The organism is Kluyvera sichuanensis (assembly GCF_014218705.1).
Taxonomy (GTDB): domain Bacteria; phylum Pseudomonadota; class Gammaproteobacteria; order Enterobacterales; family Enterobacteriaceae; genus Kluyvera; species Kluyvera sichuanensis.
The window spans coordinates 57,672-101,913 of record NZ_JABBJF010000016.1 but is presented as its reverse complement, the minus strand read 5'-3'; the positions used below and the strand labels follow the sequence as shown (position 1 = coordinate 101,913).

The window sequence follows — 44,242 nt, the reverse complement described above, 5'->3', positions numbered from 1 at the left end:
TGACCCCATGCCGAACTCAGAAGTGAAACGCCGTAGCGCCGATGGTAGTGTGGGGTCTCCCCATGCGAGAGTAGGGAACTGCCAGGCATCAATTAGTGAAGAAGCCCATCCTGACGGATGGGCTTTTTTGCGTCTGCGGGAAAGTGAAAGAACGGTGAACATCCCGGGGTCACTGCGTTCGCCCGGGCTACCAATTACTCTTCTGTTTCTAACCATGCCACAATAAACGCCACTATCTCCGGCAAATTATTCAAATCCAGCACCGGCACATCGACATTCAGCGTAATATCGCTGGCCACTGCAATCGTATGTTCATCGATCGTCAACTCGTTCACCGGGTGCCCGGCATCTTGACGAAATAGCAGGATCTTAGCGACGACTTCATGCTTAAACCCTTCAACCAGCACCAGATCCAACTTTGAAGCATCCATCCTACTGACCAGAAACGCTAGATCTAACTCCTCTTCTTCCGGTGTTTCCGTCATCAGCGCCCAGCGTTGCCGGCTGGCAACCAGCGTCTGTGCCGTCCCCGCCTTGCGAAGTTCGTAGCTATCCTTTCCTGGCTTATCTACATCCATATTGTGATGCGTATGTTTGATAAGCCCTGGACGAATACCCTTTGCACAAAGTTCGGGGATCAGTTTTTTCAGCAGCGTTGTTTTTCCCGTACCGCTCCAGGCGGCAATCGCTAACAATGGGATCATATTCTTTCCTGATTGAGCGTGAGATCTTCCGGGGTGTTCATGTTGCGAAATGCTTCTTTCGTGTCGCAAAAATCGACGGAATGGCCGCCAACCTGACGCATAAACACCATTACGCGACGTTCACCACTGGCAAGGTAATCGATAATCTTTGGGGCCAGACTGCGGTGAGCAAGGGTGACCGCAGGGTGGTCGCGATCGCCATCATGGACCCACACCACTGGAGCATTTTGGCGCTGTTCTACCAGGCGTTCGACAAGATTGTCGGGGATAAACGGCGTATCGCAGGGGCAAAACAGAAACCACTCGCCGGATGTCTGCTGCATAACTGATAACAGTCCGGCAAGCGGCCCAGGGAATCCCGAGAGCGTATCGGCAATTACCGGAAAGCCGCTCTGTCGGTAGATATCCAGATTACGATTCGCGCTAATGACGACCTCGTTTACCTGCGGAAGAAGGCAGTCCGCTACGTGCTGCCACAGCGGTTTACCGTTAAGCAGCATTAATCCTTTGTCCTGCCCACCCATTCTTGAGGCTTTGCCGCCTGCTAACACTACACCGGTTATCTGGCACTCTGCTTTCACCGCTATCGCCTCTTTTATTGTGGGGTTTACCCTGCTAACGTGTCTCTATCAAGCGTAAGGAGCACGACCATGAAATGTAAACGTCTGAATGAAGTTATTGAACTCCTCCAGCCAGCCTGGCAGAAAGAGCCGGAGCTGAATTTACTGCAATTTTTGCAGAAACTGGCGAAGGAGTCAGGCTATGACGGCGAATTGGCCGATTTAACGGATGATATTCTGATCTACCATCTGAAAATGCGCGACTCCGCCAAAGACGCGGTTATTCCAGGCATTCAGAAAGATTATGAAGAAGACTTCAAAACCGCGCTGCTGCGCGCTCGCGGCGTAATAAAAGAGTAAAAGGTTGTAAGCAGAGCCACTCAAGGCAGCGCGAAATGATATCCTGAATCATTCGTATCGTTATCGGATGTCAGGATGAACGACAAGGCTTTCACTTTCCAGACTCTCCACCCGGATACCATCATCGATGCCCTATTCGATCAAGGTATCCGGGTTGATTCTGGACTCACCCCTCTTAACAGCTACGAGAATCGGGTCTATCAGTTTCAGGATGAAGATCGTCGCCGCATGGTGGTGAAATTCTATCGTCCGGAACGCTGGTCGGCGGCGCAGATTCTTGAAGAGCACCAGTTTGCACTGGAGCTAGTCGAGGATGAGGTTCCGGTTGCCGCACCTATCCTATTTAATGACCAGACTCTGCTCACGCATGAGGGGTTCTATTTTGCCGTCTTCCCGAGCATGGGTGGCCGCCAATTTGAATCAGATAACCTGGATCAGATGGAGTGGGTTGGGCGCTATCTGGGGCGCATGCACCAGACTGGCCGCAAATCGCGCTTTGCTGCGCGTCCTTCTATCGGCGTAAAAGAGTATCTGATTGAGCCGCGTGCCCTTTTTGAGCATTCGGCGCTGATTCCCGCCGGTTTAAAAGACCGTTTCCTGAAAGTGACCGATGACCTGATTGATGCGGTCATGGGGCTATGGCATGGGCGTTTCGATGCTTTACGCTTACACGGCGACTGCCATGCGGGAAATATCCTCTGGCGTGATGGCCCGCTATTTGTCGATCTTGACGATGCGCGCAACGGCCCCGCAGTTCAGGATCTCTGGATGTTGCTTAACGGCTCTCCTGCTGAGAGACGTATGCAGCTTGAAACTATCGTTGAGGCTTACGAAGAATTCAGCAGCTTTAATTCAGACGAATTGGCGCTGATTGAGCCTTTACGTGCAATGCGGTTGGTTTATTATCTTGCCTGGATTATCAGGCGTTGGGATGACCCTGCATTTCCGAAAAATTTTCCCTGGTTAACCGGGGAAGATTTCTGGCATCAGCAGATCGCGACTTTTATTGAGCAGGTGAAGGTTCTGCAAGAACCCCCTCTTCAGTTAACGCCAATGTATTAATTCGACACAGTCAGGAGAGAGTGAGTTATGAAAAAGGTTTGGCTTGCGCTGGCAGGTATGATTCTGGCATTCAGCGCATCCGCTGCTCAGATTACCGACGGCAAACAATACGTTACGATCGATAAGCCGGTTGCAGGTGAGCCGCAGGTGCTGGAGTTCTTCTCCTTCTACTGCCCGCATTGCTATCAGTTTGAGGAAGTTCTGCACGTTTCCGACAACGTGAAGAAAAAGCTGCCGGAAGGCACCAAAATGACCAAGTACCACGTTGAGTTCCTGGGCCCGTTGGGCAAAGACCTGACTCAGGCGTGGGCGGTAGCGATGGCGCTGGGCGTAGAAGATCAGATCACTGCACCGATGTTTGAAGCGGTACAGAAAACCCAGACCGTGCAGACCGTTGCAGATATCCGCAAAGTCTTCACCGATGCTGGCGTGAAGGGCGAAGATTATGATGCCGCCTGGAACAGCTTCGTGGTGAAATCTCTGGTCGCGCAGCAGGAAAAAGCGGCAGCCGATCTGCAGCTGCAGGGCGTTCCTGCGATGTTTGTTAACGGTAAATACCAGCTGAACCCGCAGGGTATGGACACCAGCAACATGGACGTCTTTGTCGCTCAGTATGCTGATACCGTAAAACAGCTTGTTGAGAAGAAATAAAAAAGAAAACGCCGGTCAATGACCGGCGTTTTTGTATTCTGTTTTGATGTCTGTAATCTGATGGTCTTTCTCTTCCCACAGCGCATTCAGCCATAGCTGGAAGCGTCGCTTAAAGTTCTTATCCCCCACGTAATCACCGTGCATCTCCGGGTCAATGGGACGCAGATTCACGCGGACCACAATGCGCGTCAGCTTACCGCTGAGCATATCGTAGAACGGCGTTTTATCGTTTTCCGGGTAGCAGAGCGTCACGTCGAGCAGCTTATCAAACTGGGCACCTAACACGTTCAGCGCCATGGCAATACCGGCGGCTTTTGGCGGCAGCAAGTTTTGATAAGGCGAACGGGTTTGCAGGCGCTTTTCAGGGGTAAAGCGCGAGCCTTCGACAAAGTTGACGATGGTGGTGGGATGCGCGCGGAATTTCTCGCACGAGCGGCGCGTCGTTTCCACATCTTTACCGCGACGTTCCGGGTGACGAATCAAATAGCTGCGGGAATAGCGACGCATAAATGGCATATCCAGCGCCCAGCATGCCAGCCCCATGAACGGAACCCAGGCCAGCTGCTGCTTCAGGAAATACTTATTCATCGGGATATGCTTGCGGAAAATCACGCACAGCACCACGATGTCTGCCCAGCTGTGGTGGTTACAAATGAGCAGATACCAGTTCTTCTTATTGAGTGTTTCTAGCCCTTCGATATCCCACTTGAGCCAGGGATTGAGATGCAGCAGCGCCGCCAGCCCTTCACACCAGCAGAACATCATAAAGTTGCAGAATACCGAGACGGAGCGCCAGATTGCCGGCACCGGCAAAATCAGTTTAATCATGCCGGCGAGAATAATCGGTATGGAGCACAATATGGTCAATAATATGGTGAGTGCGATACTGATGGGCAGCGTTATCGCAGCGAGTAATCTCGACATAGTTTGTTTATTCAGATAGTTAGTTATTTAACGTGCCCATACAAAAAGGCACAAGGCGCTGATTTTACCAGAAAACGTGTTAAATGACGGTTCTTACCTGAAGAGAAAAATTGTCGCTATGTCTATCCACACTGTGTGAATTACCACCAGATCACGGTTATTAACCACGATCTACATATAATTAATTGAAAATATTGAATTATTTTGTTGTTAACCATCGATTACATATCATTTGTTATTAGTAAAATAAAACTATTCACAAACTTATCCACAATTTGTTTTGCGTGCGATCGCGAGGATCTGCAAATCTTTTCTCGTTATTTTGGCGAAAAACTCATGTTTTCATGCCGTCTGTGGCATCCTTTACCCATAATCTGATAAACAGGCACGGAAATTATGGTTCAGATCCCTGAAAACCCTCTCATCCTCGTTGATGGATCTTCTTATCTCTATCGGGCATATCACGCATTCCCACCGCTGACGAACCGTGCGGGAGAGCCGACGGGCGCGATGTACGGCGTGCTGAACATGCTGCGCAGCCTGATCCTCCAGTATCAGCCAACCCATGCTGCCGTGGTGTTTGATGCGAAGGGAAAAACCTTCCGTGACGAATTGTTTGAAGACTACAAGTCACATCGCCCGCCCATGCCGGATGATCTGCGTGCGCAGATAGAACCGCTGCATATCATGGTGAAAGCGATGGGCCTGCCGCTGTTAGCCGTCTCCGGCGTGGAAGCGGATGACGTGATCGGTACGCTGGCGCGTGAAGCGGAAAAAGCGGGCCGCCCGGTGCTTATCAGCACCGGGGATAAAGATATGGCGCAGCTTGTCACCCCGGGCATTACGCTTATCAATACCATGACCAATACCATTCTCGGCCCGGACGAAGTGGTGACCAAATACGGCGTGCCGCCGGAGCTGATTATTGACTTCCTCGCGCTGATGGGCGACTCCTCGGATAACATTCCGGGCGTGCCGGGCGTGGGTGAAAAGACCGCGCAGGCGCTGCTGCAAGGGCTAGGTGGCCTCGATACGCTCTACGGTGAACCGGAAAAAATCGCCGGGCTGACCTTCCGTGGCGCCAAGACCATGGCGGCGAAGCTTGAGCAGAACAAAGATCTGGCCTACCTCTCCTATAAGCTGGCGACCATTAAAACGGACGTAGAGCTGGAGCTGGGCTGCGAGCAGCTCATTGTTGCAGAGCCTGCGGCCGATGAGCTGCTAACGCTGTTCAAGAAATACGAATTTAAGCGCTGGATAACTGACGTTGAGTCCGGCACCTGGATGCAGGCTAAAGGGACGAAACCTGCCGCTAAACCGGCCAGCAAAGCCGCTGACGTAGACGTTGAGGCTGAAGTCGAAGAGACCGCAGCCACGCTGTCGTCCGAAAACTATGTCACCATCCTCGATGAAGCTACGCTGGTCAGCTGGATTGAGAAGCTGAAGAAAGTGCCTCTGTCTGCTTTCGATACTGAAACCGACAGCCTTGATAACATCTCTGCCAATATGGTGGGCCTGTCGTTTGCGACTGAACCCGGCATTGCTGCCTATGTTCCCGTCGCTCATGACTATCTCGATGCCCCTGACCAGATCTCCCGCGAGCGCGCTTTAGAACTCCTCAAGCCGCTGCTGGAAGATGAAACGCTGCTGAAGGTGGGTCAGAACCTGAAATATGACCGCGGTATTCTTGCCAACTACGGTATTGAACTGCGCGGTATCGCCTATGACACCATGCTGGAGTCCTACACGCTGGATAGCGTTGCCGGTCGCCATGATATGGACAGCCTCTCCGACCGCTGGTTAAAACACAAAACCATCACGTTCGAAGAGATTGCCGGTAAAGGTAAAAATCAGCTGACCTTCAACCAGATTGCGCTGGAAGAAGCCGGTCGCTATGCGGCGGAAGATGCCGACGTGACGCTCCAGCTGCACCTGAAGATGTGGCCGAAGCTACAGAAGCACGAAGGGCCGCTGCGCATCTTTAACGAGATTGAAATGCCGCTGGTGCCGGTGCTGTCACGCGTTGAACGTAACGGCGTGAAGATTGATCCTGCCGTGCTGCACGCGCATTCGCAGGAGATTGCCAAGCGCCTGATCGAGCTGGAGCAGAAAGCCTACGAGATTGCCGGGGAAGAATTTAACCTCTCCTCGCCGAAGCAGCTGCAGACCATCCTGTTTGAAAAACAGGGCATCAAGCCGCTGAAGAAAACGCCGGGCGGTGCGCCGTCTACGTCGGAAGAGGTGCTGGAAGAGCTGGCGCTCGACTACCCGCTGCCGAAGGTGATTCTGGAGTACCGTGGTCTGGCGAAGCTGAAATCGACCTACACCGATAAACTGCCGTTGATGATCAACCCGAAAACCGGCCGCGTTCATACCTCCTATCACCAGGCGGTAACCGCAACCGGGCGACTCTCTTCGACCGATCCGAACTTGCAGAACATTCCAGTGCGTAACGAGGAAGGGCGTCGTATTCGTCAGGCGTTTATTGCGCCGGAAGATTACCTCATCGTCTCTGCCGACTACTCGCAAATTGAGCTGCGCATTATGGCGCACCTGTCCCGCGACGAAGGCCTGCTGAACGCGTTTGCCGAAGGTAAGGATATCCACCGTGCCACCGCAGCTGAGGTATTCGGTCTGCCGCTGGAGAGCGTGAGTAGTGAACAGCGTCGCAGCGCTAAGGCGATTAACTTCGGCCTGATTTACGGTATGAGCGCCTTTGGCCTGGCTCGCCAGCTTAATATTCCGCGCAAAGAAGCCCAGAAATATATGGATCTCTACTTCGAGCGTTACCCTGGTGTGCTGGACTATATGGAACGCACCCGTCAGCAGGCTAAAGAGCAGGGCTATGTTGCCACGCTCGACGGTCGTCGCCTCTATCTGCCGGACATCAAATCCAGCAACGGCGCTCGCCGTGCGGGTGCTGAGCGTGCGGCGATTAACGCCCCGATGCAGGGAACCGCTGCCGACATCATCAAACGCGCGATGATTGCGGTAGATGAGTGGTTAGAAAGCGAGAAGCCACGCGTTCGTATGATCATGCAGGTACACGATGAACTGGTTTTTGAGGTGCATAAAGATGATCTCGAGGCGGTATCGAAGAAAGTGCATGAGTTAATGGAAAACAGCACGACGCTGGATGTGCCGTTGCTGGTGGAAGTGGGCAGTGGTGAAAACTGGGATCAAGCTCATTAAGTATCCGATGAATAACGCTCTTTTTTGTAAGTAAGCAACATAACTTATCTAGTTTTGTGATGAACATTAGAATTCGTTATGTAACAAATGAAAAAAAACTACAAAAAATGCTTTCTGAACGGGGTAAAAAAGAGTAGAGTTAATCTCGTAGGGTACAGAGGTAAGATGTTCTATCTTTCAGACCTTTTACTTCACGTAATCGGATTTGGCTGAATATTTTAGCCGCCCCAGTCAGTAATGACTGGGGCGTTTTTTATTGGGCGAAAGAAAAGTTTTCGGCGCGATAAAATTGAAAGGTATTGCGTTAAATCAGTGGGATAGAGCGAGCCCGGAACAGGGCGCAGTGCGCCACTATCCGGGATAAAAGCAGGGGGATTACTCTTCTGCCGCCTCAACTTCTTCCTGCGGCGGAATATCGTTAAACCAGCTATCCAGCTTCTGACGCAGCTTATCGACACCCTGCTTTTTCAGTGAAGAAAAAGCTTCAACCTGCACGTCGCCATTAAAAGCCAACGCTGCTTCACGAACCTGGTTCAGCTGCGCCTTACGCGCGCCGCTCGCCAGCTTGTCCGCTTTCGTCAGCAGTACCAGTACCGGGATTTCGCTGGCGACGGCCCACTCGATCATCTGCTGGTCGAGGTCCTTCAGCGGATGGCGAATATCCATCAGCACCACTAATCCTTTCAAACACAGACGTTTCTCCAGGTATTCACCCAGCGCACGCTGCCATTTGATCTTCATCTCTTCCGGAACCTGCGCATAGCCATAACCTGGCAGGTCGACCAGGCGTTTGCCATCGGCGACTTCAAACAGGTTAATCAGCTGAGTACGGCCCGGCGTTTTTGAAGTACGCGCCAGACTTTTCTGGTTGGTGAGCGTATTCAGGGCGCTGGATTTCCCCGCGTTGGAGCGGCCAGCAAAGGCCACTTCGATTCCGGTATCGGAAGGTAAGTGGCGGATATCAGGCGCACTGGTCACAAAGTGCGTCTGTTGATAGTTCCAGTTAGTCAAAACGGTCTTCTCCGTTAAATCAGGCAATGCGGGCGATTATACCCGATCGGCAAAAAAAGACTGGTTTTCCTCTTCGCGCATTGACTGTAAGACGATGCCCTTTCGTTTGTAAGACATTTGCCATTGTCTCTATGCGAAATTTAGGAAAAAACGGGGGCGACATAATATTCAAATCATTTGAAATCATATAGTTAATATTGGGCAATATTCTGATTTGTCCATTTTTCACCGTTTCGTTGCTTGTTAGTTTAGTCCAACACTGTAAAGTAGCACCCATCGGCAAGGGCGCCGGAAGGAATGTAGACTCAGGATGAGCGGTCAGGAGCGCCAGGAGGCGAAGACCGAAGGAATCAGCCAGGAAGGCGAACGTCTGGAGACGTTAAACACGGATAGGGACCATAACAGGGACTGTTATAGAGCTAACGGATAGACAGGGCGCGTTGAAAGCCAACATGGAATGTAGAACCCGTAAAGGGTTGTGAGTCAGGAAAAAAGGCGACAGATTACTCTGTCGCCTTTTTTCTTTGTTTGCTTTCTGCTAGATTCCGGCTCAATTCTATACTGAATAAAACGGCTTAAAGACAGACATCATGAAAAAACCAACCTCTGCACCGCGCGGTAAAACTCCAGGTAAACAGCGTCGTAAAACGCGTGAAGAACTGAACCTGGAAGCTCGCGAGCGTAAAAACGATAAAAAACACCGTGGTAACGCGGCGGGAAGCCGTGCGACTGGCTCTGACGGTGCATCCGGCTCCAATAAACAAAAGCAGCAAAAAGATCCTCGTATTGGCAGTAAAAAACCCATCGCGCTGGGCGTTACTGACGCACCGGTCGTGAAACAGCCCAAACCGAAGAGCGAGAAACCTATGCTTTCACCGCAGGCCGAGCTGGATATGCTGGAGAGAGATGAGCGCCTGGACGCGCTGCTGGAACGTCTGGAAAATGACGAAACCCTGACCGCTGAAGAGCAGAAATGGGTAGACGCTAAACTGGATCGCATCGATGAACTGATGCAGCAACTCGGCCTCTCTTACGATGATGACGAAGAAGAAGAGGAAGAAGAGGGCAAGGAAGACATGATGCGTCTGCTGAGAGGCGGAAACTAACGTTTGCACCCGATTGGCTTGCCAGTCCTGCTTATAACCCTTTTGGTTGTATGTTATCTGGTGTGGTTATTCGTTAAACTACGACGGTTGTCGCGGCGTCAAAAGTGGCTGCGCAACCGGCTGTTGCTTCGTAACGGAGCAGCACCGGCACGCCGTCGTCGTTCGCGATACCATCGGAAGGAGTGAGCATGTCTGAGCAGTTAATCGACTGGGATCTGGCCCTGATCCAGAAATATAACTATTCCGGGCCGCGCTATACCTCGTATCCCACCGCACTGGAATTCTCTGACGCCTTTGGCGAACCTGAGTTTCATAACGCCGTTGCGCGTTACCCCGAACGTCCGCTGTCGCTGTACGTGCATATTCCGTTCTGCCACAAGCTCTGCTATTTCTGCGGCTGCAATAAAATTGTTACCCGCCAGCAGCATAAAGCTGACCAGTATCTCGATGTGCTGGAGCAGGAAATTCGCCAGCGCGCGCCGCTGTTTACCGGCCGTCACGTCAGCCAGCTTCACTGGGGCGGCGGTACGCCAACCTATCTGAATAAGGCGCAAATCAGCCGCCTGATGACGCTGCTGCGCGAGCATTTTCACTTTGATGCCGACGCGGAAATTTCTATTGAAGTCGACCCGCGCGAAATTGAGCTGGACGTTATCGACCACCTGCGCGCCGAGGGCTTTAACCGCCTGAGCATGGGTGTACAGGACTTCAACAAAGAAGTGCAGCGGCTGGTGAACCGCGAGCAGGACGAAGACTTTATCTTCGCGCTGCTCAACCACGCGCGCGAAATTGGTTTCACCTCGACCAATATCGACCTTATCTACGGCCTGCCGAAGCAAACGCCAGAGAGCTTTGCCTTTACCCTGCAGCGCGTTGCCGAGTTGAACCCTGACCGTCTGAGCGTGTTTAACTACGCGCACTTGCCGACGTTGTTTGCCGCTCAGCGCAAGATTAAAGACGCGGACCTGCCGTCGGCGCAGCAGAAGCTGGATATCTTGCAGGAAACCATCGGCTCGCTGACTCAGGCAGGCTACCAGTTTATCGGTATGGATCACTTTGCCCGCCCGGATAACGAACTGGCCGTAGCCCAGCGCGAAGGCGTGCTGCATCGCAACTTCCAGGGCTACACCACCCAGGGCGATACCGACCTGCTGGGTATGGGCGTATCCGCGATCAGCATGATTGGCGACTGCTACGCGCAGAACCAAAAAGAGCTGAAGCTCTATTACCAGCAGGTTGCCGAGCAGGGTAATGCGCTGTGGCGCGGCATTGCGTTGACTCGTGATGACTGTATCCGTCGCGATGTTATCAAAGCGCTTATCTGTAACTTCAGCCTCGATTTCGCGGTAATAGAGCAGCAGTGGGCGCTGAAGTTTAGCGACTATTTTGCCGAAGACCTGAAGCTGCTGGCACCGTTGGCGCAGGATGGGCTGGTGGATGTGAGTGAGAAGGGGATTAAGGTGACGGCGAAAGGTCGTCTGTTAATTCGTAATATCTGCATGTGCTTTGATGCCTATCTGCGACAGAAGGCGCGGATGCAGCAGTTTTCGCGGGTGATTTAGCGATGATATTGCCCGGTGGCGCTACGCTTACCGGGCCAACAGGCCGGTTAAGCGTAAGCGCCATCCGGCTTAGCTAAACAGCCCGACCAGCGCGGCACACAGCACGGCAGCAACGGCCGTCTGTGGTGAATGACCGGCGGCGCCGCTTGAAGCCAAATTAATCAATGATTCAAACATTATCGTCCCCTCGAATTTGCGGGCTGAATAATACTGAACTCATCGAAACAGTAAAGTATAAAATTGCAGCAACTTGCGCAAATCGAGCAATATTTACACTTCACTCTGGCCTTACTCCATTCCCAGTTCTTTCAGCTTACGCGTCAGGGTATTGCGACCCCAGCCAAGCAGGCGAGCCGCTTCCTGTTTGTGCCCCTGTGTGTAGCGCAGCGCGGTGGTCAGCAGCGTACGCTCCATCTCCGGCTGGGCCTCAGAAAGCAGGTTTTGATGACCGGAACGCAGCGCTCTGTCAGCCCACTGCGCCAGCAGCGTTGCCCAGCTATCCGGCAGCGACGTTGCCGTGGTGCTGTCCGGCATACTGGCTTCAAACAGCTCGCTCGGCAGATCCTGAATCAGCACTTCTTGTCCTGCGGCCATCACCGTGAGCCAACGGCAGGTGTTTTCCAGCTGACGCACGTTACCCGGCCAGGCCAGGCGCGTTAACGCCGCTTCGGTTTCTGGGTGCAGCAGCTTGGCTTCCACGCCCAGTTCGCGTGCGGCAACCTGCAAGAAGTGGTGCGCCAGGCGCGGAATATCTTCCCGGCGCTCGCGCAGCGGCGGCAGGTGGACGCGGATTACGTTCAGGCGGTGGAATAAGTCCTCGCGGAATTTGCCTTCCTGAACGCGCTGTTCGAGGTTCTGGTGGGTTGCCGCGATGATGCGTACGTCAACCTTCACCGGGGCATAGCCGCCGACGCGGTAGAACTGACCGTCGGCCAGTACGCGCAGCAGGCGGGTCTGAACGTCCATCGGCATATCGCCAATTTCATCGAGGAACAGCGTGCCGCCGTCGGCCTGCTCGAATCGACCCTGGCGAACGGTATTCGCGCCGGTAAATGCCCCTTTCTCATGGCCAAACAGCTCAGACTCAATCAGGTCTTTTGGAATTGCCGCCATGTTGAGCGCGATAAACGGTGCTTTAACGCGAGGGCTATGGCGATGCAGCGCATGGGCAACCAGCTCTTTACCGGTACCGGACTCGCCGTTAATCAGCACGCTGATAGACGAGCGTGAGAGGCGACCGATAATGCGAAACACGTCCTGCATAGCGGGTGCTTCACCGATGATATCGGTGGTTGGGTCATTGACCTGTACGTTACGCGGCTGCTGCTGCTCCTGGTAGTGACTAATCGCTCGCTCGACCAGCGCGACCGCTTCATCGATATCAAACGGTTTTGGCAGGTAGTCAAACGCTCCCTGCTGGTAGGCGCTAACGGCGGCATCCAGATCGGAGTGCGCGGTCATTATGATGACCGGAAGCATCGGATGGCGCTGCTTAATTTGCGTTAACAGCGCCAGGCCGTCCATTCCGGGCATGCGGATATCGGACATCAGCACGTCAGGCGTTTTGGTGGCCAGCGCATCCAGCACCTCTTTTCCGCCTTCAAACGTGGTGCAGGTTAACCCCGCGCCGGTGAGCGCGCGTTCAAGCACCCAACGGATGGAGCTATCGTCATCAACGACCCAGACTATCCCTCGTTGCATAAACACACCTTATTTCTTGATTGGCAGGAAAACCGAGAACTCGGTATGGCCTGGCCAACTGGTAAATTCAATTTTGCCGGAGTGCTGATCGATAAGGCTGCGCGCTATCGACAGACCCAGCCCGGTGCCGCCTTCGCGGCCGCTGACCATCGGGTAAAACAGCGTATCCTGCAAATGCGATGGAATACCGGGGCCGTTATCTTCAACATCAATTCGAGCGGCCAGTCGGTAGCGTACGCCGTGCAGCGTTAACTGAAATGCGGTGCGGGTGCGCAGGACAATTTCGCCCCCTTCCGGGCCAAGCGCCTGCAGCGCATTGCGCACAATATTTAGCAGAACTTGTTCAATCTGATCTGGATCGTGCGGAAGTTCCGGCAAACTTGGATCGTAATCGCGCACCAGAGTGACGTTCTCCGGCAGCTCCATCGACACCAATTTGACGACGCGTTCCGCCACTTTATGAATGCTCTCGGTGATGTGCGTACCGGGATGCTGTGGGCCAAGCAGACGGTCGACCAGATTCCGCAGGCGGTCGGCCTGCTCAATGATGACGTTGGTGTACTCGGTCAGCGCCGGGTCTGGCAGCGCCTTACTGAGTAGCTGTGCAGCGCCGCGTAAGCCACCCAGCGGGTTTTTAATCTCGTGGGCGAGCCCTCGTACCAGATCGCGTGCCGCGATTTGCTGGGCGTGCTGGAGCTGCTCCTGGCTGAGGCGACGTTGATTATCCATCGGCGCCATTTCCAGCAGGATAAAACCGTCCGGCAGACGCTGTGCAGTAAGCGAAAGAATATGTGAGCGGCCGTCAATCACCAGCGTCACTTCGTTATCGGTAAACCCCTGACCCGTTTGCAGGCTCTCCTGCATCAAGCCAATGTTCAGCGAGAAATAGCTCAGAAGCTCGGGTAAGGGCGTACCAAAGAGTTTGCGCGCGCTCTGCGCCAGTAGTTGCTGTGCGGCAGGGTTCGCATAGTGAACGGCCAGGTCATCATCGACCAGTAAAATGCTGTTGATTAACGAGTTAAGGATCTGCCCAGCATCGGGCAGTGCGCCTGTTGCCATTTAGCAGTCTCCTGAAAAGGCTTGCACTGTTTTAGTGCAGTATAGCTTTTTACGGGTAAAAAGCGCGAGATATCAGGTTGTTGGTGGAGAAAAAAGCCCATCCTGAGATGGGCTGAAAGTTTCCACGGCAACTTAATTCCAGGGAGTGCGCCAGAACCTAAGGGCAATGGCGCGGCTTCAGCTGGAAAGTACAACTCAAAATACGATTAGACGCTGTAGTACAGCTCGAACTCAACCGGGTGCGGAGTCATACGTACGCGGTCGTTTTCTTCGGTGCGCAGCGTGATGTAAGCGTCGATAGCTTCATCAGTGAACACGCCACCTGCGGTCAGGAACTCGCGGTCTGCATCGAGAGCCTGCAGCGCTTCTTCCAGAGAGCCAGCAACCTGTGGGATCTCTTTCGCTTCTTCTGGCGGCAGGTCGTACAGGTTTTTGTCCATGGCTTCGCCAGGGTGGATTTTGTTTTTGATGCCGTCCAGGCCAGCCATCAGCAGTGCCGCGAAGCACAGGTATGGGTTAGCCGCTGGGTCCGGGAAGCGTACTTCGATACGACGCGCTTTCGGAGAAGCAACAACCGGAATACGGATGGATGCAGAACGGTTACGGGCAGAGTAAGCCAGCATAACCGGTGCTTCGTAACCCGGGACCAGACGCTTGTAGGAGTTGGTGGTCGGGTTAGCCAGGGCGTTGATAGCTTTAGCGTGTTTGATAACACCGCCGATGTAGTGCAGCGCTTGCTCGGACAGGCCAGCATATTTGTCGCCGGAGAACAGGTTTACGCCGTTCTTGGACAGGGACATGTGGCAGTGCATGCCGGAACCGTTATCGCCAAACATTGGTTTTGGCATAAAGGTCGCGGTTTTACCGAAGCGGTGAGCGACGTTGTGCACAACATATTTGTAGATCTGAATTTCGTCCGCTTTCTTGGTCATGGTGTTGAAGCGGGTGGCGATTTCGTTCTGGCCAGCAGTCGCAACTTCGTGGTGGTGTGCTTCAACAACCAGGCCCATCTCTTCCATGATCAGACACATGGTAGAACGGATGTCCTGTGAGGAATCAACCGGAGGAACTGGGAAGTAACCGCCTTTAACGCCTGGACGGTGACCTTTGTTACCACCTTCGTATTTGGTGGAGGAGTTCCATGCGCCTTCGATGTCATCGATAGCAACGTGAGAACCGGAGATGGATGCGCCGAAGCGGATGTCATCAAACAGGAAGAATTCTGGCTCTGGCCCGAACAGAACGGTGTCTGCGATGCCGGTAGCGCGCAGGTATTCTTCAGCGCGTTTAGCGATGGAGCGCGGGTCACGGTCGTAGCCCTGCAGTGTACCTGGTTCCAGGATGTCACAACGAATGATCAGGGTAGACTCTTCAAAGAACGGGTCGATGAGAGCGGTAGATGCATCTGGCATCAGAACCATGTCGGATTCGTTAATGCCTTTCCAGCCACCGATAGAGGAGCCGTCAAACATTTTGCCTTCTTCGAAGAATTCGGCATTTACCTGATGCGCAGGAATAGTGACGTGCTGTTCTTTACCTTTGGTATCGGTGAAGCGCAGATCGACAAACTTCACTTCGTGCTCATTCAGCATCGTCAAAACGTGTTCAGCGGACATACTTAACATCTCCCGGATTTATCATTGTCGTCGTGGTAACGAGGTCTTCAATCACTGCTTAAAGTGGCGTTGTTGCCCTGAAATATACAAAGCGAAATCTGTGCCAACTTTTAAATCACCCCCAAAAGGCGTTATCATGCGCACCATAGTGCAAAAGGGCTGCACCACGATAGCGTCTTTGCACCATTATAGTGCTTATCCTGAAGCGATGAGCACCATATTGGTGCAAATTGTGATTAGGTGCCCTTTTTATGCTCCGTGAAAGCGATCACAAAGGAACTCTGCAATACTTGTTTGCGGAGGATCTCTGTGATCCTGTTTTGTAGTGCGATTAATCCGTGTACAATAACGCGCTATTTCTAATGCCCGAGGCAAAGTTGTGATCGAAAATTTGCGTAACATCGCCATCATCGCGCACGTTGACCATGGTAAAACTACCCTGGTCGATAAGCTGCTGCAGCAATCCGGTACGTTTGATGCACGTGCTGAAACTCAAGAACGTGTGATGGACTCCAACGATTTGGAGAAAGAGCGTGGGATTACCATCCTCGCGAAAAACACCGCAATCAAATGGAATGATTACCGTATCAACATCGTTGATACCCCAGGGCACGCCGACTTCGGTGGTGAAGTTGAGCGCGTCATGTCCATGGTTGACTCTGTGCTGCTGGTAGTTGATGCAATGGATGGCCCGATGCCGCAGACGCGCTTCGTGACCAAAAAAGCATTTGCTCATGGTTTGAAGCCAATTGTTGTTATCAACAAAGTTGACCGTCCAGGCGCGCGTCCTGATTGGGTTGTTGACCAGGTATTCGACCTGTTCGTTAACCTCGACGCGACCGACGAACAGCTGGACTTCCCTATCGTTTACGCTTCCGCGCTGAACGGTATCGCAGGTCTGGATCACGAAAATATGGCGGAAGACATGACCCCGCTGTATCAGACCATCGTTGATCGTGTACCGGCTCCAGACGTAGACCTGGATGGCCCGCTGCAGATGCAAATCTCCCAGCTGGACTACAACAACTACGTTGGTGTTATCGGTATCGGCCGTATCAAACGCGGTAAAGTGAAGCCAAACCAGCAGATCACTATCATCGATAGCGAAGGCGAAACCCGTAACGGTAAAGTTGGTAAAGTACTGACTCACCTGGGTCTGGAGCGTATCGATAGCGACCTGGCTGAAGCTGGCGACATCATCGCGATCACCGGTCTGGGCGAGCTGAACATCTCCGACACCATCTGCGACCCGCAGAACGTCGAAGCGCTGCCAGCACTGTCCGTTGATGAACCGACGGTAACCATGTTCTTCAACGTCAACACCTCTCCATTCTGTGGTAAAGAAGGTAAGTACGTTACCTCTCGCCAGATTCTGGACCGTCTGAAGAAAGAACTGGTACACAACGTGGCACTGCGCGTTGAAGAAACTCCGGATGCAGACGCATTCCGCGTTTCTGGCCGTGGTGAACTGCACCTGTCCGTTCTGATTGAAAACATGCGTCGTGAAGGTTTCGAAATGGCGGTTTCCCGTCCGAAAGTAATCTTCCGCGAAATCGATGGCCGTAAACAAGAGCCATTCGAAAACGTAACGCTGGACGTCGAAGAGCAGCACCAGGGTTCTGTCATGCAGGCACTGGGTGAGCGTAAAGGCGACCTGAAAAACATGAATCCAGACGGAAAAGGCCGCGTACGTCTCGACTACGTGATCCCAAGCCGTGGTCTGATCGGCTTCCGTTCAGAATTCATGACCATGACCTCCGGTACCGGTCTGCTGTACTCCACCTTCAGCCACTACGACGACGTTCGTCCGGGTGAAGTGGGCCAGCGTCAGAACGGCGTACTGATCTCCAACGGTCAGGGTAAAGCGGTTGCGTTCGCACTGTTCAGCCTGCAGGACCGCGGTAAGCTGTTCCTGGGCCACGGCGCAGAAGTTTACGAAGGCCAGATCATCGGTATTCACAGCCGTTCTAACGACCTGACTGTAAACTGCCTGACCGGTAAAAAACTGACCAACATGCGTGCTTCTGGTACTGATGAAGCCACCACGCTGGTCCCAGCTCAGAAAATGACTCTGGAACAAGCTCTGGAGTTCATCGATGACGACGAACTGGTAGAAGTTACCCCAACGTCTATCCGTATCCGTAAACGTCACCTGACTGAAAACGACCGTAAACGCGCGATGCGCGGTCCAAAAGAAGATTAATTTCTCTCTTTTGTCGTGACCTAAAACCCCGCCTATATGGCGGGGTTTTTCTTTTTGAAATAGAGCGCGTTTGTTCATGGTCAAAGTTCTCCTTTCCCGCTAGAGTGAAATTTCCACGGCGTGAACGGAGGCAAAAATGCTCTATATCTTTGATTTAGGTAATGTGATTGTCGACATTGATTTCAACCGTGTTCTGGGTACGTGGAGCGATCTCGCCCGCGTTCCGCTGGCTCGGCTAAAGCAGAGTTTCACTATGGGAGAGGTATTTCATCAGCATGAGCGCGGTGAAATATCGGATGAAGCGTTTGCAAAAGCCATGTGCCACGATATGGAGCTACCGCTCAGCTACGAGCAGTTTGCCCATGGCTGGCAGGCGGTTTTTGTGGCGCTGCGCCCTGAAGTTATCGACATAATGAAAACGCTGCGCGAGCAGGGGCATCGTGTCGTCGTCCTGTCTAATACCAACGCACTGCACACCACTTTCTGGCCGGATGAATACCCGGAAATCTATGCTGCTGCCGACCACGTTTATCTCTCCCAGGAGATGGGAATGCGTAAACCAGAAGCACGGATTTACCAGCGCGTACTCGAGTCGGAAGGTTTTTCCGCTGCCGATGCGGTCTTTTTTGACGATAACGCCGATAATATAGAGGGCGCTAACCAGTTGGGGATCACCAGCGTGCTGGTGACCGGGAGAGAAACCCTACCCAACTATTTTATGAAGTCGTTATGCTAAAAACCGTTCATCAAAAACTGATTCATCATACCCGGCCGCTGGTGGCGTGGAGTAAATTCCTCTGGCGGCGCATCGAAGAAGATAATATGACGACACTGGCGGGCAACCTGGCCTACGTGTCGTTGCTTTCCATTGTGCCGCTGGTGGCGGTGATTTTTGCCCTGTTCGCAGCATTTCCCATGTTTTCGGAAGTTAGCCTGCAGATTCGCCATTTTGTGTTCGCTAACTTCCTGCCCGCAACCGGCGACGTTATTCAGCGCTATATCGAGCAGTTTGTCGCCAACTCCAACAGGATGACCGCGTTTGGTGCCTGCGGCCTGATTATTACCGCGCTGCTGTTGATGTACTCCATCGATAGCGCCTTGAACACTATCTGGCGGAGCAAGCGCACGCGCCCAAAGGTTTACTCATTTGCCGTTTACTGGATGATCCTGACACTGGGGCCGTTGTTGGCCGGGGTGAGTCTGGCAATTAGTTCCTATTTGCTGTCGCTACGCTGGGCCAGCGAACTGAACGGCGTGATTGATAACCTGCTGCGGGTTTTCCCGTTGCTGCTTTCCTGGCTGTCGTTCTGGCTGCTCTATAGCGTGGTGCCGACTACCCAGGTGCCAAATCGTGATGCGATTATTGGGGCGCTGATAGCGGCGTTACTGCACGAACTGGGTAAGAAGGTGTTCTCGCTCTATATCACCGCGTTTCCATCCTATCAGCTGATTTACGGCGTGTTGGCGGTGATCCCCATTTTGTTTGTCTGGGTCTACTGGACCTGGTGTATCGTCTTGCTAGGTGCCGAAATAACTGTCACTCTCGGTGAATACCGAAAATTGAAAACAGAACAACAAGAAGCCGAAGAATCATGATTGCATTAATTCAGCGAGTCACCCGTGCTAGCGTCAGCGTGGCGGACGAAGTGACGGGAGAGATTGGCCTGGGGCTGTTGGTGCTGCTGGGCGTAGAGAAGGACGATGACGAGCAGAAGGCAAACCGCCTGTGCGAGCGCGTGCTGGGCTACCGTATCTTCAGTGATGCGGACGGTAAGATGAACCTTAACGTGCAGCAGGCCGGCGGTAGCGTGCTGGTGGTGTCGCAGTTTACGCTGGCGGCTGATACCGAACGCGGTATGCGCCCGGGCTTCTCAAAAGGCGCCGCGCCGGATCGTGCCGAAGCGCTCTATGACTATTTTGTACAACGCTGTCGCCAACAGGACATGAACACGCAAACAGGACGATTCGCAGCGGATATGCAGGTGTCGCTGGTCAATGACGGCCCCGTGACGTTCTGGTTACAAGTATGACCACGCTTCCCGTTAGGACGTGGGCGACAAAAGAGAGTGCCATTATGTACCATCTCCGAGTACCGCAGACTGAAGAAGAGTTAGAGCAGTATTACCAGTTCCGCTGGGAAATGTTGCGTAAACCCCTGCATCAGCCCAAAGGTTCCGAACGTGATGCCTGGGATGCCATGGCGCACCATCAGATGGTGGTTGATGAGCTGGGAAAGCTGGTCGCCGTAGGGCGGCTGTATATCAATGCGGATAATGAAGCTTCTATCCGCTTTATGGCGGTTCATCCTGAGGTTCAGGATAAAGGGCTGGGGACGCTTATCGCGATGACGCTGGAGTCCGTCGCGCGCCAGGAAGGGGTGAAACGCGTCACCTGTAGCGCGCGTGAAGACGCCGTGCCGTTCTTTTCCAAACTAGGATTCAAGAACGAAGGGGAGATAACGACCCCGCAGACAACCCCCGTTCGCCACTTCCTGATGATTAAACCTGTTGCCTCGCTGGACGATATTCTGCACCGCGGCGACTGGTGTGCGCAGCTGCAGCAGGCCTGGTACGATCATATTCCGCTCAGCGAGAAAATGGGCGTGCGCATCCAGCAGTACACCGGGCAGAAATTCATTACCACCATGCCGGAAACCGGCAACCAGAACCCGCACCATACGCTGTTTGCCGGCAGCCTCTTTTCGCTGGCGACGCTCACCGGCTGGGGGCTTATCTGGCTGATGCTACGTGAGCGCCACCTGGGCGGCACTATTATTCTGGCCGATGCCCATATCCGCTATCGAAAACCTATCACCGGTAAACCGACAGCCATCGCCGACCTCGGCTCGCTAAGCGGCGACCTGGACCGATTGGCTCGAGGGCGTAAAGCGCGCGTGCAGATGCAGGTTGAACTGTTCGGCGATGACACCCCTGGCGTGGTGTTTGAGGGAACCTATATCGTGCTGCCTGCAAAACCATTCGGTTCGTATGTCGAGGGCGGGAACGAAGAGGAGTAGGGTATCTCTTTTCGCCCAACATATTCAGTGGCCCGCCACCCTTCGGGCCACGTCCTGCATTGCCTCCCGCGCCGTTTGACTTATGCCACCTAGCTGGAAAAAGCCGTGAATAACGCCGAGATAGCGTTGGCTGGTGCATGACACACCTTGCCGGGTGAGCCGTTCAAAAAGTGCTTCTCCTTCATCCCGCAGCGGATCGTACTCGGCGGTGATGATATGCACCGGCGGCAGGCCGTTAAAATCATCGCGCCAAAGCGGGCTGGCTTCCGGGTGCTGTGGGTCGTGTTCCTGAAGATACATTTCAAAGCCGGAGAGCAGCGTGTCGCGGGTAATGATGTAGTCCTGGCCATTGCTGACATAGCTTGCAAAGCTGGATGTTGCGTCAAGCATAGGGTAAATCAGCACGAGTTTCGCGGGAGCCCACACGGCGGAAGCTTTCAGGCGCAGCGCGGTTACCAGCGCCAGATGCGCGCCCGCGCTGTCCCCCATCAGTGTTACCCGCTGGCGGTCAATACCCAACTGCTGCGCGTATTTGTGGATCAGGTTGGCACCGCGCTCGGCGTCATCGTGGGCGGCGGGGAAAGTGTGCTCTGGTGCCAGCCGGTACTGCACCGCAATGACCCGACACTCGCTATGCCAGGCTAATTGTCGCAGCTGATTATCATGGGTGATAAACCCACCGCTGACAAAACAGCCACCATGAAAGTAAACAATGCAGGGGAGTGACGATGCTGAATTTAGCGGCGAAATGACGCGAAATGTCATCTCTTCCAGCACAATATCTTCTGATTTGACGCGAATCTCTTTTTCGCCTGCCAGCGCTGTGCTGGCAATATACCCCTTTCTCCGGTCATCAATATTCTGCTTGCGTGAAGAGGGGCGACCCGCTGCAATAAACTCAGCCACTAACTGCGCAATGCCGTTTTCCAATGCCATGATGATGTCCTTTATGCTGTATAAACATACAGTTTTATAGCCTGGTTTATCGCGAATGAAAACGGGGAAATTGGGTAGGGTGGTGATTGTGGATAGCGGCTCGCAAAAATGAACGATTTCTCCATTGCAGCCTATAACCTTATTTAAATCACGTGTATTTTGTTCGCTTATTGAGCATGGGTGATATACTGGAGGTATATATGAGCGCGATGGTTGAAAGGGATATGGGCAGAATACTTCTCGATTTGTCGGACGAGGTGATTAAGCGCCTCGACATCCTTAAACAGCAGCGAAATCTTCCCCGTGCGGAACTGTTGCGTGAAGCCGTTGAGCAATATCTGGAAAAGCAAAGCCAGGCTGAGCTTATGATCTCGGGCGCGCTTGGGATCTGGCAAGAGTGTGAAGAAGATGGCGTTGAGTATGAACGTAAGCTCCGTGAAGAGTGGTAGCGATGAAAAGACCCGTTCTTTTTGATACCAATATTTTAATCGATCTCTTCAGCGGACGGATGGAGGCGAAGCGGACGATGGACTCCTATCCTCCGCAACATGCGATAAGCCTGATAACCTGGATGGAGGTCATGATCGGGGCAAAGCGTTTTCATCAGGAGCAGCGAACGCGAATTGCCTTGGGCGCATTTGAAATTATTGGTGTGACAGAAGAGATTGCGGAGCAGAGTGTGAATCTACGTCAGGAGTATGGTATGAAACTGCCCGATGCCATTATTCTGGCGACTGCACATGTTCATCGTCGGGAACTGGTGACGCGCAATACAAAGGATTTTGCGGGACTTCCGGGCGTGATTTTACCCTATGCGCTGTAAACCGGGCCGAAAATGCAGCCCGGTTTAGCGCGGGAATTTACTCCCCTTCCCCCGGGAACAAGAACGGGTTAATCGAGCTGCGGGCGAACCCTTCCTGCTCCATTCGCGCGTCCAGTACCAGTGAGGCAAGGTCGTCGGCAACCGCTTCGACTTTCGGGTCTTTTTCCTGATAGAGAATCTTCAGGTAAGTGCCGCAGTCACCGCAGCTTTCGGCTTTGATGGCAGCCTGCTCGTTGTCCAGTGACCAGTAATGCAGGTCGCGGCTCTGTTCGCAGTTGCTGCACTTCACGCGCACCACGTGCCATTCGGTTTCACACAGGTTGCAGTGCAGATAGCGCAGCCCCTGAGTAGTACCAATTTGCACCATGCTGGAGACCGGCATTGAGCCGCAAACCGGGCAGAACTGGCGCTGTTCGCCGTATTCGGCGCGGGCTTTTCCCGGAATCAGACTGGCCATTTGCGCCCAGTAAAGCGACAGAGCAGCCCAGATAAACGGCGCTTTATCGCTGCTCACGGAAGCAAAGTCAGAGGCAAACAGCGCGCTCGCCATCTGCTCCAGCTCCTGCTCGGAGGCTTTCTCCAGATTCTCGATGACCGCCAGCGCTGGGCCACTCATCTCTGGCTTCAGCTCGGCAATCATCGATTGCAGCAGCGTGTGCCAGTGCTTGTCGCGCGGCAGAACGTGAATATCCAGCGGCGGCTTGCCTTGGTCATTCGCTTCTTTGATGCGCGCAGTGAGATCCATTTTCAGCGGGTGGTCGTACAGCACCACTTCCTGTGCGTGGGCGATCAACGCAGCAAAGCGCAGGTAATCACCCAGCGGATTATTCTCTGCCAGCTCGCGCAGACGTTCGGCGCGGCGGTTGTAGAGGTTCTTGAGTCTGGGGAACAACAACGGCGGAATGACTTCCGCCGTACGTTTCTCGCTCGAACCCAGCTCATCTTGCGGGATTATGCGAATACTCATTCAGATGACTTTTCCTGTTTCTGGCGGACTTCACGGTACCAGCGCGGGTGGTGTTTCTTCGCCCACGTTTTGGTAACCCATCCCTCCACCATCGCGGTAATGGTGCCTTTCACCCAAAGGGCGGCGTAGATATGCACCATGATAACCACAATTAACGCCACTGCGGCAAATGAATGCAGCATTAGCGCAAATCGGATCACCGGGATTGAGAAAGCAGGCGCAAAGTACGGACGCCAGATAACCACACCGCTCACCAGCAGCAGCACCAGGAAGATAATCGCCGCCCAGAATACGCATTTCTGGCCGAAGTTATAACGCCCGGTGTCACCTACTTCCTCGTTGACGACGATCTTACGAATATTCTTCGCCCAAAAGATATCATCCCGATTGATTAGATTGTGGTGCCAGTAGCGGAAAAACATGATGATAAACGAGGCAAACATGATGACCCCGACAAACGGGTGCAGAATTCGCGCCAGTTGCGGAGTCCCCATGATTTGCATCAGCCAGTTGAAGGAGGGGAAGAAAAATCCCAGCCCGCTTATCGCCGCCAGCATGAAGCAGAAGGCGGTGACCCAGTGGTTGATGCGTTCCGGCGCCGTGTAGCGCACGATGGTGTCACGTTTTTTCATTTGCGCACCTCATCGTCTTTCTCATCCAGATTGTCTTCTTCCTCCTCTTCCGCACGGTTCGGACCGACCCCGACGTAGTGGAAGATGCTCGCGGCGAACGTAGCGGCAAAGCCGATAGCGGCCAGCGGTTTCCAGACGCCTTTCCAGAACTTCACGGTGGCGCTGATTTCCGGGTTCTCCGGCAGACCGTGGTACAGATTCGGTTTATCGGCATGGTGCAGCACGTACATCACGTGCGTACCGCCAACGCCTGCCGGATCGTACAGGCCCGCATTGTCGTAACCACGGGTTTTCAGTTCGGCCACGCGCTCGCCCGCCAGCACTTTCATATCCTCTTTGGAACCAAAGTGGATAGCGCCGGTTGGGCAGGTTTTCACGCATGCCGGTTCTTGCCCGACGTTCACGCGGTCAACGCACAGCGTACATTTGTAGACGCGGTTGTCTTCCGGGTTGAGTCGCGGCACGTTGAACGGGCAGCCAGCAATACAGTAGCCGCAGCCAATGCACTGCTCTGACTGGAAGTCGACGATGCCGTTGGCATACTGAATGATAGCCCCTTCTGACGGGCATGCCTTCAGGCAGCCCGGGTCGGCGCAGTGCATACAGCCATCCTTACGGATGAGCCACTCTAGTTTGTCGTTCTGTTCCACTTCCGAGAAACGCATTACCGTCCAGGATTTGGCGGTTAAATCCGCCGGGTTGTCATACACCCCGACGTTGCTGCCAATCTCGTCACGGATGTCGTTCCACTCTGAACAGGCCACCTGACAGGCTTTACAGCCGATACAGGTGGTCACGTCGATAAGCTTCGCCACCTCTTCCTGGTGATCCCGCGCGCGAGGCGCGGGAGTGAAACCGTTAGTGGCGGAACGACGGATGATGTCCTGCGATTGATAAGCCATAGGTCGTCTCCGTTACACCTTTTCCACGTTCACCAGGAAGGACTTGAATTCCGGCGTCTGCGAGTTCGCATCGCCGACGGACGGAGTCAGGGTATTCGCAATAAACCCTTTCTTCGCCACGCCTTCATAGCCCCAGTGGATTGGAATACCGATGGTATCGATATCCTTACCGTCAACTTTCAGCGTGCGGATACGCTTGGTCACCACCGCCTTGGCTTTGATATAGCCGCGGTTAGAGGAGACCTTCACGGTATCGCCATGGCCGATGCCGAGCTTATCGGCGAGCTTCTCACCAATCTCCACGAACTGTTCCGGCTGTGCGATGGCGTTAAGCAGCGCATGCTTGGTCCAGTAGTGGAAGTGCTCGGTCAGACGGTAGGTGGTACCGACGTACGGGAACTTGTCCGCTTTACCCAACGCTTCCCTATCACCTTTAAAGATACGGGCGGCAGGGTTAGAGATGACGTTCGGGTGCAGCGGGTTGGTGCCCAGCGGCGTTTCAAACGGCTCGTAGTGTTCCGGGAACGGACCTTCAGCCATCTTATCGAGGGCGAACAGGCGACCCATCCCTTCCGGCTGCATGATAAACGGCCCAACGTTGCTACCTGGTGCTGCGGCGCTGTAGTCCGGAATATCCACGCCGCCCCATTTCTCGCCGTCCCATTTGAGGAGTTGGCGCTTCGGATCCCACGGGTTACCCTGCGGGTCTGCGGAGGCACGGTTATACAGGATGCGACGGTTCAGCGGCCATGCCCAGGCCCAGCCCAGCGTGTTGCCAAGGCCGGATGGGTCGGCGTTATCACGACGCGCCATCTGGTTGCCGTCCGGCGTCCAGCTACCGGCGAAGATCCAGCAACCGCTGGCGGTGGTGCCGTCATCGCGCAGTTGGGCGAACGAGCTCAGCTGTTGGCCTTTCTTCACGATAACCGCGCCGGTGGCCGGGTCGATAATATCGGCCAGCGCCTTACCGTTGTTCTCCATCGCCACTTCCTCAGACGCAGGCTCATCCGGCGTTGAGTAGTTCCAGCTCATGTTCAGTACCTGTTCAGGTACTGGGCCGCCCTCTTCGGCGTACATCTTACGCAGGCGTAAGAAGATGCCGGCCAGGATCTCACCGTCGGTGACGGCATCCCCCGGGGCGTCCGCGCCTTTCCAGTGCCACTGGAGCCAGCGACCGGAGTTAACGATAGAACCGTTCTCTTCGGCGAAGCAGGTGGACGGCAGGCGGAACACTTCAGTCTGGATTTTCGACGGATCAACATCGTTCGACTCGCCGTGGTTTTGCCAGAAGGTCGCCGTTTCGGTGTTGAGTGGGTCAATGGTGACGAGGAACTTCAGTTTAGAAAGCGCCGCGACGGTTTTGTTTTTGTTCGGGAATGACGCCACCGGGTTAAAGCCCTGGCAAAGATAACCGTTGACCTTACCCTCGTTCATCATCTCGAAGTACTGCAGGACGTCGTACCCTTTGTCCCACTTCGGCAGCCAGTCAAAGCCCCAGCTATTTTCCGCCGTCGCTTTATCGCCGTAGAAGGTCTTCATCATCGAGACGAAGAATTTCGGGTAGTTGCCCCAGTAGTTCACCTGACCATCCAGCAGCGGTTTAGGCGTGTTGGCGGTGAGGTAGGTTTGCAGGTCAGTCTGCTTCTCGTTTGGCAGCGTCATGTAGCCCGGCAGGCTCGTCGACAGCAGGCCGAGGTCGGTCAGACCCTGGATGTTGGAGTGGCCGCGCAGGGCGTTCACGCCGCCGCCTGCCATACCCATGTTGCCGAGCAGCAGCTGAATCATCGCCATGGTACGGATGTTCTGCGAACCGATGGAGTGCTGCGTCCAGCCCAGTGCATACAGGAACGAGGCGGTTTTATCGTGTGCGCTGGTCTCTGCGATGTACTCGCAGACTTTCAGGAAGTCGGCTTTTGGCGTACCGCAGATCTTCTCGACCATTTCCGGCGTGTAGCGGGAAATATGCTGTTTCAGCAGATTCCAGACGCAGCGCGGATGGGTGAGAGTGGTATCGCGTTTCGCGTGACCGTTCTCATCCAGTTCGTAGTTCCAGGAGGTCTTATCGTACTTACGCGCTTCGGCGTCGTAGCCGCTGAACAGGCCGTCGTTGAAGCTGAAGTCTTCACGCACGATAAGGCTGGCGTTGGTATAGGCTTCGGTGTACTCGCGGTTGAATTTTTCGTTATTCAACAGGTACAGCATCACGCCCGACAGGAAGGTAATGTCGGTACCGGATCGAATTGGGGCGTAGAAATCCGCCACTGACGCGGTTCGCGTAAAGCGGGGGTCGATAACAATCAGCTTCGCGCCATTATGGATCTTGGCTTCCATCGCCCAGCGGAATCCCACCGGATGCGCTTCTGCCGCGTTCCCACCCATCACGACGATGAGGTTGGCGTTCTTCATGTCAACCCAGTGGTTGGTCATCGCACCGCGACCAAATGTTGGAGCAAGACTTGCTACCGTTGGTCCGTGTCAGACACGCGCTTGGTTGTCGACCGCGAGCATACCGAGCGCGCGGGTGAATTTCTGTGTTAAGAAGCCGGTTTCGTTACTGGAAGCAGAGGCGCACAGCATACCGGTCGTCAACCAACGGTTAACGGTGGTGCCTGCTTCGTTTTTCTCGATAAAGTTGGCGTCGCGGTCGGCCTTCATCAGCTTGGCGATGCGGTCGAACGCTTCATCCCAGCTGATTTGTTGCCATTTATTGGAGCCAGGAGCGCGGTATTCAGGGTATTTCAGACGGCTTTCAGAGTGGATAAAGTCCACCAGGCCTGCGCCTTTCGGGCACAGCGCGCCGCGGTTTACCGGGTGATCCGGATCCCCTTCGATGTGGAAAATTGAGGCTTTTGCGTTTTTTGCGCCGTCGCCGAGGCTATACATTAAAAGCCCACAACCGACAGAGCAGTAAGTGCAGGTGTTACGGGTCTCACGGGTGCGCAGCAATTTATACTGCCGTGTTTCCGCGAGTGCGATGCCTGGGGCAAAGCCCAGTGCGGCTGCCGTGGTTCCTGCCATACCGCCAGCGCAGATCTTAAAGAACTGCCTTCTGCTGACCTGCATGGATCGCTCCTTGTTTCGACATTGTCATTGCTTGTAGTTGTTCTCCGTCGTAGTCAGACGAAGATTCTGAATACTAAGATGCCCTCAGTTCCAGGAGGGCTTTGGTTCAGAATACCACAATATCGGTAGGCTTGTTCCAATGCGGTTAATGATAGGTGAATGGATTTTGCGCGGATTAACATTGAATCGTGAGATTTATCACATTTAACTCAGTTTATCGCGTTACTTTGGCGGGTGATTAACGAAGATAACCACAAGGTAGTACCTATAGTTTACACAGACTTTTTGTAGCAGAATGTCGCTAAAAAATGCGCACTGTGCGTTATTGCACCACAAAGTTGATCCATAATAAGCCTCAATTCCCTCCTGTTGTGATGGAATAGACGCCCCTTATTGTTGAAGTCGTTCAGAGTACTTGCCGTGTTTAATGTTAAAGATGAAGTCGAACCCTCGTTGCAGCTAATTGGCGCGGTCGAGCGTTCCGTCTTCAGAAGGCCAAAAATTATGCAACCGACACAGGATATTCTTGCTGAAGAAGTTCCCGTTGCGCTGGTCTACAACGGCATTTCCCACGTCGTGATGATGGCGACGCCGAAAGACCTCGAAGCATTTGCGATTGGCTTTTCTCTGTCTGAGGGCATTATCGAACACCCGCGTGAAATTTTCGGCATGGACGTGGTGCCGGCCTGTAACGGCGTGGAAGTCAGAATCGAACTCTCCAGCCGTCGCTTTATGGGGCTCAAAGAGCGCCGTCGCGCGCTTGCCGGGCGTACCGGGTGCGGCGTCTGCGGCGTTGAACAGCTTAACGATATCGGTAAGCCTATTCAGCCGCTACCTTTCAGCCAGACCTTCGACCTGGCCCACCTTGACCATGCGCTCAGACACTTAAACGATGTGCAACCGGTTGGCCGTGAAACGGGCTGCACCCATGCGGCGGCCTGGGTGATGCCGTCGGGCGAACTGGCGGGCGGCCATGAAGACGTGGGCCGCCACGTGGCGCTGGATAAACTGCTGGGCCACCGTGCGCAAGAAGGCATGCGCTGGCAGCGAGGCGCTGCGCTGGTTTCCAGCCGCGCCAGCTATGAAATGGTGCAGAAGTCAGCCATGTGTGGCGTTGAGATTTTGTTTGCGGTCTCTGCAGCTACTACATTGGCGGTGGAAGTTGCCGAGCGTTGCAACCTGACGCTGGTGGGTTTTTGCAAGCCGGGCAGAGCGACGATTTATACCCACCCAGAGCGCTTATTGACGGAGTAATGACGCCAGGCAGCCAGCAAAATGCTGCCTGAAAACGCCATCTCCATGATGATAGCCATCGGCGAACCGACAATCACATTGTTTAGCACCCAGCATAAACTGCCTCCCAGCGTGTATCCTCGCAGTTTATTGGTTTTATCCTGAAAAGAGGCGAAGGTCATCAGCAGGCTGCCGGCCAACGGCAACAGGTTTGTCATTCCCTGCCAGAAACAGGCGCTACAGATTAACGACGCCGCCATAAATACCCACATTGCCCATAGACGCTGCGTCAGGATCGCTGCCGTAAAGCGGCAAGCCGCAATCGTCATCAACCCGGATGCCACAGGCTGCTCCAGCAGATAAAAATGGAGCGCCAGCAGGCTGGTTGAGCCGGCAAGAAGGGTGAGCGTCATGGTTCGGTGACGAAAGTGAAAGGCAGAAATATCCAGCCCAAAACTGATGCCAGCAAGGATCTGGGAAACAAGAAATGTGGTCATAACGGACGCCATTGCACAAATGAATGGCGGAACAATAAGTGACGCCATCGGCGATGGCGTTAACCTTTGTTAAGACGTTGGCGAATGCGCGAAAGACTGACTGGCGTAATCCCGATATAGCTGGCGAGATCCCGTTGCGTAAGCTGTGACTCCCAGCCCGGGAACTGGCTCTGAATATACCGATAGCGTTGCTCAGGGGTATTGAGCAACAGCATCTGCTCCTTTTTTTCTTTGTAGATAAGTTGCTGAACGAGAAGCTGCATTTTGCAGTCCTGATTTTCGGCGGCATCCAGAAAAGAGAGGGGAACTTCACTGACCTCTCCCGCCGCGAGCGCCTGCAGGCTGTAATCAGCAGGGGTAGCCGTTAACCAGTTGAGATATAAAAAGCAGCACTCCCCCGAAAAATAGAACTCTTTTACCCGCTCCACGCCCTGGTCTGAGTGATAAACCGCGCGAACAACACCATGATGCAAATAGTAAAAATAGCTTTGCATCTCCCCCTGATGGAGAAGCCAGTCGCCCGCCGACAGCGGTTTTCTTCGACTCTCCAGTAAACCTTTTAGATCCTGACTTAATAACATTTTCTATCTCAAAAAAATTGAAAGATAAATGCAAATCATTCCGCTATTAGTTGATGAGAATGTGGCCTACTATTTATCACATCAAGGCAACGCGCCTTATCCAAACAACCAAGTGAAAGGGTTTATATCATGAAAAGTATCAAAACTTTTGTCGCAGTTATCGCACTCTCCGCTTCTTTCGGTACCTTCGCTGCTCAGACCGTGACCGCAACAGCCTCCACAATGGATGGTGCAGAAGCTAAAATCGCCGCTCAGGCACAGGCTGCAGGCGCATCGTCTTATAAAATTACCGAAGCGTTTACCGGTAACCGTGTGCACATGACCGCACAGCTGAATAAATAAGCGAAAAGCACCTGTAGAAAGAGCGCCCCAGGGGCGCTTTTTTTGTTTCTGCTAAAGATCCCCACGCATCACTCCCTTCTTAAGACAAAATTATGTGTCGATGTTCACATTTTTGCTCTCTCATAAAAACGTCACTAACCCTGAAAACCATTTGTTTATTTACGGGTATTTGCCCATAAAATAACTTCCTGATAATTAAAGTTTTTAATTAGTAAATGTCGTTGTGATCTCATTTTAAAAATGAGATTTAAATCACAAAAAACACCGTTTTTTATTATGTGTCAATATTAGGCCTGACTTAAATTATCGCTATTATGTGATCTTCGTTGCAAATAGAGGTCTTGAAGTCAGGGAAAAATGCTTTCACGGAAACAGGTGAGGGCAGAAGATGAAAATCGGTATTGTCATTAGCGGTGGAGATGTCTCTGGAATAAATAATTTTATTTTTCAGGTCGCGAGACTTGCCTGTGCACAGATCACGCTATTTAACGGTGGCATACCGGGTTTATTAGATAAAAATCACCGGGAGGTCTCCTGGTCAGATTTAGTGGATTTTTCTATTTCCTCTATTCCACTTATTACGTCTGGCCGTACAGCGCGAAATTTACAGCGCAGTGAGTATGAAACCATTGCGAAGAAAATAAAGTCGTTACGGATTGATGTGCTGATTATGGCTGGCGGTGATGGCAGTCTGCAATTCCTGAATACGCTCAGCGAATTTGATATTAACTGCTTTGGCGTCGGTATGACGATCGATAATGATGTTTATGGCAGCGACTACACCATTGGCTTTTCTACCGCCTGCGAGCAAATTATCAAAGAGGTATCGCGCTTAAGAAATACCGGCAGGGCACTTCCCGGGCGCGTTTTTATGGCGGAGATTCTGGGCGGTTACTGCGGCGAGTTAACGCTACAATCGGCGATAAAATCGAACGCCGATATTGCGCTGATTCCAGAAGCGCAGATCCCTCTGGACGCTCTGGCAGAGCGTATTAAGCAAAAACTGGCTAGCCAGAATAGCGTCGTTATTCTGTGCTCTGAAGGCTACACCCGCGAGTACTCTCCGGGCTTTCAGGGCGCAATAGATACCATGATAAAACAACTCGAACCGCGTATTGGCGTGCGTATCCGCAAAACCATCATTGGTTACGGTTTACGCAGTGGCGACCCGACCTGTGAGGAGATTTATCAGGGTACCATTATGGCGAATGAAGTGGTTCGCTGTATTCAATCTGGTATGAGAAATAAAGCCGTTATTATTAATTCAAGCAATAAACCTATTCCGATTGATTTAGTCAGTATGAAAAAACGTCTGGTTGATACCGACGGACATTATTATAAACTTGCCAAACAACTCAATATAATTTGAGGAGACCCTACATGCTGAAAATTCTCTGCGTATGTGGCTGCGGCCTCGGCTCAAGCTTTGCTATTGAAATGACCGCCAAGGCCGTTTTAAAAAAACTGGAAATTCCGGCGCATATTGAACACACCACGGTATCGGAGGCCGGGGCATTTAAATCTGACATGATTCTGACGCAAAAAACCTTTGCCGATATTCTGACAGCCGATGCCAGCGAAGAAGAGATAAAACGCGTGGTGATTTTAAATAAACTGACGGACAAAGATGAGATCGAACAAAAGATTGTCGCGTTTTTAAATGAACGTAATTTACAGGTAGCCGACTATGAATAGTGTCGTTGAGTTTATCGTCAAAGATTTGCTCGGCCAGGCTTCAATACTCATCGCCTTTATTGCGATGCTGGGGCTTATCCTACAGAAAAAATCACCGGGCAAGACGGCTGAGGGCACATTTAAAACCCTGCTCGGTTTTTTAATCATGATGGCCGGTATCAACATCATTGTGGCCACGCTGACGTTCCTGAATGACATCTTCACTCAGGGCTTTGGCATGAAGGGTTACATTACCGATGTCGCGGCGATTGCCGGTTTAGCTAATCGTGAGTTGGGTTCCGAGGTGGCGCTGACCCTGCTGGTGATTTTTGCCGTCAACATCATCATCGCTCGCCTGACGCCACTGAAATATATCTTCCTGACTGGCCAGGCGCTGCTGTGGATGGCGACTATTGGTGCCGTTATCGGCTATAAAGCCGGGCTGACGGGGCTGCCGCTGATTTTGACCGGCGGGATCTTCGGCGGCGTAATGGCGGTACTGATGCCCGCGCTGGCGCAACCGGTGGTGCGGCGGATCACCGGCTCAGATGACGTCGCGCTGGGGCACTTCTGCACCATTGGTTACCTGGTGCAGGCGGCGGTCGCTAAAGTGGTCGGCAAAGGCTCTCGCTCCACGGAAGATCTTGAATTACCGGATAACTTCAAGTTTCTGCAGGACACCTATCTCGCTATGGCAGTGGTCATGGTGCCGATGTACCTCATTCCGGCATTGGCAGCAGGCCCGGCATATATCGGCCAGTTCTCTAACGGCATTAACTACCTGATGTACGCCTTTATGCAGTCCATCCAGTTTGTAGCCGGGGTCTTCGTTCTCTATAGCGGCGTGCGCCTGCTGCTCAATGAACTGGTGCCAGCGTTTCGCGGGATTGCAATGCGCATCGTCCCTGATGCCAAACCAGCGCTGGACTGCCCGGTACTGTTCCCTTATGCGCCAAATGCCGTGATTGTTGGCTTCCTGGCAACAACGGTCGGTTCGATCATCGGCATGCTGGTCTTCCCGATGTTCGGTCTGGCGATGATTCTGCCCGGCCTGCTCACTAACTTCTTTGCGGGCGGCACGGCGGGTGTATTTGGCAATGCGTTGGGCGGTCGTCGCGGGGCGATGATTGGCGGTGTGGTGCACGGGCTGTTTATCACCTTCCTGCCCGCCATTCTGGTGCCGATGCTTGAAAGTTACGGCTTTACCGGCGTGACGTTCAGCGATTCGGATGTGATTAGTTCTGGGCTGGTATTAGGCCACGCCTTCCAGAATAACTGGTTATTTGTCGCGTTGTTTATTGTCTTTGTCGCCGCACTGGCATGGTTTGTAAACGGTAAATCAGCTAAGCCGAAAGGGGAAAACGTTCATGAGTCTGTATAACTTCAACGATATTCTTAATATTGCCCAGCAGAGAAATTTTAAAGCCATCGGGTCGTTTAATTTGCACTGTATTGAAATGCTGCCCGCGTTTTTCAAAGCCGCGCAGCAGAGTAACAGCCCGCTAATGATCCAAATCTCCACCGGGACGGCGGAATATTTAGGCTATCGTTTACTCGTGGATGCCGTTAGCTCGCTGGCCGAAAGTGAAAATGTGCCAACCTGCCTGCATCTGGATCACTGCTCGGATATCAGCGCCATTGAAACGGCAATGAACGCTGGGTTCTCGTCGGTGATGTATGACGGTTCCCATCTCAACCTGGAGGAGAATATTGGCAACACGCGCATCGTGGTTGAAATGGCGCGCCCGCGTAATATTACGGTTGAGGGGGAGCTGGGCGCCATTGGTGGCTCTGAAGACGGCAAAGCCGTCGCCGTAGAGGATATCTGCTTCACCACGGTAGAGGACGCCAAACGCTTCGTCGATGAAACCCAGGTCGATATGCTGGCGGTCTCCGTGGGGACGGTGCACGGGCTGTATACCGGCAAGGCAAAAATCCAGCACCAGCGGCTTAAGGATATTAGTGCGGCAACCGGCGTGCCTCTGGTGTTGCACGGCGGCACCGGCGTGAGCGATGAGGATATGCGCCTGGCGGTGACTGAGGGCATTAACAAGGTTAACGTCGGCACAGAAATGAATGTGCAGTGGGTTGATCAATGTAAAACCGCCTTTGAAAAAGGCAAAGTGAATGACAGCGTGCGGAAGTTTTTAATTCCAGCAAATAATGCCGTCACTCATGTATTAATGGAAAAGATCGCTTTATTTAAATAAACGTCTCTTTATTACTCGATATTTCGTTACCCTGTTGTTCATCAGGGAGGGGATTCGCTATGTTTGAATCATTGAAAACGTTGTGGAAAAAGCAAGATAGTCCGTCGGAAGATTATGATGAACAGTCGCTTCTGCTGGCGGTGGAAATATCCCGATTAGAAGGTGAATTACAGGGTAACCCGAGTGATGGCGAGATACAGAAAGCATTAATGCTGATTTATAACCGGGCATTGTCGGTATATGCCAAAAGCAAAACGCACCGACAGGAAATTGACGCTCTGTTTATCCGTATCGATGAATTACGCAACATTATTCGCCGTAACATTTAGGGAGTGGGTATGACGATTAAAGAGCTACTCATAGAAGCCGATGCTATTCAGGTTGGTGTCACTGAGTCGGACTGGCAGAAGGTGATCCAGCTGGCCGCCACGCCGCTGATTGAAAACGGCTATATCTCGGCTGATTACGGCCAGGCCGTTATTGAAAACACCCTGAACCACGGCGCGTATTACGTGTTTGACGAAGGGGTTGCCATTCCGCATGCGCGTCCTGAGTGCGGCGTGAAGCGGAACTGTTTTAGCCTGGTGCTGTTAGAGAAACCGATTCGGTTTGCCGAAAGCGAGGCCGCGGATATCGTCATTATGTTCGGCGCGCAGGACAGTAATGCGCATATTGAAGAGGGGATCCGCGCCATTATCTCGCTGCTGGATAACGATGAACGCATGGCCAAACTGCGGGCAGCAAACTCGAAAGAGGAGGTTGTGGCGCTGCTATGAAAAGAGACCTTACGCCAAACTGTAAAACCGTCATTCTGGTGAACGGCATACCCGCCTCTGGAAAGAGCACCATTGCCCGTCAGCTTTCGCAGACTTTTGGCTTGCCGCTGCTGACAATCGACGGAATCAAAGAGCCCTTTATGGCGCGCTTTACCGATATCGACCGCCCCTTCAACCGCCAGCTCGGCTGTGCTGCCTACGAGGCTATCTGGTCGATTGTGGGACAGTCTCCGGCGGGCTGTGTCTGGGTGATTGATGCCTGGTTTGGTTTCCAGCCTAAAGAGATGCTGCAGCGATTAGTGCAGGACGCCGGGGTTGAGCGGATTATCGAAGTCTGGAACCAGATCTCTCCTGAGGTCGCGGTGGCGCGCTATGCTCAGCGGTTAGCGCAGCGCTTGCCGGGTCATCCCGGAGAAGAGTATCTACCCGAACTGGCGCTGCTGGCCGAGCGGGCCGAACCGATGCGTCTGGGGGCTGTGTATTGCGTCGATCAGCAGGTGCAGCCCGATATTGGAGAGGTCTGCGACTGGGTCGATATGCAGTTGAAAAATTAATCAATTAATTTGAATGATGACAACAAATCCTTCCGCTTTTCGTTGAACGATGTGAGGGCTATTATTTATCACATCAAGGCAAAACGCCTTATCCAAACAACTAAGTGAAAGGGTTTACATCATGAAAAGCATCAAAACTTTTGTTGCAGTTATCGCACTCGCCGCTTCTTTCGGTACCTTCGCTGCTCAGACCGTGACCGCAACGGCCTCCACAATGGACGGTGCAGAAGCTAAAATCGCCGCTCAGGCACAGGCTGCAGGCGCATCGTCTTATAAAATTACCGAAGCGTTTACCGGTAACCGCGTGCACATGACCGCACAGCTGAATAAATAAGCGTAAGTTACTGTCGAAAGAGCGCCCTTGGGGCGCTTTTTTAGTTTATACCCGCCAGACGCAGCAGCGCGGTCGCCACCGCAGCGGCAATAATCACTATGATAAGCGGCGCTTTGCGCCAGGCCAGAAACACGGCAAAACCTACCCCCAGCACGCGCGCCGCACCGGAGAAATGCTCACCCTCATAGAACGTGGTCGCCAGCGCGACGGAAAAGAGCAGTACCGTGGCGGCATCGGAAAGCAGTGCCTGAGAGCGTTCCGAAAAGGCCAGACGATTGCCGAGCTTTGCGCCGCCGAGACGCATCAGATAGGTTCCCAGCGAAAGAATGACGATCCCGGCGATAAACAGCGTCATGTTACCCATTATTTTTTCCTCGCCAGCAGGCCAAACAGGGAAAGCAGAACCGGTAATCCAACCGGCGCGAACGGTACGGCGGCAAGCGACAGCGCCGCGCCGCTGCAGGCACGAATCAGCGTGGTACGGTTTTTAAAGGCCGGGATCACCAGCGCCAACAGAATGGCCGGGAAAACAGCATCCAGCCCGATGGTTTCCGGGGCTGGGAGTAATCGCCCTACTGCTGCGCCAAACAGCGCGCCGAGCGGCCAGAAAATGGCGACGCCAGCCCCGCAGAGCCAGAAGGCAGCCTTACGCTGCTCGGGTGTAGGCTGCGACAGGCCAAAGACCACGCTCTCGTCATTCATGATATGGCAGCCAATAAAGCTAGCGGCGCGCTTGCCGACCAGGTCACGCACCGTCACGCCGAAAGGAATATGGCGGGCATTGACTAACAGACCGGCTGCTGCCGCTGCTAACGGGTTACCGCCGCTGGCGACGATGCCGATAAACATAAACTCTGACGCGCCCGCGAGGACCGAAACCGAGAGCAGCAGCGGCACCCACAGCGGAAAGCCGTACGCCATTGCCAGTGAACCATAAGAGACGCCGACCACGCCGACCGCCAGACAGACGAGGAAAATCGCCTTAATCGTGCTGCCTTTCAGGCAGGAGAACATTTTTAATGACATCTAAATTTACCATATCGAACGATATATCCATTATAATGAACGAATCAGTGTGGTAGTTCAAGATGAACATTTCGTTCGATATATAAAACGATGGAGTTGTGTATGACACAGCCAATCAGCGTGATTGCCAAAAGCCTGGTGCGTGAGCGAGCGAGGACCGGATTATCTCTGGCCGAAATCGCACGTCGTGCCGGTATTGCCAAATCGACGCTTTCCCAGCTTGAGGCCGGGAACGGTAATCCTAGCCTGGAAACCCTATGGGCGCTCTGCGTCGCGCTGGACATCCCTTTTGCGCGCCTGCTTGAGCCACAGCCCAATAAAACCCAGGTGATCCGCCGGGGAGAGGGAACGAAGGTTATTGCCGAGCAGGCCAACTATCAGGCTACGCTGCTTGCTACCTGCCCGCCGGGGGCGCGTCGCGATATTTATCTGCTGACCACGCAGCCGGGCGCAGACCGTATTTCACATCCGCATCCACCGGGTTCTATCGAACATATTATTGTGACGCAGGGGCGAGCGCTGGTTGGCCTGACCGCCGCGCCGGAAGAGTTGAATGCCGGTGATTACATCTGCTATCCCGCCGACGAACCGCATCTTTTTAAAGCGCTAGAGCCAGATACGCTGGCGATTCTGGTCGCCGAGCAGAACTGATCGTAGAGGCGCGCAGTGATATATTAATTACTGCGCGTATTTTTATATTTATATCCCAAAGCTAATATTATAATTTTATTGTTTATTTACCGTAATAATTCCTAATTATATATATTGCTCACCCTTCTCTTTTCTTTCTCTACCGTGTTACCTCGCTCACGATCTTAAAATTAGAGATGTTTACCGGCTAAAATATATTAGCTAGTGTCTTTGGTGCTTGTTATGAAATGTGTCCGTACGTAACTGGCGATTTCTACCGACAAATGAATAATAAAAATACATTCATGGTCGTTATAAAACACCAAAAATCGTATTTTGATTTTTCGGGATATTCTTTATTTCAAGGAAAGCAAATAATGAAGAAATCGACGCTCTCGCTGGCAATAGGATTATTGCTGGTGGCCAATACCGGTTTTGCGAAAACAACGAACATGACGTTAGAGCAAAGGCTGGCGCAGTTAGAATCACGTCTGGAAGCAGCAGAGAATCGCGCAGCAAAAGCAGAACAGCAGGTTGAAACGCTGCGCGTTCAGCAGGCTGCTGAAATCAACGAGATTAAGGCTGCACAGGGCAATACGCCGGTGAACGGTCAGGCTTCGGCCGAAGAGACTCACATCAATGCCAATAAACCTAATCTTATTCTTTCCGGCTACGGCGATCTGAAAATTTACGGCGACGTAGAATTTAATATGGATGCGGAAAGTAAGCACGGCTTACTCGCCATGACCAACCCCAACTACGACGGCGATCCGAGCAATGAGAAATGGGACGTCAACGGACGCATTCTGCTGGGATTTGACGGTATGCGTAAGCTGAATAACGGCTACTTTGCCGGTTTCTCCGCGCAGCCGCTGGGCGATCTTTCCGGGACGGTGAATATTGATGATGCGGCGTTCTTCTTTGGTAAAGAAGATGACTGGAAAATTAAAGTGGGTCGTTTTGAAGCCTATGATATGTTCCCATTAAATCAGGATACGTTTGTTGAGCACTCGGGTAATACCGCTAACGACCTCTACGATGACGGCAGCGGCTATATCTATATGATGAAAGAAGGTCGCGGTCGTTCTGATTCCGGCGGCAGCTTCCTGATGAGCAAGCAGATAGATAACTGGTATTTCGAATTAAACACCCTGCTGGAAGACGGTACCTCGCTCTACAACGATGGCGATTACCATGGTCGTAGCCTGGAACAGCAGAAGAACGTGGCCTATCTGCGCCCGATTATCGCCTGGTCGCCAACGGATGAGTTTACGGTGTCGGCGGCGATGGAAAGCAACGTCGTCAACAATGCGTACGGCTATACCAATAAGAAAGGCGAGTTTGTCGACCAGTCTGACCGCACCGGTTACGGTATGACCATGACGTGGAACGGCCTGAAGAGCGATCCGGATAATGGCGTGGTGGTTAACCTCAATACGGCTTATCTGGATGCGAACAACGAACAAGACTTTACCGCAGCGGCGAACGTGCTGTGGAAGCGTTTCGAGCTGGGCTATATCTACGCGCATAACAAGATTGACGATTTTTCCGGTGTGGTCTGCGACAAAGACTGCTGGATCAACGATGAAGGCACCTACGATATCCACACCATTCATGCGTCCTACCAGTTTGCTAACGTGATGGATATGCAGAACTTTAATATCTATCTTGGCGCTTACTACTCCATCCTGAACAGCGATGGCGACGGTTACAACGGCGATGGTTCTGACGATCGCTACGGTGCGCGCGTTCGCTTTAAATACTTCTTCTAAAAAAATGAAGGCCTCCGTAAACGGAGGCCTTTTTCTGTAACCCGGGGAGGCTCGGTGTGAAACCCCGGCGTCGCTACGCTCGGCCGGGCTACTATGTGGATTTTGTAGGACTTTACGCCAGGTAAAACACTTCTTTCAACTCGGCGCTAACCGGGCTGTTATCCGGATTGGACGGCATCACGTCGGTCATGTGCTTCCACCAACGCTGGCAAACGTCGGTGTTTGCCACCGCGTTCCAGCGCTCTTCGGACTCAATTTCCACGGTGGCGAACAGCAGGTTACGTTCTTTATCGAGATAAATCGCGTAATGGTGCGCGCCATGTGCTTTTAGCACCGCTTCCAGCTCCGGCCAGATTGGGCTGTGGCGGCGTTGGTACTCTTCGTGTGCGTTGGCGTTCACCTGCATCACAAAGGCTTTGCGGATCATAATGCCTCCAGGTACAGCTCACGCACTTCATCGCGGCTGGCGGTACGCGGGTTGCATGGCGCGCACGGGTCGGCCAGCGCTTTATCCAGCCAGCCTTCGATATCGGCTTTGGTCACGCCGAGCTTGCTGAACCCTTCAGGAATGCCCACGCGCGCACTCAGCTTACGGATGGCGTTGATTGCCTCCATGCTCGCCACTTCGTCGCTCATGCTGCGGGTGTCCACGCCCATCGCCTGCGCCACGCGGGCAAAGCGTGCCACGGCGTTCGGGCGGTTAAAGTTTTCGATGATCGGCAGCAGGATGGCGTTGCACACGCCGTGCGGCAGGTTGTGCGTGGCCCCCGGTTGGTGCGCCAGCGCGTGTACCAGTCCCAGACCGGCGCTGTTAAACGCCATGCCTGCCAGATACTGACCAAACGCCATCTGCTCGCGGGCTTCCAGGTTATGACCATCGTCCACGGCTTTCGGCAGCCACAGGGTGATAAGACGAATGGCTTCGAGCGCGTTGGCATCGGTTAATGGGTGTGCGCCGACGGATACATAGGCTTCTACCGCATGGGTCAGCGCATCCATACCGGTGGCGGCGGTTACGGAAGCGGGAATATCGAGCATCACGCTGGCGTCGTCCACGGCGATATCCGGGATGATGTTCGAGTCGATAATCACCTCTTTGACCTGACGCGCGGTGTCGATAATGACCGCGTTGCTGGTCATCTCCGCTGCGGTACCGGCGGTGGTGTTGATCGCCACCAGATGCACGCCAGCGTTCAGTACTTTGCCCACGCCGGAGTATGCGGTGGATGGGGCCGGGTTAGCGGTCAGGATTTTAATCGCTTTCGCGGTATCAATCGGGCTGCCGCCGCCGAAGGCAATAATGTAGTCACACTGATTAGCCTGATAGGCCGCGTAGCCTTGTTGCACCAGTTCTTCCGTTGGGTTCGGGAAAACCTCGTCGAACAGGTGATAAGACATTTTATGTGCGTCCAACGCGGCGAACAGGCTATCCAGCAGGCCCATTTTCACCAGTTGGCCGTCGGTGACGATCAGCGCTTTGCCCCATTGCTTACCGGCAACCAGGTTGACCATATCCCCAATGGCGCCTGCACCGTGCAGGCTGATTTTTGGCAGTGCTAACATAAAGCTCATGGTGTTTCTCCTTAAATACCTAACTTATGAAATCCTGGGTTCCCCTCATCCAGTGGGGTGAGGGGAAAATTTAAATGCGTCGTCGCTGCATCACCCGGCGGGCGATAATCGGCAGTGAAATCACCACAATCAGCATCGCGCCGATGATGATGGACATCACGATGCCGGGGACGTTAAGCAGGCTGAGCCCGAAGGTGACCAGCCCCATCAGGAAGGCCGCAATAATCACGCCGACCATGCTGCCGGAGCCGCCAAGAATGTTGACGCCGCCGAGCACCGCCATGGTGACTACCGCCAGCTCCCAGCCCATCGCAATCGTTGGGCGAGTACTGCCGAGGCGCGAGGTCAGTAGTACCGCCGCCAGGCCAGACATCAACCCTACCAGTGCGAACAGCAGCAGGTTGTGACGCTTGACGTTAATCCCCGAATACCATGCGCCGGTGGGGTTATTACCGATGGCATAGGTACGGCGACCGAAGTTGGTTTTGTGCAGCAGGAAGGCAAATGCTGCCGCGAGCACGATAAACAGCGCGAACTCAAACGACAGCGCGCCCCATACGTAGCCCTGGCCGAACCAGGCGAAGCTCTCCGGGTATTTATTCAGTGCCTGGTCACCGAGCAGAATGTAGGTAATGCCGCGATACAGGCTCATCGTGCCGATGGTGATAACAATCGACGAGAGGTTAAAGCGCATCACCAGCAGGCCGTTAAACAGCCCGCACAGCAGACCGACCCCTAACCCAACGCAGACCAGCAGCGGCGTATCCATTCCTGCGGCGGCGCAGAAACCCATCAGCGTCGAGCTCAGGGCAATGGTCGATGCCACCGACAGATCAATCTCCCGGGCGATAATCAGCATCGCCATCGGCAGCACGATGATCGCCTTCTCGGTGAAGTTGAAGGTGGCGTCCGACAGGTTCCAGATGTTGAGGAAGTAGGGCGAAGCCAGCGCGTTGCCGACAAACACCAGCAGCGTTACCGCCAGTAAAAAGCCTTCCCAGCACAGCAGTCGCTGGAAGAACGACGGCGCGGCGACTTCCGCTTTTATCTCGTCCGGCATCATTATTTTGCTCATGAGCGCACCGCCTGTTTCTGTCGGGCCAGCGCGGCATCGCGCAGGATAAGCCGTCTTTTGCGTTTATTGCCGCGTTCGTTCAGCAGGACGGCAATCACAATGACCGCGCCGGAAATGGCCATCTGCCAGAACGGCGAAATGCCGATTACCGGCAGGGCGTTGTTGATGATGCCGAGGAACAGTGCGCCGCACAGGCAGCCGACGACGCGTCCGGTGCCGCCCATGGTGCTGATACCACCGATGACGCAGGCTGCGACAACCTGTAGCTCAAAGCCGTTCGCCACGTCGACGTAGGCCACGGCAAAGCGCGAGATCCACAAATAGCCGCAGAATCCGGCCAGCGCGCCAGAGAGGCAGAAGCTGACGAACTGCATTTTTCCGGCGTTGATCCCGGTGTAGTAGGCCGCGGTGGCGTTACCTCCGGCGGTGTAGAGCGCGCGCCCGGTACGGCTAAAGCGCAGGAAGTAGCCGACCAGCAGCAGCGCGGCGACGGCAAACCAGCTCAATACCGGCAGGCCCAGCAGCGAGGCGCGCGGCAGGCCGAGGAAATCGGGGCTCATCTGGTGTGAGTTAACCCAGCCGCCGTCAGAGAGCAGGAAGATAATGCCGCGGTAGATGCTCATGGTGCCAAGCGTCACCACAATCGCCGGGATCCCCAGCTTCCAGACCAGCAGGCCGTTAATCATCCCCATGACCAGCCCCAGCACCGTCGCCAGCAGCAGCAGCGCCCAGACCGGCACGGCCGGGTAGTGGAAGTTAAGCAGCGCCACGATCATCCCGGTGAGCGCCAGATTGGCGGCCATCGACAGGTCGATGCCTTTGGTCAGCAGCACCATCATCTGCCCCAGCGCGAGGATGATTAAGATGGCGGTATCGTTGAACATTTCTACCAGGTTGCCCGGCGAAACGAACGACGGCACGCGGCTGCCGATGGCACCGATCATCAAAATAATCACCGCCGCGAGCAGCGCTTCGCGGTGTTTAAATAAGGATTGCCACATTTATGCTGCCTCCTTCCCGGCACCGCTGGCGGCGCTGACGATGGTCTCAGCGGTAGCTTCACCGGCCTGATATTCCGCGACCATCAGTCCTTCATGCATCACGATGATACGGTCGGCCATACCCATCACTTCCGGCAGCTCTGACGAGACCATAATCACCGCCAGCCCCTGGGCAACCAGCTCGGACATAAACTGGTGCACCGCGGCTTTTGAACCGATATCGATACCTTTGGTGGGCTCATCAAGAATGATCACGTCCGGGTGGGTCGCCAGCCATTTGCCGATCACCACCTTCTGCTGGTTACCGCCGGAGAGCGTCTCTACCGACTGTCGCCAGCTAAAGGCTTTCACCTGCAGGCGACGGGCGTACTCGTCGGCCAACTGCCATTCGCGGGCGTCGTTGAGCACGCCGCGTGGGTTGAGTTTGCTAAGCTGCGGCAGGCTGATGTTCTGGGCAATCGGCAGTTCAATAATTGCCCCCTGTTTCTGCCGCTCTTCCGGCACGCAGACGATCCCAGCGTTGATGGCATCGGCTGGCTGGCGAAAATGCACCGTCTTGCCGTTCAGGATAATCTCGCCGGAGGAAGGATGTGATACGCCAGAAAGCGCCTGCATTAGCTCGGTTCGCCCGGCGCCGACCAGGCCATAGAAGCCGAGGATTTCGCCTTTGCGCAGGGTGAAGTCGATATGGGCAAATTCGGTCGGATGGCAGAGGTCTTTTACCTCCAGCACCACATTGCCTTTTTCGCACGCCACTTTCGGATAGGTTTGCGTGATCGCACGGCCCACCATCATGGCGACCATTCGCTCTTCGGTTATCTCATTGATTGCGCCGGAGCCCACGTACACGCCGTCGCGCAAAATGGTGTAGTGATCGGTGAGCTCAAAAATTTCATCAAACTTGTGCGAGATAAA

At 53.6% G+C, this 44,242-nt stretch carries 48 protein-coding genes and 1 rRNA gene (1 of these 49 running past the window's edge); 27 read left to right on the top strand and 22 right to left on the bottom strand.

Features of this window, described 5'->3' with window-relative positions; genetic code table 11:
- Positions 1-87, top strand: a 5S ribosomal RNA gene (gene rrf / locus HII27_RS16220); the annotation flags it as partial.
- A gap of 107 nt (positions 88-194) precedes the next feature.
- On the opposite strand, the gene mobB is transcribed toward rrf, so the two are convergent.
- Entirely contained in the window at positions 195-704 is a 510-nt protein-coding gene (gene mobB, locus HII27_RS16215; RefSeq protein WP_185668861.1) for a molybdopterin-guanine dinucleotide biosynthesis protein MobB, read from the bottom strand.
- Positions 701-1,228 (bottom strand): molybdenum cofactor guanylyltransferase MobA, encoded by a 528-nt coding sequence (gene mobA, locus HII27_RS16210; RefSeq protein ID WP_223883239.1) that lies wholly within the window; start codon positions 1,226-1,228, stop codon positions 701-703. Before mobA ends, mobB begins: the two co-directional genes overlap by 4 nt.
- A gap of 126 nt (positions 1,229-1,354) precedes the next feature.
- Between mobA and HII27_RS16205 the strand changes: the two genes are divergently transcribed.
- The 3 genes from HII27_RS16205 to dsbA all read left to right on the top strand — a co-directional run bounded on the left by HII27_RS16205 (position 1,355) and on the right by dsbA (position 3,337).
- Positions 1,355-1,624 carry a YihD family protein gene (locus tag HII27_RS16205; RefSeq protein WP_035892297.1) on the top strand — a complete coding sequence of 90 codons (270 nt, stop codon included), beginning with the start codon at positions 1,355-1,357 and terminating at the stop codon, positions 1,622-1,624.
- A gap of 75 nt (positions 1,625-1,699) precedes the next feature.
- Entirely contained in the window at positions 1,700-2,686 is a 987-nt protein-coding gene (locus HII27_RS16200) for a serine/threonine protein kinase (RefSeq protein WP_185668859.1), read from the top strand.
- Positions 2,687-2,713: 27 nt separating this feature from the next.
- Positions 2,714-3,337: a thiol:disulfide interchange protein DsbA gene (dsbA, locus tag HII27_RS16195; RefSeq protein ID WP_035892299.1), complete on the top strand. Its 624-nt coding sequence runs from the start codon at positions 2,714-2,716 to the stop codon at positions 3,335-3,337.
- A 15-nt stretch (positions 3,338-3,352) separates the two neighbouring features.
- Here dsbA and HII27_RS16190 read toward each other — a convergent pair whose 3' ends face one another.
- The gene (locus HII27_RS16190) at positions 3,353-4,261 is read right to left on the bottom strand and encodes an acyltransferase (protein WP_185668858.1); all 909 of its coding nucleotides are present in this window, start codon (positions 4,259-4,261) and stop codon (positions 3,353-3,355) included.
- A 396-nt stretch (positions 4,262-4,657) separates the two neighbouring features.
- Here HII27_RS16190 and polA point away from each other — a divergent pair, with 396 nt between their 5' ends.
- Together polA and HII27_RS27615 are read left to right on the top strand one after the other, a co-directional pair.
- Positions 4,658-7,453: a DNA polymerase I gene (gene polA / locus HII27_RS16185; RefSeq protein ID WP_185668857.1), complete on the top strand. Its 2,796-nt coding sequence runs from the start codon at positions 4,658-4,660 to the stop codon at positions 7,451-7,453.
- A 165-nt stretch (positions 7,454-7,618) separates the two neighbouring features.
- Positions 7,619-7,666, top strand: a complete 48-nt coding sequence (locus tag HII27_RS27615; protein WP_071892919.1) for a spot 42 RNA, inhibition of DNA synthesis — start codon at positions 7,619-7,621, stop codon at positions 7,664-7,666.
- A gap of 162 nt (positions 7,667-7,828) precedes the next feature.
- Here HII27_RS27615 and yihA read toward each other — a convergent pair whose 3' ends face one another.
- Positions 7,829-8,464 (bottom strand): ribosome biogenesis GTP-binding protein YihA/YsxC, encoded by a 636-nt coding sequence (gene yihA, locus HII27_RS16180; protein ID WP_035892382.1) that lies wholly within the window; start codon positions 8,462-8,464, stop codon positions 7,829-7,831.
- 590 nt (positions 8,465-9,054) lie between these two features.
- Between yihA and yihI the strand changes: the two genes are divergently transcribed.
- Both yihI and hemN read left to right on the top strand, forming a co-directional pair.
- Complete coding sequence (yihI, locus tag HII27_RS16175) at positions 9,055-9,570, top strand: Der GTPase-activating protein YihI (RefSeq protein ID WP_185668856.1); 516 nt, start codon at positions 9,055-9,057, stop codon at positions 9,568-9,570.
- Positions 9,571-9,758: 188 nt separating this feature from the next.
- Positions 9,759-11,132, top strand: a complete 1,374-nt coding sequence (hemN, locus tag HII27_RS16170) for an oxygen-independent coproporphyrinogen III oxidase (protein ID WP_185668855.1) — start codon at positions 9,759-9,761, stop codon at positions 11,130-11,132.
- A 69-nt stretch (positions 11,133-11,201) separates the two neighbouring features.
- Here the strand turns inward: hemN and HII27_RS16165 are convergent, their stop codons facing one another.
- From HII27_RS16165 to glnA, 4 genes are all read right to left on the bottom strand, one after another.
- On the bottom strand, positions 11,202-11,309 hold the full coding sequence (locus HII27_RS16165) for a YshB family small membrane protein (protein WP_147281518.1): 108 nt from the start codon (positions 11,307-11,309) through the stop codon (positions 11,202-11,204).
- Positions 11,310-11,420: 111 nt separating this feature from the next.
- Positions 11,421-12,833, bottom strand: a complete 1,413-nt coding sequence (glnG, locus tag HII27_RS16160) for a nitrogen regulation protein NR(I) (RefSeq protein ID WP_035892305.1) — start codon at positions 12,831-12,833, stop codon at positions 11,421-11,423.
- Positions 12,834-12,842: 9 nt separating this feature from the next.
- Positions 12,843-13,892 (bottom strand): nitrogen regulation protein NR(II), encoded by a 1,050-nt coding sequence (gene glnL / locus HII27_RS16155; protein WP_035892306.1) that lies wholly within the window; start codon positions 13,890-13,892, stop codon positions 12,843-12,845.
- Positions 13,893-14,098: 206 nt separating this feature from the next.
- Positions 14,099-15,508, bottom strand: a complete 1,410-nt coding sequence (gene glnA / locus HII27_RS16150) for a glutamate--ammonia ligase (RefSeq protein ID WP_035892307.1) — start codon at positions 15,506-15,508, stop codon at positions 14,099-14,101.
- 379 nt (positions 15,509-15,887) lie between these two features.
- On the opposite strand from glnA, the gene typA reads away from it, so the two are divergent.
- The 5 genes from typA (at position 15,888) to fabY (ending at position 20,727) form a co-directional block, all read left to right on the top strand.
- Positions 15,888-17,711 (top strand): ribosome-dependent GTPase TypA, encoded by a 1,824-nt coding sequence (gene typA, locus HII27_RS16145; protein WP_185668854.1) that lies wholly within the window; start codon positions 15,888-15,890, stop codon positions 17,709-17,711.
- Between the two features lie 136 nt (positions 17,712-17,847).
- A complete protein-coding gene (yihX, locus tag HII27_RS16140) occupies positions 17,848-18,447 on the top strand; it encodes a glucose-1-phosphatase (RefSeq protein WP_185668853.1) in 600 nt (199 codons plus the stop codon).
- Positions 18,441-19,307, top strand: coding sequence for a virulence factor BrkB family protein (locus HII27_RS16135; protein ID WP_185668852.1), 867 nt, complete (start codon positions 18,441-18,443; stop codon positions 19,305-19,307). The genes yihX and HII27_RS16135 overlap by 7 nt, the downstream gene beginning before the upstream one ends.
- The gene (dtd, locus tag HII27_RS16130) at positions 19,304-19,741 is read left to right on the top strand and encodes a D-aminoacyl-tRNA deacylase (RefSeq protein ID WP_185668851.1); all 438 of its coding nucleotides are present in this window, start codon (positions 19,304-19,306) and stop codon (positions 19,739-19,741) included. Before HII27_RS16135 ends, dtd begins: the two co-directional genes overlap by 4 nt.
- A gap of 44 nt (positions 19,742-19,785) precedes the next feature.
- A complete protein-coding gene (gene fabY / locus HII27_RS16125; RefSeq protein ID WP_185668850.1) occupies positions 19,786-20,727 on the top strand; it encodes a fatty acid biosynthesis protein FabY in 942 nt (313 codons plus the stop codon).
- A gap of 24 nt (positions 20,728-20,751) precedes the next feature.
- On the opposite strand, the gene HII27_RS16120 is transcribed toward fabY, so the two are convergent.
- Positions 20,752-21,666, bottom strand: coding sequence for an alpha/beta hydrolase (locus HII27_RS16120; RefSeq protein ID WP_396401469.1), 915 nt, complete (start codon positions 21,664-21,666; stop codon positions 20,752-20,754).
- A 197-nt stretch (positions 21,667-21,863) separates the two neighbouring features.
- Here HII27_RS16120 and HII27_RS16115 point away from each other — a divergent pair, with 197 nt between their 5' ends.
- On the top strand, positions 21,864-22,112 hold the full coding sequence (locus tag HII27_RS16115) for a ribbon-helix-helix domain-containing protein (protein ID WP_185668848.1): 249 nt from the start codon (positions 21,864-21,866) through the stop codon (positions 22,110-22,112).
- Positions 22,113-22,114: 2 nt separating this feature from the next.
- Positions 22,115-22,486 carry a type II toxin-antitoxin system VapC family toxin gene (locus HII27_RS16110; protein WP_185668847.1) on the top strand — a complete coding sequence of 124 codons (372 nt, stop codon included), beginning with the start codon at positions 22,115-22,117 and terminating at the stop codon, positions 22,484-22,486.
- Between the two features lie 37 nt (positions 22,487-22,523).
- Here HII27_RS16110 and fdhE read toward each other — a convergent pair whose 3' ends face one another.
- From fdhE to fdnG, 4 genes are read right to left on the bottom strand one after another with little or no spacing between them, the layout of a single operon-like run.
- Positions 22,524-23,453 carry a formate dehydrogenase accessory protein FdhE gene (gene fdhE / locus HII27_RS16105; protein WP_185668846.1) on the bottom strand — a complete coding sequence of 310 codons (930 nt, stop codon included), beginning with the start codon at positions 23,451-23,453 and terminating at the stop codon, positions 22,524-22,526.
- Positions 23,450-24,085 (bottom strand): formate dehydrogenase cytochrome b556 subunit, encoded by a 636-nt coding sequence (gene fdoI, locus HII27_RS16100; RefSeq protein ID WP_035892320.1) that lies wholly within the window; start codon positions 24,083-24,085, stop codon positions 23,450-23,452. The genes fdhE and fdoI overlap by 4 nt, the downstream gene beginning before the upstream one ends.
- Positions 24,082-24,987, bottom strand: coding sequence for a formate dehydrogenase subunit beta (fdxH, locus tag HII27_RS16095; protein WP_185668845.1), 906 nt, complete (start codon positions 24,985-24,987; stop codon positions 24,082-24,084). The genes fdoI and fdxH overlap by 4 nt, the downstream gene beginning before the upstream one ends.
- Positions 24,988-24,999: 12 nt before the next feature.
- Entirely contained in the window at positions 25,000-28,050 is a 3,051-nt protein-coding gene (gene fdnG / locus HII27_RS16090) for a formate dehydrogenase-N subunit alpha (RefSeq protein WP_185668844.1), read from the bottom strand.
- Between the two features lie 504 nt (positions 28,051-28,554).
- Between fdnG and fdhD the strand changes: the two genes are divergently transcribed.
- Positions 28,555-29,304 carry a formate dehydrogenase accessory sulfurtransferase FdhD gene (fdhD, locus tag HII27_RS16085; protein WP_220439053.1) on the top strand — a complete coding sequence of 250 codons (750 nt, stop codon included), beginning with the start codon at positions 28,555-28,557 and terminating at the stop codon, positions 29,302-29,304.
- Here the strand turns inward: fdhD and HII27_RS16080 are convergent.
- Positions 29,271-29,780, bottom strand: a complete 510-nt coding sequence (locus HII27_RS16080) for a YgjV family protein (protein WP_185668842.1) — start codon at positions 29,778-29,780, stop codon at positions 29,271-29,273. The two genes, fdhD and HII27_RS16080, sit on opposite strands and share 34 nt — an antisense overlap.
- 59 nt (positions 29,781-29,839) lie before the next feature.
- A complete protein-coding gene (locus tag HII27_RS16075) occupies positions 29,840-30,361 on the bottom strand; it encodes a Crp/Fnr family transcriptional regulator (protein ID WP_185668841.1) in 522 nt (173 codons plus the stop codon).
- 129 nt (positions 30,362-30,490) lie between these two features.
- Here HII27_RS16075 and HII27_RS16070 point away from each other — a divergent pair, with 129 nt between their 5' ends.
- The 9 genes from HII27_RS16070 to HII27_RS16030 all read left to right on the top strand — a co-directional run bounded on the left by HII27_RS16070 (position 30,491) and on the right by HII27_RS16030 (position 36,251).
- Positions 30,491-30,703 (top strand): YdgH/BhsA/McbA-like domain containing protein, encoded by a 213-nt coding sequence (locus HII27_RS16070; protein WP_185668840.1) that lies wholly within the window; start codon positions 30,491-30,493, stop codon positions 30,701-30,703.
- 388 nt (positions 30,704-31,091) lie between these two features.
- Positions 31,092-32,072: a 6-phosphofructokinase gene (locus tag HII27_RS16065; RefSeq protein ID WP_185668839.1), complete on the top strand. Its 981-nt coding sequence runs from the start codon at positions 31,092-31,094 to the stop codon at positions 32,070-32,072.
- Between the two features lie 11 nt (positions 32,073-32,083).
- Positions 32,084-32,398, top strand: coding sequence for a PTS sugar transporter subunit IIB (locus HII27_RS16060; RefSeq protein WP_185668838.1), 315 nt, complete (start codon positions 32,084-32,086; stop codon positions 32,396-32,398).
- On the top strand, positions 32,391-33,758 hold the full coding sequence (locus HII27_RS16055; RefSeq protein WP_185668837.1) for a PTS sugar transporter subunit IIC: 1,368 nt from the start codon (positions 32,391-32,393) through the stop codon (positions 33,756-33,758). The genes HII27_RS16060 and HII27_RS16055 overlap by 8 nt, the downstream gene beginning before the upstream one ends.
- Positions 33,745-34,587 carry a class II fructose-bisphosphate aldolase gene (locus tag HII27_RS16050; RefSeq protein WP_185668836.1) on the top strand — a complete coding sequence of 281 codons (843 nt, stop codon included), beginning with the start codon at positions 33,745-33,747 and terminating at the stop codon, positions 34,585-34,587. The genes HII27_RS16055 and HII27_RS16050 overlap by 14 nt, the downstream gene beginning before the upstream one ends.
- Before the next feature lie 59 nt (positions 34,588-34,646).
- The gene (locus HII27_RS16045) at positions 34,647-34,916 is read left to right on the top strand and encodes a hypothetical protein (RefSeq protein WP_185668835.1); all 270 of its coding nucleotides are present in this window, start codon (positions 34,647-34,649) and stop codon (positions 34,914-34,916) included.
- A 9-nt stretch (positions 34,917-34,925) separates the two neighbouring features.
- Positions 34,926-35,363, top strand: coding sequence for a PTS sugar transporter subunit IIA (locus tag HII27_RS16040; protein WP_185668834.1), 438 nt, complete (start codon positions 34,926-34,928; stop codon positions 35,361-35,363).
- Positions 35,360-35,917: an AAA family ATPase gene (locus HII27_RS16035; RefSeq protein WP_185668833.1), complete on the top strand. Its 558-nt coding sequence runs from the start codon at positions 35,360-35,362 to the stop codon at positions 35,915-35,917. Before HII27_RS16040 ends, HII27_RS16035 begins: the two co-directional genes overlap by 4 nt.
- A gap of 121 nt (positions 35,918-36,038) precedes the next feature.
- Positions 36,039-36,251 (top strand): YdgH/BhsA/McbA-like domain containing protein, encoded by a 213-nt coding sequence (locus HII27_RS16030; RefSeq protein ID WP_185668832.1) that lies wholly within the window; start codon positions 36,039-36,041, stop codon positions 36,249-36,251.
- Positions 36,252-36,291: 40 nt separating this feature from the next.
- Here the strand turns inward: HII27_RS16030 and HII27_RS16025 are convergent, their stop codons facing one another.
- The gene (locus HII27_RS16025) at positions 36,292-36,615 is read right to left on the bottom strand and encodes an AzlD domain-containing protein (protein ID WP_185668831.1); all 324 of its coding nucleotides are present in this window, start codon (positions 36,613-36,615) and stop codon (positions 36,292-36,294) included.
- A complete protein-coding gene (locus HII27_RS16020) occupies positions 36,615-37,265 on the bottom strand; it encodes an AzlC family ABC transporter permease (protein ID WP_185668863.1) in 651 nt (216 codons plus the stop codon). Before HII27_RS16020 ends, HII27_RS16025 begins: the two co-directional genes overlap by 1 nt.
- Before the next feature lie 114 nt (positions 37,266-37,379).
- On the opposite strand from HII27_RS16020, the gene HII27_RS16015 reads away from it, so the two are divergent.
- Positions 37,380-37,928 carry a helix-turn-helix domain-containing protein gene (locus HII27_RS16015; protein WP_185668830.1) on the top strand — a complete coding sequence of 183 codons (549 nt, stop codon included), beginning with the start codon at positions 37,380-37,382 and terminating at the stop codon, positions 37,926-37,928.
- A 356-nt stretch (positions 37,929-38,284) separates the two neighbouring features.
- Complete coding sequence (locus HII27_RS16010; RefSeq protein WP_185668829.1) at positions 38,285-39,679, top strand: carbohydrate porin; 1,395 nt, start codon at positions 38,285-38,287, stop codon at positions 39,677-39,679.
- 112 nt (positions 39,680-39,791) lie between these two features.
- Here HII27_RS16010 and rhaM read toward each other — a convergent pair whose 3' ends face one another.
- The 5 genes from rhaM to HII27_RS15985 form a co-directional block, all read right to left on the bottom strand.
- Positions 39,792-40,106 carry an L-rhamnose mutarotase gene (gene rhaM / locus HII27_RS16005; protein ID WP_185668828.1) on the bottom strand — a complete coding sequence of 105 codons (315 nt, stop codon included), beginning with the start codon at positions 40,104-40,106 and terminating at the stop codon, positions 39,792-39,794.
- The gene (gene fucO, locus HII27_RS16000) at positions 40,103-41,251 is read right to left on the bottom strand and encodes a lactaldehyde reductase (protein ID WP_185668827.1); all 1,149 of its coding nucleotides are present in this window, start codon (positions 41,249-41,251) and stop codon (positions 40,103-40,105) included. The genes rhaM and fucO overlap by 4 nt, the downstream gene beginning before the upstream one ends.
- 70 nt (positions 41,252-41,321) lie before the next feature.
- On the bottom strand, positions 41,322-42,326 hold the full coding sequence (locus tag HII27_RS15995; protein ID WP_185668826.1) for an ABC transporter permease: 1,005 nt from the start codon (positions 42,324-42,326) through the stop codon (positions 41,322-41,324).
- Complete coding sequence (locus tag HII27_RS15990) at positions 42,323-43,327, bottom strand: ABC transporter permease (protein ID WP_185668825.1); 1,005 nt, start codon at positions 43,325-43,327, stop codon at positions 42,323-42,325. The genes HII27_RS15995 and HII27_RS15990 overlap by 4 nt, the downstream gene beginning before the upstream one ends.
- Positions 43,328-44,242, bottom strand: partial view of a sugar ABC transporter ATP-binding protein gene (locus tag HII27_RS15985; RefSeq protein WP_185668824.1) — the 3' portion only. Its footprint extends 597 nt past the window's final position; 915 of the gene's 1,512 nt are visible here — the last part of the coding sequence; the start codon falls outside the window, past its right edge — the gene reads right to left on this strand; the stop codon is at positions 43,328-43,330.

Bases quoted from the DNA above. Each gene is read 5' to 3' on its own strand.
- mobB (WP_185668861.1), bottom strand. From the start codon at position 704: ATGATCCCATTGTTAGCGATTGCCGCCTGGAGCGGTACGGGAAAAACA.
- mobA (WP_223883239.1), bottom strand. From the start codon at position 1,228: ATGGGTGGGCAGGACAAAGGATTAATGCTGCTTAACGGTAAACCGCTG.
- HII27_RS16205 (WP_035892297.1), top strand. From the start codon at position 1,355: ATGAAATGTAAACGTCTGAATGAAGTTATTGAACTCCTCCAGCCAGCC.
- HII27_RS16200 (WP_185668859.1), top strand. From the start codon at position 1,700: ATGAACGACAAGGCTTTCACTTTCCAGACTCTCCACCCGGATACCATC.
- dsbA (WP_035892299.1), top strand. From the start codon at position 2,714: ATGAAAAAGGTTTGGCTTGCGCTGGCAGGTATGATTCTGGCATTCAGC.
- HII27_RS16190 (WP_185668858.1), bottom strand. From the start codon at position 4,261: ATGTCGAGATTACTCGCTGCGATAACGCTGCCCATCAGTATCGCACTC.
- polA (WP_185668857.1), top strand. From the start codon at position 4,658: ATGGTTCAGATCCCTGAAAACCCTCTCATCCTCGTTGATGGATCTTCT.
- yihI (WP_185668856.1), top strand. From the start codon at position 9,055: ATGAAAAAACCAACCTCTGCACCGCGCGGTAAAACTCCAGGTAAACAG.
- hemN (WP_185668855.1), top strand. From the start codon at position 9,759: ATGTCTGAGCAGTTAATCGACTGGGATCTGGCCCTGATCCAGAAATAT.
- HII27_RS16165 (WP_147281518.1), bottom strand. From the start codon at position 11,309: ATGTTTGAATCATTGATTAATTTGGCTTCAAGCGGCGCCGCCGGTCAT.
- glnG (WP_035892305.1), bottom strand. From the start codon at position 12,833: ATGCAACGAGGGATAGTCTGGGTCGTTGATGACGATAGCTCCATCCGT.
- glnL (WP_035892306.1), bottom strand. From the start codon at position 13,892: ATGGCAACAGGCGCACTGCCCGATGCTGGGCAGATCCTTAACTCGTTA.
- glnA (WP_035892307.1), bottom strand. From the start codon at position 15,508: ATGTCCGCTGAACACGTTTTGACGATGCTGAATGAGCACGAAGTGAAG.
- yihX (WP_185668853.1), top strand. From the start codon at position 17,848: ATGCTCTATATCTTTGATTTAGGTAATGTGATTGTCGACATTGATTTC.
- HII27_RS16135 (WP_185668852.1), top strand. From the start codon at position 18,441: ATGCTAAAAACCGTTCATCAAAAACTGATTCATCATACCCGGCCGCTG.
- dtd (WP_185668851.1), top strand. From the start codon at position 19,304: ATGATTGCATTAATTCAGCGAGTCACCCGTGCTAGCGTCAGCGTGGCG.
- fabY (WP_185668850.1), top strand. From the start codon at position 19,786: ATGTACCATCTCCGAGTACCGCAGACTGAAGAAGAGTTAGAGCAGTAT.
- HII27_RS16115 (WP_185668848.1), top strand. From the start codon at position 21,864: ATGAGCGCGATGGTTGAAAGGGATATGGGCAGAATACTTCTCGATTTG.
- HII27_RS16110 (WP_185668847.1), top strand. From the start codon at position 22,115: ATGAAAAGACCCGTTCTTTTTGATACCAATATTTTAATCGATCTCTTC.
- fdhE (WP_185668846.1), bottom strand. From the start codon at position 23,453: ATGAGTATTCGCATAATCCCGCAAGATGAGCTGGGTTCGAGCGAGAAA.
- fdoI (WP_035892320.1), bottom strand. From the start codon at position 24,085: ATGAAAAAACGTGACACCATCGTGCGCTACACGGCGCCGGAACGCATC.
- fdxH (WP_185668845.1), bottom strand. From the start codon at position 24,987: ATGGCTTATCAATCGCAGGACATCATCCGTCGTTCCGCCACTAACGGT.
- fdhD (WP_220439053.1), top strand. From the start codon at position 28,555: ATGCAACCGACACAGGATATTCTTGCTGAAGAAGTTCCCGTTGCGCTG.
- HII27_RS16080 (WP_185668842.1), bottom strand. From the start codon at position 29,780: ATGACCACATTTCTTGTTTCCCAGATCCTTGCTGGCATCAGTTTTGGG.
- HII27_RS16075 (WP_185668841.1), bottom strand. From the start codon at position 30,361: ATGTTATTAAGTCAGGATCTAAAAGGTTTACTGGAGAGTCGAAGAAAA.
- HII27_RS16070 (WP_185668840.1), top strand. From the start codon at position 30,491: ATGAAAAGTATCAAAACTTTTGTCGCAGTTATCGCACTCTCCGCTTCT.
- HII27_RS16065 (WP_185668839.1), top strand. From the start codon at position 31,092: ATGAAAATCGGTATTGTCATTAGCGGTGGAGATGTCTCTGGAATAAAT.
- HII27_RS16060 (WP_185668838.1), top strand. From the start codon at position 32,084: ATGCTGAAAATTCTCTGCGTATGTGGCTGCGGCCTCGGCTCAAGCTTT.
- HII27_RS16055 (WP_185668837.1), top strand. From the start codon at position 32,391: ATGAATAGTGTCGTTGAGTTTATCGTCAAAGATTTGCTCGGCCAGGCT.
- HII27_RS16050 (WP_185668836.1), top strand. From the start codon at position 33,745: ATGAGTCTGTATAACTTCAACGATATTCTTAATATTGCCCAGCAGAGA.
- HII27_RS16045 (WP_185668835.1), top strand. From the start codon at position 34,647: ATGTTTGAATCATTGAAAACGTTGTGGAAAAAGCAAGATAGTCCGTCG.
- HII27_RS16040 (WP_185668834.1), top strand. From the start codon at position 34,926: ATGACGATTAAAGAGCTACTCATAGAAGCCGATGCTATTCAGGTTGGT.
- HII27_RS16035 (WP_185668833.1), top strand. From the start codon at position 35,360: ATGAAAAGAGACCTTACGCCAAACTGTAAAACCGTCATTCTGGTGAAC.
- HII27_RS16030 (WP_185668832.1), top strand. From the start codon at position 36,039: ATGAAAAGCATCAAAACTTTTGTTGCAGTTATCGCACTCGCCGCTTCT.
- HII27_RS16025 (WP_185668831.1), bottom strand. From the start codon at position 36,615: ATGGGTAACATGACGCTGTTTATCGCCGGGATCGTCATTCTTTCGCTG.
- HII27_RS16020 (WP_185668863.1), bottom strand. From the start codon at position 37,265: ATGTTCTCCTGCCTGAAAGGCAGCACGATTAAGGCGATTTTCCTCGTC.
- HII27_RS16015 (WP_185668830.1), top strand. From the start codon at position 37,380: ATGACACAGCCAATCAGCGTGATTGCCAAAAGCCTGGTGCGTGAGCGA.
- HII27_RS16010 (WP_185668829.1), top strand. From the start codon at position 38,285: ATGAAGAAATCGACGCTCTCGCTGGCAATAGGATTATTGCTGGTGGCC.
- rhaM (WP_185668828.1), bottom strand. From the start codon at position 40,106: ATGATCCGCAAAGCCTTTGTGATGCAGGTGAACGCCAACGCACACGAA.
- fucO (WP_185668827.1), bottom strand. From the start codon at position 41,251: ATGAGCTTTATGTTAGCACTGCCAAAAATCAGCCTGCACGGTGCAGGC.
- HII27_RS15995 (WP_185668826.1), bottom strand. From the start codon at position 42,326: ATGAGCAAAATAATGATGCCGGACGAGATAAAAGCGGAAGTCGCCGCG.
- HII27_RS15990 (WP_185668825.1), bottom strand. From the start codon at position 43,327: ATGTGGCAATCCTTATTTAAACACCGCGAAGCGCTGCTCGCGGCGGTG.